This is a genomic window from Bacillus sp. OV166, from assembly GCF_900177675.1.
Lineage (GTDB): Bacteria > Bacillota > Bacilli > Bacillales > Cytobacillaceae > Neobacillus.
Genome location: NZ_FXWM01000001.1, coordinates 505,001 through 562,671, shown reverse-complemented (window position 1 = coordinate 562,671; position 57,671 = coordinate 505,001). Strand labels below are relative to the sequence as shown.

The window sequence follows — 57,671 nt, the reverse complement described above, 5'->3', positions numbered from 1 at the left end:
CAGCCTACATGCCAATTTACTTCAATCTTGAGGCGGAACCCCTTTACTTTGGATTCGCTGCTGTTGTTGGACATTGCTTTCCAATTTTTGCAGGCTTTAGAGGGGGAAAGGCGATTGCTACAACTGCCGGAGCACTGTTGATTGCCAATTTTCCTTTATTAGTGATTGCCTATATTACCTTCTTTTTGGTTATTTTTTTAACAAAGTATGTATTCTTCGGCTCCATCACCGTTGGTCTAAGTATGCTCGTATATTCCTTGGTTTCTCCTAATTTTGAGTTAGAACTTATCTCTTTTTTATTTACTTTTTTCTTAATTTATTTGCACAGGTCGAACATCCGTAATTTCATTCTTGGAATTGAGCCAAAAATCAGTGATAAAAATTTGCAGAACGACCGTATCCCTCCAAAGAACAGCAGTATTTAATATGGGCGAGAAAAGGATCCCCTTGTAGTTAAAACTACTTGGGGATCCTCTTTGTTATTTTAACAGTGTCGATAGGATACTATTGGCTACGGTTTGCCAAATGACCGCATCTGTTTGATAGGTTTCTTTAAAGTTCTTAAACATTGCCATTTGTTTCTCCTGGAAATCCTCAGCGTCTTTATCTGGCAAGGCAGCACGCTTTTCCATTACAAATGCCTGTATTTCAGGTGCTCTTGGTCCCCATACGCCTGCTTCATTGCCTGCTTCATTGATAAAAATAAAAATTGGAATGGCTCTCGACGTGCCATTGGTTAAATATTGGTCCATTAACTCCAGATTTGAATCGCGGAGCACGAAACGGACTTCCATCTCGGCGGCCTCAGCTATTCGCAGCAAAATTGGGTTATTCAGCATCGCATCTCCACACCAATCCTCTGAGAGGACAATCGCTCGTAATTTTTGCGGTCTTAATGCCTCGAGTTTATTTCTGTCTTCATCCCTTAAGGTAAATTGCTTATAGATTGTGAGCATTTCATCTTTATTGGTGGTCATCGCGTTGATGTACCCATCGACAGTTAATCCTTTTTGAAACCATTGGTTTAAATCCATTTATACAGCACCCTTTCCATTTGCTTCTATAATAGTCGTTTCAATTACACGTTACAATCGAACTGCTTAAGCAGATTCGCCAATGTTATACTACAAGTATTTTTCCCTATTTTATAAAAACATATTTTTACACTAGTAATAGGAATTTAAAGTTGATAGAATATTTTTTATATAGAAAATATTATTAAAAGTGTTTTCTACAATAACAAACAGAGGAGGAAATATATGTCTAACGAATCACTACAACTACTCTCGATTGGAATCTATATTGCCGCTATGCTCTTTATCGGTTGGTATTCATATCGAAAGACTAGCAATCTTACGGATTACATGCTTGGTGGAAGGTCTTTAGGACCTGCTGTAACCGCCTTAAGTGCCGGGGCTGCTGATATGAGCGGCTGGCTCTTAATGGGCTTACCTGGGGGGATTTATGTAACCGGTTTGGCAGATGCGTGGATCGCGGTTGGTTTAACGATTGGAGCCTATCTTAACTGGCTGCTAGTTGCACCTCGCTTACGTTCTTATACTCAAGTTGCCAATGATTCCATCACGATTCCTAGCTATCTTGAAAACCGTTTTAAAGACAACAGCAAACTACTCCGTATTGTTTCAGGTATTGTTATTCTTATATTCTTTACTTTCTATGTTTCTTCCGGAATGGTTTCTGGAGCTGTCTTTTTTGAGAGCTCGTTTGGCACGAGTTACCATACTGGGCTTTTGATTGTTGGCGGCGTTACGGTTGCCTACACCCTATTTGGTGGATTCTTAGCTGTAAGTTATACAGACTTTATTCAAGGATTAATGATGCTGATTGCCCTAGCACTTGTTCCCGCTATTGGCATCTTTCACACGGGTGGCCCCGCTGAAACGTTTGAAACGATTCGAGCGATTGATCCTACTAAAATGGACTTATTAAAAGGGACAACCTTTTTAGGAATAGTTTCGGCAATGGCATGGGGCCTAGGCTATTTTGGCCAGCCGCATATTATTGTAAGATTTATGGCAATCAAAACGATCAAAGAAACAAAAAGCGCCCGCCGAATTGGTATGGGCTGGATGATTATCTCGCTTATCGGTACAATCTTAACAGGATTTATTGGGATTGCATTTTTCCATAATAATCCAGATCATGTATTAAAGAATCCAGAAGCGGTATTTATTGAATTAAGCCAGATTTTATTCCACCCTCTATTCGCTGGATTTGCTTTGGCTGCCATTCTTGCAGCGATTATGAGTACGATTTCTTCCCAATTAATCGTAACTTCTAGTGCGCTTGTTGAAGATTTATACAAAATGGTGATGAACAAGAACGCTAAAGATAAACAACTTGTCTTCTTAGGAAGAATGGCGGTTCTTCTTGTGTCCGTTGTTGCTGCTGCACTTGCTTTCAAGCAAAATAGCACCATTTTAGATCTTGTTGCCTATGCATGGGCAGGCTTCGGAGCTTCTTTCGGACCTGTTATCCTGCTAAGTTTATTCTGGAAAAAGATTACGAATTGGGGAGCCCTTTTCGGGATGATCGTCGGTGCTGTTACCGTTATCGTTTGGAAAAATGTTGGACTTGGTGACACGCTTTATGAAATAGTTCCAGGCTTTGTCTTCAATCTAATTGTAGCAGTCGTTGTCAGCTTGATCACTTATAAGAAAAATGATGCCATTGAAAAGGAATTTAATGAGAGCGTTCGTTTATTAAAAAATGAATAAATTGACAAACGCTCGGATCCAATCGATCCGAGCGTTATTTATTTATCAAATCTTCTACCATGGTCGATAGTTTGATGACAGTCTTCCAGTTACGTACTGTCACCGGAACACCTAGTTTCGGCAGCTGTGCTGCTAGTTTTGAATCTAGGATGCTCTGCCGTAAAAAGAGGTAGACTTCTTTCCCTTTTATAAAACATTCGTCGGGCTCGCTTTGGTAGTTGCGTAAAAGGTCCGTTTTTACTTGGGAGGGTTCCTCCGCCAAAAAGGCTAGTTGGATACTCTCGCCTTCCTTAAGAAAATCGATAGAATAGGGACAATCACGGATAATCTGTTCGTATTCCTCAGCTGTTCTTAAAATAACAGGGACCGGAAAACCAAATGTCTTACTTATCTCATCCTCTAATCGTTGGCTAAGTTGCTCTGCCTCGTCCTTTGCTTCGAATAAAACATTTCCACTTTGAATATATGTTTTCACCTTGGTTAGGCCCATTGTTTCTAATAGACTTTTTAAATCTGCCATTTTGATCCGGTTATGCTTGCCAACATTGATTCCTCGTAACAGCGCAATATAAATTGTCATCCGTGTACCTCGCTTTATTTATAAAATCATTTTGTTTAAATCTTACCATTTATTTGCCGAATTAAACTACGAATAGTCCTAAAATCTACTTTCCGCAAGTTGATGGCGGTTATCCGCAAGTTAGCTCACTCTATCCGCAAGTCAGGGAGGAGAATACTAATTTTTGGAAAAGAGTACCACATAATAATTTTTATGGAGGGATTTATATACAAAGGGGGTATCTAAGAAAGCTTTGGACGAAAAAACTAGTTTCATATACTAATAAAGATCGCCTCTCATTTTTAATCAGCGGATTTGAGAGTTTTATCAGCGAATCTAGCCCATTTATCAGCGAATTCACACAGTTTATCAGCGATAAATCAGATTTTATCAGCGTATCAGAAAATAGCCATTTAAATATTTAGCCTAAGTTCTTTTACATACCTTGACTATTTTCCCAAAAATATAGAACTAACCAAACGTTTGATTAAAACTAGTATCAGCCCCGGTAAATCAATGTTTTTCTCCGAAATCATATAAAAAGTTTGTCGGGAACTGGGGCAGCTAAGCCTTCCATTAACCTTATTTCCCTTTAAATTTACACCCCTCGACCAACTGCAAACTAATCAAACGTTTAATTAAATAGGCGGAATAGCCCTCCCTCTCAACCTTTTACTCCTAAACCTGGAAAAAAGATTGTTGAATTTACACTACTCCAAAAAACTAACCAAACGTTTGATTAGTTAGCCACGAGGCCATATAAATAAAGTGTTTCAGCCACTTATTGTGAAAATCCTTTGTCGACCCGAGCGATAATTTACCTCTAATAAAATAAAAAACAAGTCGATATTAGGACTTTCTTAGGGAAACTCCTATGCTTCGACACGTTTCCTGATCATTCCTTACTAACCAAACGTTTGATTAGTTGCGGGATAAACCCTTTTAAGAAAAGAATTTTTTCCCGGGAAATGGCGAAAAGAATGTCGAAATCCGCAAACCATAAAAAAACTGGCAGAATAGACTCTGCCAGCTTCGTTTAACGTTTTTGTAATTCTTGCTGCAATAACTGATTGACCATCTGCGGATTGGCCTGACCCTTAGTTGCCTTCATTAATTGCCCCACTAAGAAGCCAACCGCTTTATTTTTCCCATTCTTAAAATCTTCAATCGATTGCGGATTCGCATCCAGCACCTCAGAAATAATTTTAAGAAGTGTTCCCTCATCGGAAATCTGGACAAGCCCCTTGTCCTTCACAATTTTCTCGGCATCGCCGCCGTTTTCAATTAACTCTTTAAAAACGGTTTTCGCGATTTTCGAAGAAATCGTTCCGTTTTCGATTAGCTTAATCATGCTTGCTAGACCTTCCGGTGTTAAGGCTACTTGATGAAGCTCTTTTTGCTCAGCATTCAAGTAGGCTGAGACATCCCCCATGATCCAGTTCGAGGCAAGCTTCGCATCCGCACCACCATTAACTGTCTCCTCGAAGAAATCAGCCATTTCTTTCGTTACAGTTAACACTTTTGCGTCGTAAACGGGTAAGCCAAGCTCTTCTACATAACGCTTTTGACGCTGGTCTGGCAGTTCAGGGATTTCGGCACGAACTCTTGCTTTCCAGTCCTCATCAATGTACAAGTCCATTAAATCCGGCTCTGGGAAGTAACGATAATCATCGGAACCTTCTTTGACCCTCATCAGCAAGGTTGCCCCAGTGGCTTCATCAAAGCGGCGAGTTTCTTGATCAATCGTTCCACCGGCCGACACCACTTCGCGTTGACGCTTCTCTTCGTATTCAAGCCCTTTGCGGACAAAATTGAATGAGTTCAGGTTTTTCAATTCTGTTTTCGTTCCGAATTCTTCTTGACCAACGGGACGAATCGAAATATTTGCGTCACAACGAAGTGAGCCCTCTTCCATTTTACAATCGGAAACGCCTGTATATTGGATAATGGATTTTAATTTTTCAAGATAGGCATAAGCTTCATCAGGAGTGCGAATATCCGGTTCAGAAACGATTTCAACAAGCGGAGTGCCCTGACGATTGTAATCGCATAATGAATACCCTTTGCCATGGTTCAGCTTTCCTGCATCTTCTTCCAAATGAATTCTCGTAATTCCAATCCGCTTCGTATAGCCATTTACCTCAATATCAATCCAGCCATGTTCCCCAATTGGCTTATCAAACTGGGAAATCTGATAGGCCTTGGGATTATCCGGGTAAAAGTAGTTTTTGCGGTCAAACTTTGTATGGGTAGCAACCTCGCAATTAATGGCCATGGCAGCTTTTATCCCAAATTCTACCGCTTTTTTATTAAGGACAGGTAAAACTCCTGGGTAGCCCAGGTCAATCACACTTGTATTTGTATTCGGTTCAGCTCCAAAATGATTGGGGCTCGCTGAGAAAATTTTTGAATCTGTTTTTAACTCAACATGGACCTCAAGTCCAATCACTGTTTCAAATTCCACGGTCTTCACCCCCTATAATCCAGGTTTCTGTTTATGATAGTCTGTTGCCTGTTCAAATGCATGTGCTGTCCGATAAATTGTTGCTTCATCAAAATACTTGCCGATGATTTGTAAGCCTAACGGCAACCCGCCATCAAAGCCACACGGAATCGAAATTCCTGGTAAGCCTGCAAGGTTCAATGGAATCGTTAAAATATCATTGACATACATCGTTAACGGATCCTCGATTTTTTCACCAATTTTAAAAGCCGGCGTTGGTGTAGTCGGGCCGATAATCACATCATACTTTGCAAAAACATTCTCATAGTCTTGCTTGATTAATGTCCGAACCTGCTGCGCCTTTTTGTAATAGGCATCATAGTAACCTGAACTTAGTGCAAACGTTCCAAGCATAATCCGGCGCTTTACTTCATCACCGAAGCCTTCTGCTCGTGTTTTTTTATATAAATCAATTAACGTTTCCGCATCCTTTGTACGATAGCCGTAACGGACTCCGTCGAAACGGGCGAGGTTCGCTGAGGCTTCTGATGACGAAAGCAAATAGTAAGCGGCAAGTGCATACTTCGAGTGCGGCAGGGAAACTTCTTCCCAAACGGCGCCAAGACCCTCAAGCACCTTTAATGCATTTAAGACGGATTGTCGGACGGTTTCGCTGACACCTTCACCAAGATACTCTTTTGGTACTGCGATTCTAAGACCCTTTACGTCACCAGTTAAGGCACTAGCAAAGTCGGGAACGTCCACATTTGCTGAGGTTGAATCCATTGGATCCAGGCCGGATATCGCTTGAAGCAGGTAGGCATTATCCTCAACGGTTCTTGTAATCGGTCCAATTTGATCAAGTGATGACGCAAAGGCTACAAGGCCAAAGCGGGAAACACGACCATAGGTTGGCTTTAATCCGACGACACCACAAAAAGAAGCTGGTTGACGGATCGAACCGCCCGTATCAGAACCAAGGGAAAATAGGACTTCACCTGCCGCAACAGATGCTGCTGAACCGCCTGATGAACCACCTGGAACCGTCTCAAGATTCCATGGATTCCGTGTCGTTTGATAATGGGAATTTTCGTTTGAAGACCCCATTGCAAATTCATCCATATTTAACTTCCCAATCGTTACCGTTTCTGCCTGCTGCAGTTTCTGAACGACGGTGGCATCATAAATTGGATCAAAGTTTTCGAGAATTTTACTCGCACAGGTTGTCCGCAGTCCTTTTGTAACCATGTTATCTTTTAAGCCAATCGGCATCCCGAATAGCAAACCTTTTGCCGCATCCGTGTTAAGTTTCTCATCTAATGCTTTTGCTGATTGACGGGCGCGCTCTTCATCCAATGTTAAAAATGCCTGAACTTTGTCCTCGACTTGTCCGATTCTCTTGTATGATTCTTCAACAAGATCGGACACATTTAGTTCCTTTTTATGTAGCAGCTCATGTAAGTCTGCAACTTTATAGTCAAATAAACTCACGTTTTAATCCTCCTTCCCCATAATCGATGGTACTTTAATCTGTCCATCCTGATGTTCAGGCGCATTTTTTAGTACCTCTTCAAGCGCTAATCCTTGTTTGGATTTATCTTCACGTAAAACATTTTTCATATCCAGCACATGGTATGTAGGTTCCACATTTTCCGTGTCCAATTCATTTAACTGCTCAGCAAAGGTAATAATCGCATCCAGCTGCTTTGTAAACTTTTCTGTTTCTTCTTCGGTTATAGCCAAGCGTGCCAGGTTAGCTACATGCTTAACCTGCTCATTTGAAATACGTGACATATCATAACCCCCAATCCCATTTGTCTTATCATATCAATACTAATGATGATACCAAACTTTTCCGCATTACCGCAATGATTCAACTATCAGTATTGGCAAGCAAATCAATTTTTGTTCAAACTTTTAAAAATTTAATTCTATTTTTCTCTTAATAATGCAAATATTTTTTCTAATAAGTTCATCACAGACATTCTTGGCATCTTCCCTTATAATGGTCAGGGATGGGAGGGCTTCTGAATGAAAAAACGAAGACGGAAGAAATTCAAACTCTTTTTGATGCTGTTTATGCTTTTTTGTGGATTGGCCATGTTCCAAAATTATTTTCAACAACCAGGTTCCCTTCAACTTGAAAAATCTGATCCATTTGCTGATGTAAAAAAATATAGTCCCTTAATACACGATGAATTAGCGAAATATAATCTCGAAACTCATACGACAGTACTAGTAGCCTTAATGCAGCAAGAAAGCCGCGGCAAAGGCGGGGATCCTATGCAGTCGTCGGAATCGGCTGGTTTGGCAAGAAATACAATTACAGATCCCCAAAAAAGCATTCAGGTTGGGGTTAAACATTTTCAGCGAGTACTCACTTATGGGAATCAGAAAAAGGTAGATTTCCAGACCATTATCCAGTCTTACAACATGGGAATTGGCTACATTGACTATGTCGCACAGCACGGCGGTAAACATAGTGAGGCATTGGCGAAAGAATTCTCCCTCCAGCGGGTAAAAGAAAAGCCAGCTATATATACTTGTGGCGGCAATAAAGATAATTTCCGCTACCCTTATTGCTATGGTGATTTTACCTATAGCACAAAGGTAACCAAAAATATTCAATTGTTAGCAGATACAGTACCAGTTACTGGGACTGAAAAAACCACCAGTGGATCTTTTTAAAGATTCATCGGTGGTTTTTGTTTATCCTAATCTATTCTATTAACCTTCTTATTAAACCAATGGATATACCCACAACGGTGACAGGTTAATGTGATTGCAGAGCGGTTGGCAAAGTCAAAATTTAAAAAAGTGGCCAATGCTGTATTTAACTGGGCATGACTAGACTCAAACCGATCATGTTGGCAATGAACACAGGTAACTTGAATTCCATTTGCCTGATATTGCCCCGCCCCCATTGATTTCTTAATGTTTTTTGAAAAGAGTGTAAAGAATCCTTTTGCCATCCGACTGCCTCCTAAAATTGCGTTGTTTTTATGATTTTCTTTTTCAAATGGGCGATCAGAAAAACGAGCTTAATAGGCAGGTAACCAAGAATTCCACCAGCCGTATTTAAAATTAAGTCGTCCACATCAAAGCTGCCAAATTCAAATACGAGCTGCAACAGTTCGAACGTTAGACTTAAGCAAAAGGTAGCAAAGGTGACAGTGCTGATTTTTTGAAACTTTTTTGCAAGCAATGGTAAGATAAATCCGAACGGCATAAAACCGATGACATTCCCTGCTAAGTTCTCAATCCGAATACTTAGATTGATATCTGCTAAAAACAAATAAAATTTAATGGTTTTAAAGGGGACGAAATTATTCGACCGCCAGTGGTATTCATCATAGGTAAAGTTAAAATGATTAATAATCTCAGATAACGGGATATATTTAAACAAAATTAATTTCGAAAGAATCGCTAAATATAAACAAAGAATTAGGAAAAGGGTAATTTTAAAAATAATTTTCATAATCACTGCTCCATTTTTTACGTATCAAATTAACCATACCATATTTTCCAAATAACGTGGGAGCAAAACTAAAATTGGAGGAATTTAGAATGGCCGAACATATTTTTCACTTAAAGGCGAACTGGCCGGGATTACGGAATGATGTCGGAGAGATTGAAGCCGGGAATCTAAAAACAAAGATTTCCATCCCACCAGGAATGGATGGGCCGGGTGTCGGCACTAATCCAGATGAGATGCTGCTAGGGGCTGCCGCGACCTGCTATATTATCACACTTGCAGCGATGATGGAACGTAGTCATTTGCTGAAGGAGACTCTAATGATGGAGTCTGAAGGAATTGTGGATGTCACCAATGGGGTTTTTACATATAAAAAAATTATCCACCGACCACATGTAGTCTTGAAACCAGGTGCATCCGAAAAAGAAGTGGCGATGGCTAAGAGACTCGCCAAAAAAGCGGAGACTTCTTGCATGATCAGTCGAGCCATTCAGGGAAATGTTGAAATGGAGCTTCAGGCAACGGTGGAAGTGGCAGCTGGATGAAAACAGAGGAGTGTATAGTGTCATAAAGACAGTTGGAGGTTGTGCATGAGGTATTTTGTCCTTATGAACTCCTCATAAGGACAGTTGGGGCTCTGGCTTGATGCTTTTTGTCCTTATGAACCTCTCATAAGGACAGTTTGGGCTCTGGCTTGATGCTTTCCTCTGTTAAGGGCGTATGTTCTCTGAAATCTCATCTGCTTATTTTTTAAAGATTTTTGAAAAAAAGCCCTTGCTCTTTTTAACTTCCTGCAGCTGGGCAGGTACCTTCTTGGTTATATAGATATCTTCCTTATCAATTGCATGATCCATAGCTAACACCAAGCCGATTTCCGTGTCGTGCTCTTTATTGGTCACAATAGTATGTTCAATCTTATATTTTGTGGCCAGCTTTACATATTTGGAAAGGGCCTCGTAATTCATGTTTCCATTTAAGAAAAGATGGGACTGGGGCTTTTCCTTCATATGCTGCTCCACTTGGGGATATACTTCTTTTTCTCCCAATTGGCTTTTCTTAAGGGCAATAACAATCCGCTCTCTCAAAGTTCCTAAGAATTTTCGCCGCTCATCTGGTTTTGTTTCAAGTGGTCCATAGATACCTTGCTGTAAGATTTCATCAACGGTTGTCTTTTTCAACTCAATCAACTCCATATAAAGGCTATTATTATCTATGATGATACATTAAAAAACGTTCCGTTCCAAAAAGTGGGTTCAATAGCTTGTAAATTTAACTATAAGCAAGTTGGATCTCCTCATACGCAAGTTGGACCATCCCATCCGCAAGTTGGTTCCCAATTCCTCTATTTAAATATAAACTAATCAAAAAATCCCTCCCTCCAATAGGAGAGAAGGATTCGCGGTCTGCTGAGACCTAGTTTTTTCCTGTAAATTGTTCTGCCTCAGTCGAACCTTTTAATGCGGTTGTTGATGATGTTCCACCGGTAATGACCATAGATACTTGGTCAAAGTAACCTGTACCAACCTCACGCTGGTGACGTGTGGCCGTGTAGCCGTATTGCTCGCTATCGAATTCCGCTTGCTGCAATTCGGAGTAAGCTGCCATGCCGCGCTCTTTATAGCCGCGAGCAAGTTCGAACATGCCATGGTTTAGAGCGTGGAAGCCAGCAAGAGTAACGAATTGGAACTTGTAGCCCATTTTTCCAAGTTCGACTTGGAATTTCGCAATCGTTTCTTGATCCAATTTCTTTTTCCAGTTGAAAGATGGCGAGCAGTTGTATGCGAGCAGCTTGCCTGGGAATTTCTCATGGATCGCTTCTGCAAATTGTCTTGCTTCCTCGAGATTTGGCTCAGAAGTTTCGCACCAAACAAGATCCGCATATGGTGCATATGCTAGACCGCGAGCAATCGCCTGGTCAATCCCCGCCCTCACTCGATAGAATCCTTCTCCCGTGCGTTCACCAGTAATAAATGGTGCATCATTCATATCAATATCACTTGTAATTAAATCAGCCGCGTTGGCATCGGTACGAGCAACTAGTATCGTAGGAACACCCATAACGTCAGCAGCTAAACGAGCAGCGATCAAGTTACGAACCGCCGTTTGGGTTGGCAGCAATACTTTACCCCCTAAATGGCCACACTTTTTCTCGGAAGAAAGCTGATCTTCAAAGTGGACACCTGAAGCACCGGCTTCAATCATGCCTTTCATTAGTTCAAAACAGTTTAATTGGCCGCCAAAACCGGCTTCTGCATCAGCGATAATTGGAGCAAACCAATCGATTGAGTTGTCACCCTCTGAATGGGTAATCTGGTCTGCACGCTGCAAGGCCTGATTAATCTTTTTAACGACATTCGGTACACTATTTGCTGGGTATAAGCTTTGGTCAGGGTACATGTGTCCGGACAGGTTTGCATCGGCTGCTACCTGCCAACCGCTTAGGTAGATAGCTTTTAGCCCTGCTTTAACTTGCTGGACTGCCTGATTTCCTGTTAATGCACCAAGGGCATTTACATAGTCTTCTTCATTTAAAAGCTTCCAAAGCTTTTCAGACCCTTTCCGAGCCAACGTATGCTCAATATCAATGGATCCGCGTAGCTTGATAACATCCTCGGCAGTGTATGGTCTTGTAATCCCATTCCAACGGCTATCCATTTCCCAGCTTTCTTGTAATTGTGCTACTCTTGAATTTGTCATTTTATATTCCTCCTATTAATCTATTAAGTATTTTTTAATTTAATAAACTAAATCAACTCATACCCTGGCAGGGTTAAAAATTCAGCAAAATCATCATTTAAAATCAATCGGTCAAACAATTCAACAGCTTCATCGAATCGGCCGTTTTCAAATGTCTGCACTCCAATTTCCTGTTTGACTTTTTCCAATTCCTCCACCTTATATTGCTGGTACATTTCCGCGGTGACCTTCCGTCCGTCGTTCAGAATCCCTTTGGGGTGGCGAATCCACTGCCACAGCTGGGCGCGTGAAATTTCTGCAGTTGCAGCATCCTCCATCAAGTTGTGAATAGGGGCTGCTCCATTACCTCTTAGCCAGGAAGCCACATATTGAATGCCCACATTTATGTTCAAACGAACGCCCTCTTCTGTAATCGTTCCACCTGGTGATTCAAGCAAATCTTGGGCAGTCACACTGATTTTCTGTTGCTTAAGTGTATGAATTTGGTTTGCAATCGGCATTTCACGGTTGAAAACTTCCAGGGCTACCGGAACAAGACCTGGGTGTGCCACCCATGTTCCATCATGACCATCACGGGCTTCACGCTCTTTATCGGCACGAACCTTGGCAAAAGCCTCCTCATTGGCAGCCGGATTATTACGAATGGGAATTTGGGCTGCCATCCCTCCGATTGCCGGTGCCTTGCGGCGGTGACAGGTTTGAATCGTTAGTAACGAATACGAACGCATGAATGGTACTGTCATCGTTACCTGAGATCGATCCGGTAAAATGACATCCTTGTGGTTACGCAGCTTTTTTAAGTAACTGAAGATATAATCCCATCTTCCACAATTCAATCCTGCAGAGTGTTCCTTTAGCTCAAATAAAATCTCATTCATTTCAAATGCGCCCATGATGGTTTCTAGTAAGACAGTCGCTTTAATGGTTCCATTCGGAATCCCAAGCTTCTCTTGCGCAAATACAAATACATCATTCCAAAGCCTTGCCTCCAGGTGACTTTCCAATTTCGGCAGATAAAAATATGGTCCTGTGCCCCTCTCAAGTAACTGTTTCACATTATGGAAAAAGTACATCCCAAAGTCGAATAAACTTCCTGAAATAGGTTTGCCATCTAGTAAAATATGTTTTTCTTCTAAATGCAGGCCGCGTGGTCTAACAAACAGAACAGCTGTTTTTTCATGTAGTTCATATTTTTTACCGTTAGGATTTTCAAAGGAAATCGTCCGATTTACTGCATCTCTTAAGTTGATTTGTCCTTCGATGATGTTTTCCCATGTCGGCGAAGTGGCGTCTTCACAATCAGCCATAAAAACCTTTGCACCAGAGTTTAAAGCGTTGATGACCATTTTTCGATCGGTCGGGCCTGTAATTTCTACCCTGCGATCTTGCAGGTCATCTGGCAGCGGAGCAATGGTCCAATCATCATTCCGAATATGTTTTGTCTCAGGAAGAAAGTCTGGCAATTTCCCATCATTAATTTCGGCTTGTCGTTTTTGTCTGTACTGTAACAGTTCAATTCTTCTTTCGCCAAATTTTCGTTCTAGCGCTTCAATAAAATTTAATGCCTCTGGTGTTAAAATCTCATCGTACTGGGCTCTCATTGCCCCAACCACTTCAATACCTGTCGTTTGCGTCGACATGAACTACATCACCTCTTTGTTATAATACAGTTACTATCTACGTTTTGTATTATATAACACCGATTTTAAAAATGGAACTATTTTTCTGAAAATTTTATAAAAATAGGTAAAAACTCCTAAACCTCTGATTTTTCAAAAGGAAAAATCCATAAAAAAAAGGACGTCATCGGCATCCTGTTTTACAGTCATTATTCGCTCGTTTCGTTAAGAAGCGTTTCATATAATCTAATAAAATCATCTTCTCGATTATCACTAGTTAAGAACTCCGAACTTACAATGGTTTTTAATAGTTTCCTCTTCAAAGAAGCATTTTCCACTTCCTTCAGAATCCATTTTCGTTTTGAAAAAAGAAACTCAAGATAGCCCTCGTAGGAATCATCAAACTGCTCCTCGAGCTGCTCCCGAATTTTGCTGGCGAGAGATGGACTCGCACCTCCTGTTGAAACGGCAATGCTCAACAGTCCACGTTGAAAATGGGCTGGGACATGGAAATTGGATTCACCTGGATCGTCTGCAATCGTTACAAGCTGATGGGGTGCTGCTGAATTTCTAATCAACTGATTTATTTCTCGAATATTCGTCGCAGCAAAAATCATGAATGCATCCTTTATGTCGCTCGAAAAAAAAGACTTTTGCTTCCACACAATTTTCCCCTCACGATGAAGCCTTTGGATTTCATCCGTTGCCTCCGGGCTGACGATTACGATTTCTGCACCCGTACCAAGCAGTCCCGTTACTTTTCGCTCGGCAACTTTCCCGCCCCCAACAATGACGACTGTTTTTCCTTCTAACCTTAGGATTACAGGATAGCCTGAATTCATCTTCTACACTTCCTCGACAGGACGGGCAGCTAAATATTCAACCAAGGCTTCTTTCGTTGCGCTGGCAGGCATTCCATGCGACATAAAGCCGGCTTTTCCAACGGCAGCTGCTGTTTGTTTTCCCATGCTGACCACATGCAACCCTTGCAACAGTTCAACCGCATTCAAGTCACATTCACGTAACGCTTGTACAAACGGTTCAATGGACGCACTGCTTGGGAATACCATGGTATTCACGTCAGCCTCATCTAACATTCTTTTAAAAAGAGGCAGAAACTGATGATCTATTTCTTTTCTGCTAGTCACCATGATGTCTTCCTGATCATACTCTTTTTTCAAGATGCTATCGTCCCCAACAATGAGCAAGGCTCCGGTCTCGTGCATTTCATCAACCTGTACAGCAATAAATCCACGATTATTTAATGCTTTGATTGATTTCATCGAAGCGCCAAAGAAATCGGCACGGATTTTTCGAATATCCATTCCACTTTCCATCACCGCTGTGAAAAATTCATCTACACTTTCAGGTGAGGTAAAAAATATTTTTTCATAGGAAGTTACTTTTGGCAGATCAACAGGCAGTGCCGTCTTTTTCCACTTTGGAAATTCAATCACATCGGCACCTTGATCCATTAATTCCTTTGCTAATTCACTTTGACCCTCACTCGTACGGGCAAGCAGGATTTGCCGTCCATACAATGGCATTTTCTCGAACCAGCTGATTTTTTCACGCAGAGAAATGACATCCCCAACTAAAATAATCGATGGGTTGCTAAACTTTGCCTCCAAGACCTTCTCGGAAATATTAGCAAGTGTCCCTTGCAATGTTTTTTGGCGGCCAAATGTACCCCATTGAATCAAAATAACCGGGGTCGACGCTGGTTTACCGTAGTTAAGGAGATTTTCGCAAATAAACGGTAAATTGCCGACTCCCATGTAAAAGGCAATGGTATCAACACCGCGAGCCAGTCCTTCCCAATCAAGTACTGGTTTGCCCTCTTGTGATTTGTCATGGGCAGTAACGACTGCAAATGACTCTGCATACTCACGGTGGGTAACAGGAATTCCTGCATAAAGGGGGGCTGCAATCCCCGATGAAATGCCAGGAACGATTTCAAATGGAATTTGATATTCGGCCAGGGATGCCGCTTCTTCGCCAACTCTGCCAAACACGCCTGGGTCTCCGCCTTTTAAACGAACAACCCGCTTGCCTTCAAGAGCCTTCTCAACCAAAAGCTCGTTGATATTCCCTTGGCGTAATATATGGCGGTTCGGTAGTTTTCCGCAATAAATTAGTTCACAATCCGCTGGAGCAAACTCTAACAGTTTGGGATTGGCAAGCCGGTCATATAAAATCACTTCGGCTTGCTTTATAGCCTCCAGTCCTTTTACGGTGATTAAACGAACGTCCCCGGGTCCTGCTCCTACTAAAAATACTTTCCCATTTTTCATTCTGCAGCCATCCTTCCCATTTCGCTCTTATCTGACAATAAAAACGATATCTTCCTCTAATTCAACCTTAAATGTCCGTACTTGACCTACATCCGGTGACTGTACTTTACCATCTTTTAAGGATATTTTCCAATCATAGACGGGGCAATATACATACTCGCCACTGACAAGGCCTTCTGAAAGGACGCCTCCTTTTGGATGGGGACTGCGGTTTTCAATCGCATAAACCTCTCCATTTGTTAATTTAAATAGGGCAATTTCTGTATCATCGATTTTAATCGTATACCCAGATCGAACTCTTAAATTAGAATAGTTTGCCACTGGAATTCTTGTTATTGTTTGAAGCATATTGAATCACTCCCCAGCCTTAATAGTGTGTTTTGCATAAAATTTATCTTGAATTTCTTCACTTTGAACCGCTTCATTCCAAGGTTCGATATATTTATTTAATGTTTTATCCATGCGCTCGTTTAAGGCTTTCCGTGTGGCCTCATTGGCAAGTACTTCTCTCACATGATCCAAGCCGACACGTTCTACCCATTTTGAAGTACGCTCTAGGTAATTGGCTGTTTCGCGATAATATTGAAGATAAGCACCCGTGATTTCCATTACTTCCGCTTGCGTTTTCACTGTATATAGGAGGTCCCCCGCACGGAGGTCGACACCCCCGTTACCAGCGACATAAATCTCCCAGCCTCCATCAATTCCAACAAAGCCAATGTCTTTGATTCCTGCTTCGGAACAGTTCCGCGGGCAGGCCGATACGCCCATTTTTACTTTATGAGGGGTATCGAGGCGTTCAAATTTCTTTTCAAGTTCAATGCCAAGTGCCATCGAATCCTGTGTTCCATAGCGGCAGAACTGAGCGCCGACACAAGTTTTTACGGTACGAAGCGTTTTTCCATAAGCATAACCAGAAGGCATATCGAGCTCTTCCCACATACTTGGCAGGTCTTCTTTTTTCACTCCGAATAAACCAATCCGCTGTCCGCCTGTTAATTTTACGAGCGGTACCTCATACTTTTCAGCGACCTCGGCGATTTTTTTCAAATCAGCGGCTGTCGTTACCCCGCCATACATTCTTGGTACAACCGAGTAGGTTCCGTCCTTTTGAATATTGGCATGCATTTTTTCATTGACGAGTCGGGAATCACGATCATCTTTGTATTCATCCATATGAATCATCCCTAGATAGTAGTTGATGGCCGGACGGCATTTGGTACAGCCTTCCTCATTATTCCACTCAAGGACATTCATAACTTCTTTTACACTTGTTAAGCCTTTTTCTTTAATTTCGGCCACAACTTCATCACGGCTTAGGGTTGTACAACCGCACAGGCTTGTCTTTTGTGCTGCAGCTTCATCAAATTGGTCACCTAGTGTATAGGCAAGAATATTGCTTACCATCGGTTTACAGCGTCCGCAAGAACGGCCCGCGTTCGTACAATGACTCACTTGGTCCAGTGTGGTTAACCCTTGAGTTTTGATTGCTTCAACGATGGCGCCTTTAGTGACTCCGTTACAACCGCAAATTAATTCATCATTCGGCATCGATGCTACATCATCATTGCCGCCTTCTGCACTGAATTCAGATTGCAGCACCGATATGCTAGTCATTCCGCTGATATCCTCTTTTTTCGTCAGCATTCGGTATAGCTTGGTGCTATCCTTGGTATCTCCATATAGCACGACACCAACAATCGTGTTATTTCTCGTTAAGATCTTTTTATAGACACCATCATATTCATTGTAGACCATGATCGATTTTGTTGAACCATCTTCAAAAATTTCTCCAGCAGAGAAAAGATCCACGCCGGCTACTTTTAATTGTGTTCCTGTTACAGAGCCTTCATATGGTTCGCTTAAATTTCCACAAATACGGTTGGCCAGCACTTTTCCTTGTTCATATAATGGGGCCACCAAGCCATAGACAATCTCTCGATGTTCCGCACATTCCCCCACGGCGTAAACATGAGGGACACTTGTTTCCATGAAGTCATTGACCACTATCCCGCGATTGACATAGATTCCGCTGTTTCTTGCCACTTCGGTGTTAGACTTAATCCCGATTGCCATAACCACCAGGTCCGCTTCCACCTCTGAACCATCTTTAAAGCGAAGACCTGTTACTCGTTCGTTGCCAAGGATTTCAACGGTTTCTTTTTCCATTAAGAAGTTCATGCCCTGTCTTTCTAGTTCTGCCTTCAGTAAGGATGAAGCAACCGAATCCAGCTGTCGCTCCATTAGATGCGGCATTAAGTGAACAACATCCATCTTCATTCCCAGGTTTAACAGTCCTCTTGCTGCCTCAAGACCTAGAAGTCCTCCGCCGATGACCACGGCTTTCTTAAATTGCTGTGCTGACTTGATCATCATTTCACAATCATTGATATCACGAAATCCAGTCACACCGATTTTGTCTGCACCTGGAATTGGGAGGATGAAAGAATTCGAGCCAGTGGCAATAATTAATTCATCATATTCGACTTCCCTGCCTAAATTACTAACCACACATTTTCCGTCCACATCAATGTTTACAATCGCTTCACCTGTAAACAATTTAATATTATTTTCCTTATACCAATCGAGCGGGTTGATGATGATATCTTCAAAGTTTGTATCCCCTTGAAGTATATTTGATAGTTTAATCCGATTATAGTTTGGGTACGGTTCTTGTCCAAAAATAGTAATTTCAAATGGTTCAGTGGATACTTTGAGGATTTCATCTATCGTTCTGACGCCTGCCATACCATTTCCGATCATTACTAGTTTTTTCATTTATCAATCACTCCTCATATGTTAAATAAATATTTTTAAGGTTAGTAAGGTTTTCTTTATAGTTAAATTGTAAATGCTAGCGTCGATAAAATTTGTGAAGTACGTCACTTTTTAATCAATATATGTGAATGATTTCACATTATTGTCAAACATAGTATAAAAAGAAAAAATAGCACACGATTGTATGCTATTTTCACTACACTACCTTTTTTTCAGTTTTCCTTATTTGAAAGAGTTTTACCATTGAATGAATCATCGGAACAAGCACACCAATTACTAAAACAGGGGCAAGCTCCCATAATACTAAGGGTGGAGTGATGAGAATACCTGTTTTATGGATTGCAAACAAGGCAAGAAAATAAGCTAGGCTGCCAGCCAGTCCAGCTAACCGAGGGGTTTTTCTAAACAATAAATAGCATAAAGGAATGAATAAAAGCGTTATCGGTACATAAGAGGTTGGATAACCAACTGCAGCAAAAATAGCTTTGCCTACAAACCTTAACAGGATATAAAGTGCCGTCGCCATCACAGGTATGGTATAATTGCGGCAATATCGGATGATTAGAATTGTTAGGAGAGTGACCATTAGAATTGTATAGATGGGATAGACCCATTCCGGAATGCCGCCAAAAATCTGTGAGGCAGGATCTGAGATAAGTTCAAGGATTTCCTTTGAGGCAATCGATTTTCCATGAATGTATTGATCATATGAAATGGCCCCGTTTTCCTGTTGCATATTCGGAAACATCAAGCATTCAAGGAGATACATGGCAAACCAGGTATGAAGTGACCACCATGACGGTTGAATATCTCTCGTATATAGAAAGTAACCACGCCAGACCCCAAAAATCATAATTGCTGTACCAATATAATAAATAAAATGGGTTGGACTCCATGTGGTTAAATCAATTCCATACGCAATATGATAAGTGAAATCTAGTGGGATCCCAATTAGGAATATGACGTAGCCTATTGTAATCAGGTTTCTAGAAAATCGGTCCATATAATTTAAACGTCGCCACTCTTGAATTAACAAACATGCGCCTAAAGCAAAACCGATGGTATTAACAATATGGGGAATGGAGTATTCCTCAAATAAATATTTAAAATGATAAGAAGCATCCCATGCAGAACCAATAAATTTTAATAGAAAGGCAAGTACCCATAAACGATAATATTTCAACGATATCAGCTCCTCTCTAGCGCTTATCCAAGTAAATCAAATATATCCCCAAAGATGGCAATAAGAATATAATTCACAGCTAACGCAATCGCAAACGTGATTCCCGCGCCCCGAACATTTTTCTGTCGAAATAATTTATACATAAACGTAATTCCTGCTGTGACAACAAAAATATTACAGATTAAAAATGTCAAAAGTAAATTTTCACTATGTTGGACTGATGTGACGTGAAATAGATATAATGGAATCAATTTTACAATCCCCCACACTTTTAGTTCCTTACTGCCTTTTCTCTATATTATCATTATTTTTACTATAGGTAACTTTATAAATTACATAAAATTCTTGCATTGGTTGAATTAGGTAATGTATTTTTTAAAAAAGTAAGTATCATTGAATGGAGGAATTCCCACTGAAAAAATCTATCCTATTTATGATCCTTTTTTATACCTTGTTTTTATCGGCTTGTAATCCGGTTAGGGTCCAAAAGTCGAGTATGGACCCTAATATGAGTGCCACTCCAACTGGTGTCATCCCTACAAAGTCTGATTGGAAGATCCAGGATCATCCGAATGCAAATGAGAAAATACCCATTTCACTGCTAATAATGGATCAGTCCAATAAACCGATTCAATCATTCGATACTGTTCATGAGAAAAAAATGCATTTATTTATTGTTAGTAAGGATTTAGCTTATTTTTCTCACATCCATCCAGAATATAAGGGAAATGGCGAATTTGATTTTACCACTAGTTTCCCCGCCGGCGGAGATTATAAGCTCATCTCTGAATTTACTCCGAAGGGTGGAGGGGACCCTAGTGTAGAAAATCATTGGGTCCAGATTGAAGGGGATGCCGCAGAAGGAAAACCTCTCGTCCCTGATCAGAAGCTAACCAAAGTCGTTGATGGCAAACAAGTGAAGCTCTCTTTTGACCAAATGATGGCTGGAATGACGGTCCATATGAATTTCACCATTAGTGATGCAAAAAACCATCAACCCATTAAAAATCTGCAGCCTTATTTAGGGGCAATGGGGCATGCGGTCGCCATGAGTAGTGATGCGGAAAAGTATTTACACATCCATCCGATGACAACAGAAGGAAATGGTCCAACGATAACCTTTATGACTATTTTTCCTGAAAAAGGCATTTATAAGATATGGGGCCAATTTCAGCACGATGGCAAAGTATTTACGGTTCCATTTGTGATAAACGTTCTAAAATAAAAGGCTATGTTAAAGGTCATTGTGGTTTTATAGCCAAGTTGATTGGAGCGGAAGGCGCGAAGACTCCTGCGGGAGGACGGGGCAGGGAATAATGATAAAGTATTCCCTATTTTAATAGCCTTTGCTCTCGTTGAGCAAAGGCTATTTTTTTACGAGTTCCTACTATAATAGTAGATTTCAGTCATACAAAAGGGACACCATTTATCATAGTCACATCATCCCCTTTCACCCAGCGTTTTCGAATTGCACTCCACCCCTGTATAATATCTTCTCAATTCCACCGAATCCTTCCCCTAAAGTTTTTCAACATAATGTCAACTATGTTGAATTCCCTTGGTGTCGCTCATGGGAGTTCATAAGAAAAGCGGCCTGGATCGATTTTAATTACTGATATAAATATAAATTGAAAATTAAAGAACAATACCATCGTTTCCCCAAATGTTACGACATCCATATTCTAAACCCCTATCCCTTTTCTATTAGTATAGCTATGGCATTTTCCATTCCTGACTCCACAATCGTAGAAAGGTAACGACATACGGTTTCAGGTAAATCATCAATTTCAGTTAAATCTCTTTCCCATAAGGATTGAGTCGATAAGATCGTCTTTACCATGTTTTCTAAACGTGCGTTTCCATTGTTCAGTTGACTCCAGCCATGCATGAACAATTCAATCACTTCTGGTTGATCACGGATGACCTGACTGCTGCCCTGTAATCGTTCTGGCTGGTAATAGGCGAATAGAGCCGCAAGCGAGAACGATACGATTTCAGGCAGTTTATTCTTTTGATTCGTCCAATCCTCCAGTGTAGGAAAAAGTCTGCTCTTATATTTAAATATCGCATTTAAACCGATATCACTGAGAAAATGCTGATTAAACGGGTTGGAGAAACGCTCGATAACCGAATCCGCAAACGCTTTTGTTTGAAACTCGTTCATCTTGATTACTGGAAGAATTTCCGAATAAATCCCACGTCCGACGTATTCTCGCAACAGTTCATCCTCCATTGTCTCGAGCACCGTCTTTTTTCCAGAAAGATATCCTGCCGCAAACATCATCGTATGTGCGCCATTTAAGATCCTAACCTTGATATCACGGAAAGGCCTTACATCTGACCAGAACACATTCAATCCAGCCTTGTGAAAAGGTATGTCATCAGCCGTCTCTTCATCGGCTTCAATTGCAAACAAATGATAAGGCTCACCTACCGTAATCAATTCATCTTCATATCCTAATCTAGTTCGATATTCATCAATATCATTTTTGGGATAACCTGTAACGATGCGATCGACAAGTGTATTACAAAATTTATTACTTGCTTGAACCCAATCAATGAATGAATCTGGCAGCTTCCAATCGTTCGCTATGCGCAGGACAATTTCTCTTAATAGATTCCCATTATCTTCTAGTAATTCACAAGGTAATATCACAAGTCCTGCCTCTGCTGCACCATTCATCACCTGGTAACGATGGTAGAGAAAAGCTGTCAATTTTCCTGGAAACGAAAGCGGTGATTCCTCTGAATTGTATTCCTCTGCGGAATAGCTTAAGCCTGCTTCGGTGGTATTGGAAAAAACGAAACGGATATCCTTATTTTCAGCTACCTTCAATACTTCCTGCCAATCGTTATAAGGGTTGATCCCTCTACTAATAGAAGAAACTACTTCAACTTTATCGATAATTTCTCCGTTTTCCATTCCCCTAAGTGCTACCGTATACAGACCATCTTGATCATTCAGCTTCGGAACCACTTTCCCGTGTGGAGTTGGTTGAATGGCAACTATTTTCCCGTTAAACAAACCTTGTTTGTTCATTTCGTGGACCATCCAGTCGATAAAACCACGCAAGAAATTCCCTTCCCCAAACTGAATGATACGTTCTGGTAATTGATCCATGTGTTTATGTTCAGTAAACCATTGTTTACTTAGTCTTTTCATGAGAAAACACTCTCCCCCGAATCTTTTAACTTAGAGAATGACACCATCTTTGAAGATGGCAATTTCCTTAAACCCATACTGCTCATTTTTGGTTCGGGTATCACCAGAAGCCAGCTTAACGATATATTCAAAGAAATCATGTTTCAGGCTATCCATATCCGTGCCCTCAATAAGCTGCCCAGCATTATAGTCAATCCAATTTTTCTTTTTCTCGAAAAGTGCAGTATTGGTAGAAATTTTTACAGTTGGGACCGGACCGCCAAAGGGAGTCCCTCTGCCCGTAGTAAACAATACGATATGGGCCCCAGATGCTGCTAATGCCGTAACAGATACCAAATCATTCCCAGGTCCTTCCACCAGATTCAATCCTGTTTTGGTAACCCGTTCTCCATAAGGTAAAACATCCACTACTTCACTAAATCCGCCTTTTTGAACACAGCCTAGCGATTTTTCCTCCAAGGTTGTAATACCGCCTGCTTTATTTCCTGGAGATGGGTTCTCGTAAATCACCTGGTCATGGCGGATGAAATATTCCTTAAAGTCATTAACTAAATCCACTGTTTTCAAAAATACATCTTCATTCGTAGCCCGGTACATGAGTATGGTTTCTGCCCCAAACATCTCAGGAACTTCCGTCATGATCGTCGTTCCCCCTCGTTCCACTAACAGATCAGAAAAAGCCCCGACAAGCGGATTACCGGTTATCCCTGAAAAACCGTCTGATCCTCCGCACTTTAGACCTACCTTAAGCTTAGAAACTGGAACCGGCTGGCGTTTAAATCCTTCCGCATAATCGACCAATTCACTAATAAGAGTCAGTCCTTCTTCCAATTCGTCGTCCGCTTTTTGGACTTCTAAAAATTTTACACGTTCACTCTCATATTCACCAATGGACTGTTTAAATAGGTCCACATAATTGTTTTCACATCCAAGGCCTAATACGAGAATTCCCGCAGCATTCGGATGATTTACAAGATTGGCCAGTATTTTTTGTGTATTGACCAAGTCATCTCCAAGCTGGGAACAGCCGAACGGATGAGGAAAATGAAACACTCCGTCAATGTCACGGTCTTTATGGGTTTCAGTACCCATTTTCGCGAGAAGCTCAGCTGTTTTGTTAATGCAGCCTACTGTATTGATTATCCAAATTTCATTGCGAATGCCTACCTCGCCGTTATTTCGCACATATCCCTTAAAGGTGCAGTCTGAAGCCAGCACTTTGACTTCTTCGCTTGATCTCTGATTGTATTGATAATCTAATTTCTCGCCTAAATTGGTTTGAACATTATGGGTATGAACCCATTCTCCTTCCTCAATATCTGATTTGGCCGAGCCAATGGGGTATCCAAACTTTAGGATGTTTTCCGTAATTGAAATTTTTTTGATGGCAATCTTATGACCAAAAGAAACATCTGTTTTCAGGGTAATTTTTTTACTATTGATTAAAATTTCTTCACCTACAGGTAAATCGCGCAAAGCGACACACACTGAATCATCTGGATGAATAAGTAGATAAGTAGCTTTATCTTTCATGATTACACCCTTTTCGATAGAATTTGGACAAACAATAGACATAGCCGGATAAGTCTAGCTATGTCTATTGTCTAATTTCCTAAATATTTAATTTAGAGAATGAACCCACTTGTGATCTGGGTCATCATATGGCTTCAAGGTTCTTCCTTCTTCTCCAGCCATGAACCACAAATAGTAAACCTGGTAACCTCCCGCAGCATTTACTGGGTGATACCCCTTATCGATCGCGAAGCTGTCGCCATTACGAATGATATAAGCGTCATCAATGCTGCCATCTTTTGTATAATGAAGCTGCACACCGAATCCTTGCTCTGGATTCGCTTGATAATGATAGATTTCCTCTAAGTTTGGCTCTTCAGGATAATGCTCGCCATCATGCTTGTGAGGTGGATAACTGGACCATTCTCCTGCATAATTAAATGTTTCGCCTAAGATCATTCGCTGGACTCTGCCATTCGCATTGTCAGCGATAATGTCGTGAACTTCGCGTTTCCAATTGTTTTTTCCACGCTGATGAATAACGACATCGTCTGGTCTGACGACAAAAGGCTCGAATTTTTCTTCTGCCTTAACTTTACAAACAGCAACATCCAAATCTGTTTCTCCCTTGATTACATACTCTGAATGACAAGGGATATAGGCCGTTGTTGCTTTTCCGCTGAAAACATTCTCGCGTCCGCCTAACTGATTCCATGTCTGGCCCTCACAAGCTATGGTGGCAGTCCCCTTTAAAAGAACAAGAGCGGTTTCAAAACCGTTAGTTTCGCTTGTGTATTCCTGACCCGCTTTTAACGAAATTTTCCCAAAGGCTAAATATTTTAAGAGCGGACTTTCTTCCTGGAAGATATCTTGATAGCCTTCAAATTCCTTCGTTTTAAAAAAACGTTCCATTAAATTAGTCTCCTTCCGCTGACAGAACCCTCTTGGAAACTTTAGAAGAATTAACCGATTTGGTTGAATTCCCTTCTTTTAAGATGGGATATACCATTGTGAGTCTTTCAAAGGGTTCATTTTCGTTTCCATTTCCTTTAATAATTTTCACCAAAGTACTAGCAATTGTCTCGCCCATTTCAAAAAGCGGTAATGACATTGTTGTTAAAGTTGGATTCGTAAACTTCGACATAGCTATTCCATCAAAACCGATTACTGATATATCTTCAGGTACTTTCAAATTTAAATCTGTACATGCCTGAATGACATGTGCTGCTGCTAAATCGTTATAGGTTGTTATCGAAGTAACACTTTGGTTTATCAATTGCTCAGTCATTTTATGGACGCCTTTGTTATCAACTTCTACTTGCTTGATCAAATCTTTATCTAAAGGAATACCAAAGTCCTGCAAAGCCTTTTTATATCCTTCCAATCTTTGAACACTACTGTAAGCACGCGGAGGACCTACAATGATTCCAATTTTGGAATGTCCTTGTTCAATTAAGTATTTGGTTGCGACATAACCGCCATGAGTCGCATCAACAACGATACTAGCAGCTCCATCTACTTCAAGATCACGATTTAGCAAAACAACGGGTGATATTTCAGGTATCAATTTCCGTAGGTTCGCATCGTCAAGTCTTGGACTGCATAAGATCATTCCATCCACATTGTAATTCTTTGATAGTTGAATAAACGAATTTTCTAGTTCGACATCCTCTTCAGTCGTCATGAGAAAGACATTTAGGCTATTTTCTCGAAGAGTACGCTCAATCCCACGTACAATTTCCGCAAAGAACGGATTTGCAATATCAGGTAGTAATAAAGCAATCATATTGGTTTTTCTTGTAACCATACTTCTTGCTTGAAGACTCGGTTGGAATCCATGTTTCTCAATAATTCGCTGTACTTGTTTTCGGGTGGCTTCATTCACCTCTGGTTTATTATTTAAAACCCTGGAAATTGTCTGGCGTGATACACCAGCCATTTTTGCAATATCCATAATCGTTAGCTTTTTTCCCATTTGTATCATATCCTTCTTTTGTGAACGCTCACAACTTCTACACAATTAAGTTAACAGTTACTCTATCAAGCTGTCAATACAGTTTTTGAAAAAAATATATTTTTAAAAATTATCTGAAAACTATATTGACTAAACCTTACTACATAACATATTGTTTAATTGTGAACGTTCACAATGATCACAAAAACGAATGGGGGAACTCGAAATGTCAGTAGAAGTAGTAGCAACGGAATTTGAACGTAGATTAGCCCGTACGAGAGAAAAAATGAAGGAAGCAGGTATAGATGTTCTTTTCGTTTATAGTGATGAATATCATCCTGGGTATTCATTCTATTATACAAACTTTCGTACGATCAACTGTATTGAAGAATCCGCACACGCTCTTTTTATCCCATTAGAAGGCGAAATCCAAGCGTTTTTAGGAAACCTAAATCGTTTCGCTGCGAAGCGTTTCTCTTGGATAAAAAACGTGAATAACATTTATGAGATGAGAGATTTATTACCAAAATATGTTAGCGAACTTTCTTATCCAGTTAAAACAGTTGGTGTTGTTGGTGAGGAATTGTTCCCAATATCTTTGTATCGAGAAATGGAGAAGGCATTTGTAAAAGACGGCATTAACATTGTAGATGCCGGTGAAATTGTGGTACAGGAACGCCTCTATAAAAGTAAGACTGAATTAGATTTAATCCGAGTAGCAGGTAAATTAGCCGATGACAGTATTTTGGCTGCGCTTGAACAACTGCAAGTCGGAAAAACAGAAATTGAACTATCAGCCATCGGTGAGTATGTAACGCGTTCCCGCGGCGGTGAAATTGGATCCGCTTACTTAGTAGTTTCCGGTCCTGATCACACCAATCTTCCAACATGGAGACCAATGGAACGTAGAATTGAACGGGGCGAATATGTGTGGTTCGATTTTAACCCTATGGTTCAAGGCTACTGTTCTGATACCGGCATTACAGTTGCCATGGAAGGGGCCACTGAAGAACAAATCAGAATCATGGATTTCGCCTATGATACAAATCAGCGTATGGTGGAAATTATCAAGCCGGGTATGACAGGTAAACAGTTGTTCCAAGAAACACTACGCATTTGTGAAAATGCCGGTTTAGCTGACTATTTCCTCCCATATACAAAAGGAATGAGAGCAATTGGACATGGAGTTGGCTTAGAAGTAGTCGAAACACCGGATTTAGGACCTAACAGTGAATTTGTTTTTGAGCCAAATATGGTTTTTGGAATTAAATTTGACCTACATGGATTCCCATTTGGTGGGGTACGTGTAGAACCAACCGTAATCATCACTGAAAATGGTGCGGAGCCAGTGAACGATCTTCGTGGACTAAGACGTAAATACGAATCGAATTTTAAATAAGGACATCCATCGATAATGCTCCAACTCCAGCACCGGAAAGTTAAATTTCCGGTGCCCATAAGAAAGTTTTTGTAAGCGCAACCAGGTTCTCTTAGCAATGGTATTTATTTATTATCGCTCGCTTGTTCCGTATTTGAGGTAAAATTTTAGTAACTTTATTAACAGTAATAACCACAGAGAAGGTTGTGATAAATTTGATCAAATCAAAATGGATAAGAATTGCCCTCCCGTTTATGATTGGATTGTTTATAGCTTACCTGGATAGATCTAATTTATCTGTAGGGATAGAGGGAATGTCAAAAGAACTTGGTTTCTCCGGATCTGACTTTTCAGTTACATCCAGCTGGGCATTAAGTGCTTTTTTAATTGGTTATGGCTTGGCAAATTTTTTTGGCGGTATTTTAACCTATAGAATGAATCCTAAAACCGTTGTTATCTTCGTGTATGCATTATGGTCAATTGCTACACTTTTAACCGGTTGGGTTAATTCAGTAGGGCTTTTAATCTTCTTCCGCCTTATTCTCGGAATTGGTGAGGGTATTTATTGGCCTCAACAATCTCGATTTGTGCAAGCGTGGTTTACAAAAAAAGAACTAACTGTAGCTAATACGGTCATTCAGCATTATGGTCAATTTTTATCCCTTGGTTTAGGGTTTTTGATACTTATACCTATAAATGCAAATTTGGGTTGGAAACCACTTTTTATTATTCTAGGAACCGCAGGTTTGGTTATTGTAGTGCCTCTTTATTTATGGCTGCTTAAAAAAGAACCTGACGGAGTGGAAACCAAGCCCAAAGAGGAACAAAGTTCCCAAGAAAAGTTGACCTTTCGTTCTTTAGGTGGTTCGCGCTTTCTATTGTTGATAGGTGCTCACTTAGGCCAAAATATGCTTTTTTGGGGAATTACTCTTTGGATTCCACTCGCTGTCAAATCCCTTGGTTTTACTGGACTGACACAAGGACTCCTCAGTGGATTGCCTTACTTGGCTGCGGTGATTTTAACGATTCCGATGTCCATCATCAGTGATCGAACAGGAAAACGTGTCTTAATTGCAACTGTTGGTTTAGTATTCGCAGGTATCTTATTAGTTTTCCTTCCGGTGGTTGATAGCTCTGTTGGAAAAATAGCTCTCATTACGCTCTCCTTAGGAACACTCATTAGCACTTACACAGCAAATTTTTGGGCGATCATTCAATCGAGTGTGTCTCCAAGCTCTGTTGGTCCAGCTATCGGAATTGTTAACGGGATAGGAGTAGGACTCGGGGGAACGATTTCGAGTTTTATCGTCGGTTTGTTGTTGAAGCAGACTGGTTCTTACATTCCTGGTTTTACAGTTATTAGCTTCATAGCAATTCTTGGCGGGCTTATACTGTACCTTTATGGTCGAACTCTTAGTCCAAAAAATTCACGGATTAAAGCTGACAAGCAGATTGTATCGTAAACCAAAGATCTTAAAGTACCCTGTGTAACAGTTTTAGGACTTGTGGTTTCAGACTAATGACAAACCCCTGTTCAAAAATACGTTTTGAATTGGGGCTATCTGTTTTTTAAATATAAATAAAGTCCCATCCAATTTTTAGGTTGGTCGAGACCCCGCAGGCGCTTAGCGCCGAGGAGGCTCCCCTGACCGCCCGCGGAAAGCGAAGCGCCTGGAGAGGAAATCAACAGCCAAGTTTAATAGAGCCAAATAAAAAACCCCTTCTCGCATTGAGAAGGGGTTTAACTATTTTATGACTAATTAGTACATTTCAGACGTTGTTTTTGCCTGCATATGAAGCAGCAAGTAATCAGGACCGCCTGCTTTGGAGTCAGTTCCGGACATATTGAAGCCGCCAAATGGCTGATAACCAACGATGGCTCCAGTACAAGATCGGTTAAAATACAGGTTTCCAACATGGAAGTCTTCACGAGCTTGTTCCATGTGGGCACGATTTGTAGTAATAACTGCACCAGTTAAGCCGTACTCCGTGTTGTTAGCAATTTCAAGCGCTTCATCGAAGTTCTTTGCCTTTGTGAAACCAACAACAGGTCCGAAAATTTCTTCTTGCATAATACGTGCTTTAGGAGCAAGATCCGCAATAACCGTTGGTTTAATGAAATAACCTTTGGAATTATCCCCTTCGCCGCCAGCCATTAACTTACCTTCTTGCTTGCCGATTTCAATGTATTCCATGATTTTTTTGAAAGCGTTATTGTCGTTAACAGGGCCCATGAACGTAGCTTGTTCAGTTGGATCTCCAACCGTTAACTCATTCGTTAACTCAACGACGCGATTCAAAACTTGATCATAAACACTTTCTACGATTATCGCACGTGAACATGCAGAACATTTTTGACCTGAGAAGCCAAATGCGCCTGCAACAATTGATTGAGCAGCAAGCTCTAGATCTGCTTCACTATCAACCACGATGGTATCTTTACCGCCCATTTCAGCAATCAAACGTTTCATCCATACTTGTCCTGGGTTCACTTTCGAAGAACGCTCGAAAATTCGAAGTCCAACATCACGGGAACCAGTAAAGCTGATAAAGCGAGTATCTTTATGGTCCACTAAATAGTCGCCCACTTCAGCACCGCTTCCTGGTACGAAATTAAGAACACCTTTAGGCAGACCTGCTTCTTCCATGACTTCAACAAACTTCGCTGCAATCACAGGAGTAGTTGAAGCGGGTTTTAATAGAACTGGGTTACCAGAAACGATAGCTGCTACTGTAGTTCCTGCCATGATCGCAAATGGGAAATTCCATGGCGAGATAATAACACCAACACCAAGTGGGATATAGGAATAACGATTAAATTCATTCGGACGGCTTTGAACGGGTACGCCATCTTTAAGTGCTAGCATTTGGCGTGCATAGTACTCAAGGAAATCAATTCCTTCAGCGGTATCTGCATCCGCTTCTCTCCATGGCTTACCAGCTTCTTTCGTCATAAGAGCAGAAAATTCGTGTTTGCGGCGGCGAATAATGGCTGCTGCTTTAAATAATACATCCGCGCGGACTTCAGGTTTAACTTTTTTCCAAGTTTTAAATGCTTCGACTGCTGCTTGCATTGCTTTTTCAGCTAGGTCTTGGCTAGCTTTTGAAACGCGGCCAATTACTTCTTCCTTATTGGAAGGATTATAAGAAACAATTTTATCTTCTGTTGCAATTCTTTCTCCATCAATAACTAAGTCGTAATCCTGACCTAAGTAACCTTCAACTGTTTTTAACGCCTTTAGATAGGCCTGACGGTTCTCTTCAATCGTAAAATCTGTAAATGGTTCGTGCTTGTAAGGTTGTACCATTTGTTAAAACCTCCTATGTATTAAAAACGTTTACACTCCACTGTTCATTCTAACATGTTTCATTTAAACGCCGCAAACAAAGATAATTCAAAAAAAGAGACCCGGCAATATGCCAAGTCTTATTGGTAAATATGGACAAAAGGTTCCTCTTCATTAGCCTTTCGGACGATCAGTGCTTCAGGACCATCCACAGATGTAACACTTACCGAGACAGACAAATACTTAGGAAAATGTTCCATGACAAGGCCGGTTACATACTGCGTAAAACCAATTCCTTCTGTTTTTCCATAAAATTGAATTGGAATATTAATATTTAAATCCTGCAATTGGTCTCCCATGTAAAAGGCTCTGCCAATCACACCATTATAGTTAGGAAAATACTCCTCCACATCCTGCTTAAAATTTAAAAACGCAGTGACATCATCACGATGTTCTTCCTGTGCATCTGCGGAAGGGAAAAGAAAGTACTTTTCATTTACATTTTCCCAGCCATTTAAAGTAGTGCTGCCATTGTCGACAGTGGAATAGGTAATAAAGTTACCAGGAACGACGGAAGATTTACTTGCTTGCTCAAACAAGGCAATCGAAATTGGAACGTCCTTTAAAGACTTTATGCTCCTCATACGCTTTACCACTTCTGCAGCTATTTTCTTCCCTTCACTGACCATTTCTGAATGCGGGACTTTTTCCTCAAGGGTATCGCCGTCTGATGTCTGTTTATAGTAGTAAACTGAATTTAAGGCAAGGCCAATCGTAACACCGCCGAGTGTTACATTCCCCTTTTCATTTTTTATTAAGTAGTCGTGTTCTAAAATATGAGCTAAATAGATTGGCGAACTCGGTTCACCCTTACTCCCAGTATTCACAGGATTTAGCCCAATATTATCAGCATCTTTTAGTGTTTTATCCTCTTTTTTCATTTCATTGAACTGCTCTTTTGTGTATTTACGTTTTAACCAAAGTCTTATTGTCTCTTCTTTGATTTCCCGTCCTTCACGAAACAAATATTTTTCTGTATCAAAAGAATTTTGGGCAATTCTCATTAAGCCCATTTCAAACTCGTTTAAGTCATATCTTGTATTGATATTATTGACAACCAATCCGCGTGCTTCCCCTGGTTCAAATGGCAAAATTGTCCGGTAATAGCTGTCCGAAATATTATACTTTGGAATAATTGCCTTCCCTTTCACTTTCTCCTTCGTTTGCACAACCTCATTTTGCTTCTCAAAGTTTGGTGCACAGGCACTCAGCAAAAAGACAAGGGAGAGAGCGAGCAATGAGAACTTTCTCACGTCGATACACCTCTTATTTATTTAATTCAACTAGGAGTTTCTCCTCGTCCCACACTTCAATTCCTAGTTCTTGTGCTTTGGTAAGTTTTGAACCCGCCTCTACACCAGCAATGACAAGGTGTGTTTTTTTGCTGACACTGCCAGCCACATTCCCGCCCAGCGCTTCGATTTTATCCTTTGCTTCATTCCTGGATAAACGTTCCAGCTTTCCTGTAAGAACAACGGTCTTTCCTGCAAAGATGGAATCGGAATTTTCTGCAGAAACTGGTCTGGAACCCTTATATTCCATATTAACACCAGCAGCAATTAATTCGTTGATTAACTCCACAGCCTCTTCTTTTTCAAAAAAGGCGACGATAGAATCCGCCATTTTATCACCAATTTCATTAACCGCGATTAAATCTTCCTTCGTGGCCGCTGCGAGTTTGTCCATCGTACCAAATTGTTGGGCTAACGTTTTTGCGGCTTTGGCACCAACATGACGGATCCCTAGTCCAAATAAAAGCTTTTCAAGTGAATTATCTTTCGATATCTCAATGGCTTTAATAAGATTAGTAGCTGATTTCTCACCCATTCTTTCAAGGGCTAGAAGCTGTTCACGAGTAAGCTTATAAATATCGGCAACATCTGCAATTAATTTTTCAGCAAAAAGCTGGCTGATGACCTTTTCCCCAAGACCCTCGATGTTCATCGCGACCCTTGAAACAAAATGAATTAAGCCTTCCCGGAGCTGTGCAGGACATTTAGGGTTAATACAGCGTAAAGCCACTTCACCTTCAAAACGCACGAGCTCACTTTCACACTCGGGACAATGAGTCGGCATGTGGAATTCCACTTCTTCCCCTGTCCGTTGGTCAGCCAAAACATTGACCACCTCTGGAATAATATCCCCTGCCTTTTTGATAACGACTTTGTCACCAAGCTTGATATCCTTTTCCCGGATTAAATCCTCATTGTGCAAGGAGGCACGCTGTACAGTTGTTCCTGCTACTTTGACTGGCTCAAGAATGGCCGTAGGGGTAATCACACCTGTTCTACCAACACTTAACTCAATATCTAAAAGAGTTGTGACCACTTCTTCTGCAGGGAACTTGTAAGCAATGGCCCAGCGCGGACTTTTTGCTGTCGTTCCGAGTGCAGCCTGGTGGGCATAGGAATCTACTTTAATGACGATTCCATCAATCTCATAGGGAAGGTGCGGGCGCTTTTCGACCCAGCTATTGACATATTCGATCACTTCGTCAACCGATGCACACTTGTTCCGCTCATGATTTGTTTTAAAGCCGAGTCGATCCAAGTAATCAAGGCCTTCACTATGTGACTCTATCTCACTGCTTTCACTGATATTTCCAATTCCATATAAAAAGACATCCAGCCTTCTAGAAGCAGCAATTTTCGGATCAAGCTGTCTTAGCGATCCTGCTGCTGCATTTCTAGGGTTGGCAAATAGCTCCTCGCCGCGTTCTTCCCTTGTTTGATTCAAGGCCTCAAACGAGCGCTTGGGCATATAAGCTTCGCCGCGAACCTCCAAGGAAACATTTTCGCGGAGACGGAGCGGGACGGATTTGATGGTTTTTATATTAGCGGTAATATCTTCACCAATGGTCCCATCTCCACGGGTAGCGCCTTGTGCAAATAGACCATCCTCATATCGTAACGATACAGCCAGGCCGTCAATTTTCAACTCACATACATAAGAAATATCGTCCCCGACAGCTTGACGGATGCGACGGTCAAAATCCCTTAAATCTTGCTCGTTAAAAGCATTGCCAAGACTAAGCATCGGTGAACGATGCTCTACCTTTTCAAACAGATCGAGCACGGTGCCGCCAACCCTCAGTGACGGCGAATCTGCTGTTTTTAATTGCGGAAATTTCTCCTCAAGTTCCAACAGTTCATGCATTAATTTGTCATATTCAGCATCTGGTACAGATGGTTTGTCTAAAACATAGTATTCATAGCCATAATGATTTAGCAGGCTGCTTATTTCAGTAATTCTCTTTTCTGCACTTTGAAGGTCCATATATTCAGTCCTTTCCTTAAGGCTTTCTTAAACTTGTCTGTTGATTTCCGCTCCATGCACTTCGCTTTCCGCGGGCGGTCCGGGGAGCCTCCTCGGCGCTAAGCGCCTGTGGGGTCTCCCCTGCCCCGTCCTCCCGCAGGAGTCTCGCGCATTCCGCTCCAATCAACAGAGTGTGTAAAATCAAAATAAGGTTTAACTTAGCCTATCTAATTAGGCTTTATTAATCGGAGCAAATTTGGCTAACAGGCGTTTGATTCCAACCGGACTTGGAAAAGCAATATCTAACTCCGTTCCTTCCCCTTGGCCTTTTACACTTACAACGGTTCCGATACCCCATTTACCATGTTGGGCTTTATCGCCAACCTTCCAGCCAGCCTCATCGCCAGAAGGAGCAGAAACTGGGCGCATGACTGGTTTTCTGGCTGCAGCCGGTGTACCAAATGACGTCTTCGGTGATCCGAACGATGTGCTGCGTCCTGAGCCAAATGATTTTCCAGTCGATCCAAATGGTGAATTCACTTTTTTCTCCGCTGGTTCGACTCCTTCGATCAGGTCTTCAGGGATTTCTTTTATAAAGCGAGAAGGTGGATTCATATTGGTTCTCCCAAACAATGTTCTCATTTGGGCGTTTGACAGGAACAGCGTTTGCTCCGCTCTAGTAATTCCTACATAGGCTAGCCGGCGCTCTTCTTCCATTTCTACTTCTTCCATCAATGATCGGCTATGAGGGAATACACCTTCTTCCATACCAATCAAGAAGACAACCGGGAATTCCAGCCCTTTAGCCGAGTGCAAGGTCATAAGCGTAATTGAATCTGCCTTTTCACCATCGTCATCAAGCGAATCAATATCAGCCACCAGGGCCAAATCGGTTAAAAAGGCAACAAGACTCTTATCTTCACTTGAATCTTCGAAGCTTTTCGTCACAGATAATAATTCCTCAAGGTTTTCGAGGCGGCTTTGGGCTTCCAGCGATTTTTCCGCTTTGAGCATTTCACGGTACCCGGATTTTTCCAGTACTTCTTCAACTAGTTCTGTAACAGACAGAAACTCTTGCATATTGGTATAATTACCGATTAAATCGCGAAATTCTCTTGCCGCTTTGGTGATTTTCGGACTTAACCCTAATAATTCTACGGACTCAAGTGCTTGGAAAAGGGATAAATCATGCATATCGGCAAAATCAGCAATTTTATCAACGGAGCTTGAACCAATCCCACGCTTTGGAACATTAATAACACGGCGTAAGCTAATATCATCATCAGGATTGGAAATTAGGCGTAAATAAGCCAGCATATCCTTAATTTCCTTCCTGTCATAGAACTTTGTTCCGCCGACGATTGAGTACTCGATATTCGATTTTAGAAGCACTTCCTCCATGACACGGGACTGAGCGTTCGTGCGATAAAGGATGGCAATGTCGGTTAATTTGTTCTGATGATTACGGGTTAATTCTTTAATTTTTCCAGCAACGAATTGTGCTTCCCCCTGCTCACTATCCGCACGGTAATAAACAAGTTTGTTGCCTTCCGGGTTTTCGGTCCATAGGTTCTTCGCTTTACGGTTTAGATTGTTTTGGATGACCTTATTGGCAGCTAGAAGAATCCTTTTTGTTGAACGGTAGTTTTGCTCTAGTAAAATAACCGTTGCGTTCGGATAGTCTTTTTCAAACGAAAGGATATTTGCGATATCCGCTCCGCGCCATCGATAAATGGATTGGTCAGAATCCCCTACTACGCATAAATTCTTGAAACGACTTGCAAGTAACTTTACTAACAGATACTGTGCTTTGTTCGTATCCTGATACTCATCGACATGAATATATTGAAACTTGCGCTGATAATACTCGAGGACATCAGGAATTCGTCTAAATAATTGAATCGTCAGCATAATGAGATCATCAAAGTCCAGCGCTTGATTCTTTCTTAATCGCTTCTGGTACTCTTCGTACGCATTACCTACAACATCTTCAAAATAGCCTCCACCTGTTTTCTTATATTCCTCAGGTTCGATTAACTCATTTTTCGCTGAGCTGATCGCTCCTAAAATGGCACGTGGATCAAATTTCTTTGGATCAATATTTTTTTCCTTAAGAATTCCTTTGACCACGGATAGCTGATCAGTTGAATCAAGAATCGTAAAATTACGATTAAAGCCGATTCGGTCAATATCTCGGCGTAAGATCCTTACACACATCGAGTGAAAGGTGGAAATCCAAATTTCTTCGGCAGCCCCGCCCATCATTTTTCCGATTCGATCTCTCATCTCTCGTGCGGCTTTATTTGTAAACGTAATCGCTAAAATATTATAAGGATTTACTCTTTTTTCTACAATCAAATAGCCAATTCGATGTGTCAGAACTCTTGTCTTACCACTTCCGGCACCAGCCATTAGTAACAGCGGTCCATCGGTTGCCTTAACGGCACTTTGCTGCTCTGGATTCAGTCCGTTTAATAGCTTATCAGTTAAATATTGCATTTAATATCCACCACCATTACAAACATTTGTTCTTATTTTTATCTTAACTCTATTTTTCTACTTTAGCAATGATCGGTCAATCTTTACTGTTTCCAAGGCTAGGTCAAAATTTTCATAAATGGCGTTCCCGACCACAATGACATCAGCATGCTTGGCCATTTCTGCGGCATGTTCAATGGTTGATACTCCTCCACCATAAAAAAGGATAGTATTTTCAAGCGACTTTTTTACGTTCGCAACCAGTTCAATATCACCATATTTACCGCTATATTCTACATAAAATATCGGCAGCTGAAACATTTTTTCAGCCATTACTGCGTAAGCAATTACCTCTTCATTGGTTATGTTTGTTTTCGCATTTGTCAGTTTCGCAGCTTTGCAGTCCTCGTTTAAAATGCAATAGCCTTCCATGACAATTTCTTCCCAATCCATGATTTCACCAAATTCCTTAACCGCTTGATGGTGAAGTCCCGTAATCCATTTGGTATCGCTGCTATTTAAAATGGTTGGAATAAAATAAAGATCGAATCCTGGTGTAACCGTCTCAATCGTTGATACTTCAAGGACACATGGGACCGAAAACCTGCGAATTCTTGCCATCAAATCGAGGACATTTTCTAATGTAATCCCATCTGTCCCACCTACGATAATGGCATCGGTTCCTGATTCACAGATTTTTTCTAAACGGTCTTCCGCTATTTCTTTATTTGGGTCGAGTTTAAACACATGCCGCCACTCGCGAAAATCATACATCAAAAAGATCCTCCCATATCATTAATTCCATTTCACCATTATAGCACTAGCCGATTCGATAAAAAAAGAAAACACTAAATCTAAATATAGAAATCATAACCATTTTTAAAGTGAAAAAGAAAAACCGAAGAACAATTTCTCCGGTTTGTTTATTCTTGTTCAGTTGCAGTCGTTTCGCCCTTAACTCGTTCAAGAACCATTTCATACGTATCGTTTCCATAGTTCAAGCAGCGTTTCACCCGTGAAATGGTGGCTGTGCTCGCTCCGGTTTCCGTTTCAATTTTGTGATACGTATTCCCTTCGCGTAGCATTCTTGCTACATCAAGACGCTGTGCTAATGACTGAATCTCATTAATTGTGCATAAATCGTCAAAAAAGCGATAGCACTCTTCAAGATCATTTAAGGAAAGAACGGCTTGAAACAATTGATCAAGCTCCTTACCCCGTAATTTATTAATTTGCATATTGTTTACCCCTTTAAAATGTCCATTTAGTTTACATCAAACGCGGCAATATTCTGAAGACCAGGTTTGGTTGGAACAACATTGACCCATGTTTTTCCTTGTACGAGTGGAACCTCTTCACCATTTTTGACTGGAACAATTTCACCGTTCTTATTCATCCACTCCACTTGGTTGACCTTACCCTTTTGAAGCAAATAGGCTTTTCCGCCAGACTTAAAATCGATATCTCGGCGCCCATAGGAATCGATAAACTGATGCTCAGCTTCGATAATAAAAATATTATCCAACAAAACAGGCTCTTTTGTATCTAAATCAATGGTTTGCTCGTTGCCTGAAAAACGAATATATTTACCGATCGTATCGTCAAATTTAAAGACAGAATTGGAAATTCCACTCTTAGAATAAGTAATCTTAACAGATTTAGCATCCTTACCCGTAATATTTTTACTTTCTTCTTCTGTGAAAAATTTAAATGGTGCGGGACTTTTTCCCATTGAGTATTTCTTCTGCTTAGCACCTTTTAAAATGTTTTCATACGTAATATAGGAGTTATGGGGTGCTTTTCGGGTTTTAGAGCGTTTAAATAGTGTACCATCATAGACCATCCCATTTAAATTATCAATATAGTTACCATTTAGGAGTTTCTTTGCTTCCGGGCTATAGCCATGGGCAATGTAAAGGGCATTAAGTCCTTTTGCCAAGTAAATATAATAGTCCCTTGCACTCCTTACCGGACCAATATTTGCCGGCTTTTCACTTTGAAATACTGCCAGGAAGCGAGTGATATCACCCTCTGCTAGAATTTCATAGACGATATCTGCCTTGTTCAGGCCCGATTGGGGTCTTGCTTTTGGGTGATTATTAATCATTACAGCTACCGCTCTTCCATCTGTGCTGATTTCAGAGCCAATCCCTGTTAATGGATAAGAATACGGGTCAACTTGTTTCTCTTCTGGTTTATTCTCTGTTTGAGTTACAGGTTTTTCCTTCTTTACTGTTTCCTTAACCTTTTCCTTATCACTACACCCAGAAAGTAGTAACAGGAAAGCTATCACGAAAACAACCCATTTTTTCATCTTCATGAACACACCCCTTCATGAACACACCCCTATTTACTTTCAATAAAGAAAAACACTTTCACGCTTTAAAACTTTACTCACTTACAGTTTAACGCATTATTGACGGAAAGAGTACTGTTTTATTCATTACATCGTACATTCCCTGTGGAGTAATCCGAATGTAAGGCAAATGTGTTGCAGAAAAGAAGGCAAGACTGTATATAGGATCTGAAAATGAATATCCTCGTTCTCTTAACTCGGTAAGCAGCTTTTTTTCTTGACTGATTAATTCTTCGATTGGAAGGTTTGACATGATTCCACCTAAAGTTAATGGCATCTCGCACACGACCTGATTGTCCTCAACCATCACAATGCCGCCGCCTAATTCTTTCATTCTATTAAAAGCCTGGAGCATATCTTGTTTATTTTTTCCTATTAAAATAATATCTCCGGTACTTGAATACGAACTGGCCAATGCTGATAATGTAGTCGCAAATCCCTTTAATAACGTATTAATTCTCCATTTCCCATTGCGGTCAATCAATGTAAAAAAGCATTCATCATGATGTGATGGCAGTTCATCTCCTGAAGCATCAATAGAAATGGAATATGGCTTGGTGATGACGGCATTTTCCATCTTGATTCCAAACGGCATGGAAAACTGCATATCATCTACTGACAAATCCCAATCCAACTCCATCGGCTTTAGTCCATATTCGTCCCAAGTAATTGGAGGGTAGGCATCGGCCACTTGTTGTCCATCCCGTTTGACCCATTTTCCTTTCGCTAAAACGGAAACAGGTGTTGGATTTTCAATACTGGATAAGAAGTTTATATTGGCTACCCGGCCAGTTGCAATATTACCATGGAGATGATCAATATTGTAATAGCGGGCAATGTTTACTGTTGCCATATTATAAGCATCAATAGTCGGAACACCTTTTTCAATGGCAATGCGAATCATCGCATCAGTGACTCCTTGCTCGTAAAAGGTTGAGGATGAGCCATCAGTATTAAATATTAATCTATCATATGCCTCTATGCCTAGTCGCTTCATATCATCCAATATGTTTGGCAAATCAGGTCGAATTGATGAATACCTTAAAGACACCATATACCCTTGCATTAATCGGTTATATACTTCTTCACCTGTCATCGCTTCATGGTCAGAGTCCGCACCAAGCAGCATCATTTTTGCCAATGTTTTTTCTGAAGCTCCTGGGAAGTGGCCTTCAATTTGCTTGCGCATCCGTTTTGCTTCTTGAATCCAATGGAGCATCATATCATCGCCATCAAGCAGTTTGGGCCATCCTGTCAATTCCCCGCCCTGAAGAACCGCATCGTGCTCAAGCCATGATTTAACATTACTATGTGAAAAAATTTCTTCTTCATGCAGAATTTCTGTTTGTGAATCAAAACGGCTCCACCAAAACATTGTTGTCGGAATCGAGCGAAGATCCTTTAATAATGTAAACGCTTCCCTTTTTTCCAAATGTAAAACAAGGGCCATATTGTCATTTATTAATGTCGTTGTCCCGAACTGGGATGCATACGCAGCCAGTGTTTGGGGATTATATAATTGAAACGGATGGGCATGTGGTTCAATGTATCCCGGAACAAGAATCTCATTGGTGCAATCAATGATTTCACAGTTATCAAGATGTGTTGGCAAGTTCTCACCCACATAAACAATCCGATCTTCACAAATCCAAATATTTGCTCTTAACCACTTTTGAAACGTCTGATTTAAATACAAGGCGTTTTTCAATAAAATGGTTGGAGACGTTTTTCCATCCAAAACGGATACATGCATGCGTAAGTGTTTATTTTTCCAGCGGTAGCGTTGCTCTAGCATACGTCTTCCCTCCCCTTTTTAAAAAAACTATCTATACAATAATAAGTTGATTTAACAGTAAAGAAAGCCCTTACAAAAAATTCTTTAGATACAATATTATCATATTTTACTGTTTAACGCATTAAAGAATTGATAATATTTGTAAACAATTTGTGAAGGAGTGAACAAAATGAATGTTAAACCAAATATTAGTATCTTAAATGCATTAATTCGGATTACGATTGGCTTAACGATTCTTTCCTGGGCTACCTCTAAACTGGTCAAACACCCTTGGAGAGATTCTTATTTGTTTGTTGCCTTGTGTGGGGCAATGAAGGTAGCAGAGGGAATTGTCCGCTATTGTCCGCTTACTGCTTTATTTGAAAAATGTCAGTGCATGATCGAGGATCACGATCGGGCGATGGATTCAATGGATAGAATGGAAGGAATTAATGGGGATGGGGATCAATTGGTACCCTATAATCCAACTTAAATCGGGGAATTGTAGAATCAATCGAATCTCATTTTTTTAAGCTAAAAAAGAGCTGACCCTAAAGCGGTCAGCCCTTGATTGGAGTTGATTGTTTATGTTTTGGGAGTATCTAACGGATATGTCGTTTGTTCTAACTGCCATTATCGGCAGCATTGTCGCACTTCTTTATGTGTTTATTCGTCGAACTGGAAAGAGGCGAGCCCGTTAGCGCGTAGCAGGTTGGATCGCTTTTGCACCGATATCTTTTCGATAAAACACACCATCACATGTTAACTTTTCCAGTTCACGATACACTTTTTCTTGCGCTTCTACTATACTTTCGGCTTTGGCTCCTACAAGAAGGACCCTGCCTCCAGCAGTAACAAACTCACCTGCATCATTTTTCACTGTTCCTGCATGAAAAGTGAAAACCTCTTGATCATTTAAGTCTGCTAACCCTGTTAACACTGCACCCTTTTCATATGCCTCAGGGTACCCTTTCGCAGCCACTACAGCACCGATCATAGCCTGTTCATCCCATTCAAGAGTGGGACATCCTCCATTTAAGAGCTCCAACAAGACTTGAACTAAATCCGATTTCAATCTAGGCAGCACTACTTGTGTCTCTGGATCACCAAAACGGGCATTAAATTCAATCACCTTTGGACCATCAGGTGTTTTTATCAAACCCGCATATAACACGCCGCAAAAACTTCTGCCTTCTTGTACCATTGCTTTTGCCGCCGGAATAAGGACAGTATCAACAGCCGTTTGAACGGTCTCCGCACCGATCTGAGGAACAGGTGAGTAAGCACCCATTCCGCCTGTATTTGGACCAAGGTCACCATCATAGGCGCGTTTATGATCTTGAGCGATTTCTAATGGTACGACGACCTCACCATTCACCAATGCCATTAACGAAAATTCCTCACCCGCTAAAAACTCTTCAATGACTACACGAGATGACGCTGCACCGAATTTTGCATCAATAAGCATTTCTTCCACGCTAGCGAGGGCCTCTTCTTTCGTGAGCGCTACGGTGACACCTTTTCCTGCTGCTAATCCGTCCGCTTTAATGACAATCGGCGCACCTTTTTCCTCAATATAGTTACGGGCATCCTCATATTTAGTGAAAACAGCATAATCAGCCGTAGGAATTTGATATTTCTTCATTAATTCCTTTGCGAATGACTTGCTTCCTTCGATCTCGGCTGCCGCTTGGCGGGGACCGAATACCGCCAAACCAGCAGCTTCAAATTTGTCAGCAAGTCCCTCTAGCAAGGGTACCTCTGGACCAATAATTGTTAAGCCCACTCCATTGGCCTTAGCGAACTGAAGGAGCTGTTCATGCTCGGACTCTGCAATCGAGACAAGTTCCGCTACATCTGCCATTCCGGGATTACCAGGAGCAACAAATACTTTTTCTAATCCTGCGCTTTCACTTACTTTTCGGCAAATTGCATGTTCTCTACCACCACGGCCGATAATCAGTACGTTCATCGAATGCCCTCCATCGGTTTAATGTTTGAAATGTCTAACTCCTGTAAACACCATTGCAATTCCATATTCATCAGCCTTTTTAATAGAATCCTCATCACGGATGGATCCGCCCGGCTGAATAATTGCGGTAATTCCGGCTTTCGCCGCTGCTTCAACGGTATCGTCCATTGGGAAAAAGGCGTCTGATGCAAGAGCCGCTCCCTCAGCCTTTGTACCAGCTTGCTTCAGCGCAATTTCAGCTGCACCTACTCGGTTCATCTGTCCAGCACCAATACCAATTGTCATATCCTCATTAGTAACCACAATCGCATTTGATTTCACATGCTTGACAACTTTCCAGCCAAGCTTTAATGCTTCCCATTCTGCATCTGTCGGTTGTCTTTTCGTGGCAACCGTGACGTTCGCATCTTCTAATGTATAACGGTCTTGCTCCTGAACTAACAATCCGCCTTCAATCGTTGTCATTTTTAACTCTGGTTTTTTAACATCATTAAATGGAATGGTTAGCAGGCGAAGATTCTTTTTCCCAGTTAAAATTGCTAATGCTTCCTCTGAGTAGGAAGGTGCAATGATAATCTCTAAGAAAATTTCATGAAGTTTGCTTGCTGTTTGGGCATCTACTTCACGGTTAAAAGCAATGATTCCGCCAAAAATGGACACAGGATCCGCCGCAAATGCTTTTGTAAACGCATCATACCCTGTTTCACCTGTTCCAACACCGCATGGATTCATATGCTTTACGGCTACAGCCGCTGGTCCTGCAAACTCTTTAACAATCTGCAGGGCTGCATCCGCATCGTTGATATTGTTATAAGATAGCTCTTTTCCATGAAGCTGGACGGCATTAGCAATCGAGAATGTCGAACCAAGTGGCTTTTTATAAAAAGCTGCTTGTTGATGTGGATTTTCCCCATAACGAAGAGACTGCTTTAATTCATATGTTACTGTTAATGTCTCTGGGTTTTTTTCTTCAGCCAAATGGGTCATATACTCCGCAATTAAGGCATCATAGGCTGCCGTGTGGCGGAACACCTTTGCTGCAAGCTTTCTTCTTGTTTCAAACTTCGTTTCACCATCTGCTTTTAATTCAGCAATTACGGTCTCATAGTCAGTTGGATCAACCACAACAGTGACATATTGATGGTTTTTAGCAGAAGCACGAAGCATCGTTGGACCGCCAATATCAATATTTTCAATCGCATCGGCAACTGTAACATCTGGTTTTTCGATTGTTTGCTGGAAAGGATAAAGATTGACGCAAACCAGTTGAATTGCTTGTATTCCATGCTCGTCTAGCTGTTGTTGATGCTTTACATCATCCTGTTTTGCAAGCAAGCCGCCATGGATCAATGGATTTAATGTTTTCACACGACCTTCTAAAATTTCCGGAAAATTAGTTACATCACTAACGCTAAGAACAGGTATACCCTGCTCTTGAAGAGCCTTTTTCGTGCCTCCTGTGGAAATAAGTTCATATCCTAGGCTGACTAATTCCCTTGCAAATTCAGTTATTCCATTTTTGTCAGAAACACTAATTAGCGCGCGCTTTTGTGTCATTGATTACATCTCCTTGTGTCAATAGCATTTGCAGTACGGATGGATAAAGTTTATGTTCGCTTTTCTGGATTTTCTGCTGTAGGCTTTCTCTTGTCTCATTTTCGTCGAGTCGAACCCGCTCCTGAATAATGATTGGGCCCGTATCCATTCCCTCATCAACAAAATGGATGGTGACACCGCTCCACTTCGCTTGAGCAGCCAACGCCTGCCCAATCGCATCTTTGCCAGGAAAAGCTGGAAGCAGTGACGGGTGGATATTGACGATTCTTCCTTTATACTCAGCTAACAATTTCGAACCAATCAAGCGCATGTACCCGGCAAGGACAATGAATTCTACACCCGAGGTCTTTAATTGAGCTAAAATTTCTTCCTCATAATGTTCCTTACTAGTATAGTCCTTTGCGGTAAAAACAAAACTCGGGATCTTTGCTGCTCTTGCTCTTTCAATCGCAAAAGCACCCGGTTTGTCGCAAACTAAAAGAGAAATATTTGCATCAAGATGGCCTGCTTGAACTACATCAATAATGGCCTGGAAATTGCTTCCGCTCCCTGATGCAAACACAGCTATCTTTTTCATAGGCGTCCACCTTGAGCCTTGATATTAATTCCTTCATTCCCAGTTACCACACCAATTTCATACGCAGTTTCTCCAGATTGGTTAAAATGTTCTAACAGGTCAGCTGCATTTTCCGGATCCACAGCGATCACCATGCCGATCCCCATGTTAAAAATATTATACATCTCTTGGTAATCAATTTGTCCATGAGAAGATAGTAGTTTAAAAACAGGTGGGATATCCCAGCTTTTTTCATACAACTCTGCACCTAGACCCGCTGGCAGCATGCGCGGAATATTTTCAATAAATCCGCCGCCTGTTATATGAGCCATCCCTTTTAATTGGAACTTTTTCAACGCGGACAAAATCGGTTTCACATAAATTTTTGTAGGCTTGAGCAACTCTTCTCCTAATGTACACCCGAGTTCATCAACAAAATCAAGTAACGACCAGTCATTAAATACTTTTCTTACAAGTGAATAACCATTGCTGTGAATCCCGCTCGATGCTAAGCCAATCAGCACATCACCCGCTTGAATCGTTTCGCCCGTGATGAGCTGCGATTTTTCACAGGCACCAACCGTAAATCCGGCTAAATCATACTCCGTTTCACTATACAATCCAGGCATTTCAGCTGTTTCTCCGCCAACTAGCGCACAGCCAGCCTGCTCACAACCGTTGGCAATTCCTTTGACAATTGCCTCTATTTTTTCAGGCTCCGCTTTTCCACACGCAATGTAATCTAAAAAGAACAAGGGCTCTGCACCCTGTACAACAATATCATTAACACACATCGCGACTGCATCGATTCCAATCGTATCATGCTTATCCATCCAAAAGGCAATCATCAGTTTCGTGCCCACCCCATCGGTGCCTGACACCAAAACTGGTTCTTTTAATTGTAGTGCTGATAAATCAAACATGCCGCCAAATCCACCCAAACCGCCAAGGACGCCAGCCCGGGATGTTTTTTGAACATGCTTTTTCATTCTCTCTACTGCTTCATAGCCTGCTTCAATATTAACTCCTGCTTGCTTATACGCATTTGCCACGCTGCTCGCCCCTTTCTACTTTTGGTAATAATATTGGAGTGTGTCAGGGTAAATTTCGGTTGGGTAATTTCCGTTAAAACAGCCAAGGCAATAACCGCTTGTGCCGTCCCCATCTTTTCTACCAATCGCTTCGATCATTCCCTCCACGCTAATAAACGTTAGCGTGTCCGCACCAATCAGTTCTCTCATTTCTTCGATCGATTTATCAGAGGCAATCAATTCTTCCTTCGTAGACGTATCAATACCATAGAAGCACGGATTTTTAATCGGAGGAGATGTAATCACCACGTGAACCTCTGTTGCACCTGCCTCTTTTAGCATCGTGACAATCCGCCTGCTTGTTGTTCCTCGAACAATCGAATCGTCCACCATCACGACTCTCTTTCCTTCTACTACGCCACGTACAGGGGAAAGCTTCATTTTTACCCCCTGCTCTCGTAACGATTGAGAAGGCTGGATGAACGTCCTTCCGACATAGCGGTTTTTGACTAATCCCATTTCATAGGGAATTCCCGTTGCTTCCGCATAACCAATCGCAGCTGAAATACTAGAATCCGGTACACCTGTGACGACATCCGCCTCAAACGGGGCTTCTACTGCCATTCTTTTCCCGAGGTTTTTACGGGCGGTATGGACGTTGATTCCTTGAATGTTACTGTCCGGTCTTGAAAAATAAATATATTCCATCGTACAAATAGCTTTTGTTGTACTTACAGCGAATTGTTCAGAAGTTATCCCGTTATCATTGATAATTAATAGTTCCCCCGGGCGAATATCGCGAATATATTCCGCACCCACCACATCAAAAGCACAGGTTTCTGATGCAACAACATAGGCATCACCAAGGCATCCAAGCGAAAGAGGTCTTAAGCCGTGTGGATCAAGAGCCACCATTAATTCGTTTTCTGTCATGATAAGGTAGGCATACGCCCCTTTTAACATCGAGAGCGCGTTTTTGGCACGGTCCCTTGAATCAGAATAACCGCTTCTTTTCATAAGGTGAGCTAATACCTCGGTATCAGAGCTGGTTTGAAAAATACTCCCTTGAGCCTCAAGCTGATGTTTTAATGAGTTCACATTAACTAGGTTTCCATTATGTGCAAGCGCAAGACTTCCTGTTTGTGAATGAAACAAGAGTGGCTGAACATTTTCGTACCCGCCGCCGCCTGCTGTTGCATACCGGACGTGTCCAATCGCTGCAGTACCTGTCAATTCCTTCATGGCACTGGCCGTAAAGATTTCGGACACGAGCCCTTCACCCTTTACGCCTTTTAACTTACTTCCATCAGATACAACAATGCCTGTTCCTTCCTGGCCGCGATGCTGCAGGCTGTGAAGTCCGTAATAAGTAAGCTGTGCTGCGTCAACATGTCCCCAAACTCCAAAAATTCCACACTCTTCATTTAATCCCTTGATTTCAGGTAACATGGGATCGCCCCTTTCCAGGCATCTTTTAATTCTTCAATTGAAGCTTCAAGTACGGTTGACTCACCCATTGAGATTTGCAATTTAGCTGTATCATTCACTAAACCGATTTGTACTGCGTCTACTAAACTTTCAAACTCAAGCTTATCTTCTTCTTTTACTGACAAAAGGAAACGAGATTGTGTTTCACTGAATAAGGCAGAAACTAGGTTCCCCGCTATTTCTACTTCCGCTCCAAGCTTTTCATTCGCAAAAAGACATTCAGCTAACCCAACGGCTAAACCGCCTTCTGATAGGTCATGAGCTGATTGAACCAATCCTGCACGAATCGCAGCTAGAACCTGATTCTGTCTTTCTTTTTCAATCGTTATATTTAATTCAGGGGCTTTACCGAACACCTTTCCGTTCAGAAGCTTTTGCAGTTCACTGCCGCCGAATTCATCCTTTGTCTCCCCGACTAAATAAATAAGGTTGCCGCTATTTTTAAAGTGCTGTGTCGTAATATGATCAATATCGGTTACTAAACCAACCATCCCGACGACTGGTGTTGGATAGATCGCTGTTCCACTTGTTTCGTTATATAAAGAGACGTTTCCACCAATTACCGGTGTCTCAAGAACACGGCAGGCTTCGCTCATGCCATCCGCAGCTTTTTCAATCTGCCAGAACACTTCTGGTTTTTCCGGGTTTCCGAAATTTAGGTTGTCAGTAATCGCTAATGGTTCCGCACCAGAACAAACAATATTGCGGGCTGCTTCAGCCACGGCGATCTTCCCACCCATTTCTGGATCTAAATAGACATAGCGGGAATTACAATCCGTTGTCATCGCTAATGCTTTCCTTGTTCCGCGAATTCTAACAACGGCAGCATCTGATCCTGGGGAAACGACTGTATTGGTACGCACCATGTAATCGTACTGCTCATACACCCATTCCTTACTTGCAACAGTTGGCTGACGTAAAATTTGTAAAAGCGTTTCTTTCACATCATCAACCTGTGGAATTTCGTTCTCCATCGCTTGGAATTCCTTAAAATAGCTTGGTTCTTTTGACGGTTTTTGGTAAACCGGTGCATCTTCCGCTAACGCATCAGCCGGAACGTCCGCAACGATTTCCCCGTTATGAATGAGACGAAGCTGTTTATCGCTTGTGACTGTCCCGATACCAACTGCTTCAAGTCCGTATTTTTCAAAAAGCTCGACGATTTCTTGTTCTCTACCTTTTTTCACGACGATGAGCATCCGTTCTTGTGATTCAGACAGCATCATTTCGTAAGCAGACATCCCTGTTTCCCGCTGTGGAACTAAGTCTAAATTCATTTCAATTCCCATTCCTGCTTTACTGGCCATTTCCGCAGATGAGCTGACAAGTCCCGCTGCACCCATGTCCTGAATGCCAACAAGTGCATCAAAATGAATTAATTCTAAGCAGGCTTCAAGCAGTAATTTTTCCATAAATGGGTCGCCTACTTGAACTGCAGGACGATCCTCATTGGATTGTTCCGTTAATTCCTCGGAAGCAAAGGTTGCACCATGAATTCCGTCTCGGCCAGTTTTAGCCCCAACATACATGACAGTATTGCCTTCACCATGCGCTTGCCCTTTTTTGATGTCCTTATGGTCAATTAGTCCAACACACATGGCATTGACTAACGGATTTCCTTCATAGCAAGGGTCGAATTGGATTTCGCCGCCAACTGTTGGAATTCCAATACAGTTGCCATAGCCGGCAATCCCTGCGACGACCTCTTTAAATAAATAACGTACCCGGGCGGAATCAAGTTCACCAAAGCGAAGTGAGTTTAACATGGCGATTGGTCTTGCTCCCATCGAGAACACATCGCGGATAATACCGCCTACGCCGGTTGCCGCTCCTTGATATGGTTCAATAGCTGATGGGTGATTATGACTTTCTATTTTAAAAACAACAGCCTGTTCATCGCCGATATCGACAATACCCGCACCTTCACCAGGTCCTTGTAAAACTCGTTCCCCTGTAATCGGGAACTTTCTTAGAATCGGCTTTGAATTTTTGTAGCTGCAATGTTCCGACCACATGACGGAAAAAAGGCCAGTTTCGGTATAATTCGGTGTACGTCCAAGAATGTTTTCAACCATTGCAAATTCTTCGTCGGACAAACCCATTTGCTGATATATTTTTTCTGCTTTGATCTGGTTAGGATTTGGTTCAAGCGTTGACAACATATGCTTCCCTCCAAGTTTTCACAATCGATTGGAACATTTTCAGTCCATCGGCGCCGCCTAATAGTTCATCTACTGCTCTTTCCGGGTGAGGCATCATCCCAAGAACGTTTCCTTTTTCATTGGTAATTCCAGCGATATCAGCAAGACTACCGTTCGGATTTTGATTATAGGTAAAAACAATTTGATTATTTTCTTTCAGCTTCGCAAGTGTTTCCTCGTCACAATAGTAATTTCCTTCACCGTGCGCAACAGGGACAACGATTGATTCCCCTTTGCTGTATTCAGAGGTAAACATTGTCTGATTGTTTTCGACTTTTAACTCAACAGGCTTACAAATAAATGAGAGGCTTTCGTTTCGTCTCATAGCGCCTGGAAGTAACCCTGCTTCGAGCAGAATTTGAAATCCGTTACATACTCCAAGAACCGGCTTTCCTGCTTCTGCCGCTTTGATAACTTCCTTCATGACATTACTGAACCTAGCGATAGCTCCAGTGCGCAAATAGTCCCCATATGAAAAGCCGCCTGGAAGCAGAATTCCATCAAATTCTTCTAAGCTTTCAGAATCATGCCAAACATATTCCACTTGCTCTCCAAGTTCATCTTGAATGGCATGGAACATATCAACGTCACAATTTGATCCCGGGAAGACAATCACCGCAAATTTCACAGAGTAACACACTCCTCTACTTCGTATCGGTAATCTTCAATGACCGGATTTGCTAAAAGGTTAGTACAGATTTCATTGATCACTTCATTAATATTCCGCTCTGATTTTTCAATCGTTAACTCCATATATTTACCGATTCGGACATCGGCTACTTCCTTATAGTTTAGAGAATGTAAAGAGTTGGTAACTGCTTTCCCCTGTGGGTCTAATACACTTTCTCTTAACGTGACAAATACCTTTACTTTATACATGCTGACGTCCTCCCAATCTCGCTAAAATATTTTCGTAAGCATCTGTTAAACTTCCTAAATCACGGCGGAATACATCCTTATCGAGCTTTTCATTGGTTTCTTTATCCCATAGCCTGCAGGTGTCGGGCGAAATTTCATCGGCAAGCAATATTTGACCGTCCTTGTCTTTTCCAAACTCTAGTTTAAAATCGATGAGACGTATGCCAAGATCATTGAAGAAGCTTGATAAAACTGTATTAATTTGAAGTGCTTTTTCTCGTAAAATTGCTGCATCCTCTTCAGTTGCAACTTGCAGTTCAAGGATGTGATCTAATGTTACAAGCGGATCTCCAAGTTCATCGTTTTTCAGGTAAAACTCAACAATCGGCGTTGATAACTCGCGGCCCTCTTCGATTCCCAATCTATTTGCAAGGCTTCCTGCCGCAATATTTCGAACAACTACTTCAAGCGGAATAATGGTTACTTTTTTCACCAATTGTTCTATTTCAGATATACGCTCGATAAAGTGGGATTCAATTCCCTGTTCTTTAAGTTTTAAAAATAATAAACTAGTAATCTCGTTATTTAAACGGCCTTTTCCTGTGATGTCAGCCTTCTTTTGTCCGTTATAGGCAGTTGCTGAATCCTTATACTCAACCAAAACAATCTGTTCGTCGTCAGTTGCATAAATTCGTTTCGCTTTTCCTTCGTATAAAGGTTTTTTCATTGTAGAAACGCCTCCTGTTTTGCAATATTGGGAATCTTCTTACTAGGCGAGGGGCATGAGTGCCCCAGTTCTCGCCTTTTTTATGTTTTAGTCACATGTCCCTTTACTCATTCAACCCTAAGCGGTCAAAAATTGTATCTACATGTTGCAGATGATAGCTATAATCAAAACAATCGGCAATTTCAGCACTGGATAGCAGCGAAGTAATTTTATCCTCTGCTTCAATTAAGCTGCGGAAAGGAACTTGTTTCTCCCAGGCTTCCATCGCCTTTGGCTGTACTGTGTCATAAGCTTCTTCGCGTGATAGCCCCTTATCAATCAGTGCAAGCAGTACACGTTGGGAATAAATCAACCCTAGGGTACGATCCATGTTGCGCTTCATATTCTCCGGATAAACGGTTAGGTTCTTCACAATGTTACCAAAGCGGTTCAACATATAATTCAAAGCAATCGTGGCATCCGGCAAAATGATCCGTTCCGCAGATGAATGGGAGATATCACGTTCATGCCAAAGCGGTACATTTTCGTAAGCCGTCATCATATAGCCGCGAATCACGCGGGCCAAACCAGTCATATTTTCTGAACCAATTGGATTTCGTTTATGAGGCATTGCCGAAGATCCCTTTTGTCCCTTTGCAAAAAACTCTTCCACTTCACGAGTTTCACTCTTTTGCAGCCCGCGAACCTCAACAGCGAATTTCTCAATAGAAGTTGCAATCAAAGCAAGCGTCGACATGTAGTGGGCATGGCGGTCGCGCTGCAAGGTTTGCGTCGAAATCGGCGCCCGTTGCAACCCTAATTTTTCACAAACATACTGTTCTACAAACGGATTAATATTCGCGTATGTCCCCACCGCACCTGAAATCTTTCCGAACTCGATACCCTCTGCCGCTTGTCTAAAGCGCTCCAGGTTCCGTTTCATTTCTTCATACCAGAGTGCAAGCTTTAAACCAAATGTGGTCGGCTCCGCATGAACTCCGTGCGTCCGTCCCATCATTACCGTTAATTTATGTTCCTTGGCTTTATTTTTTAGTATCTCAACAAAGTTTTCTAAGTCTTTTTGTAAAATCGCATTGGCCTGCTTTAATAAATAAGAAAGGGCCGTATCAACCACATCTGTTGACGTTAGGCCGTAATGGACCCATTTCCGCTCTTCCCCTAATGTTTCGGAAACAGCGCGGGTGAATGCAACCACGTCGTGCCGTGTTTCCTCTTCAATCTCTTTAATGCGGTCAATATTAAAAGAGGCATTTTCACGAAGTTTCTTAACATCTTCCTTTGGAATATCCCCAAGTTCCGCCCATGCCTCACAAGCAAGTATTTCTACCTCAAGCCAAGCATTAAAGCGGTTTTCCTCCGTCCAAATAGCTCCCATTTCCGGTCTAGTATAACGATCAATCATGTTTTATCCCCCGATCTTTTCTTTTGTTTTTTTCCAGATGCTGCTTTCATTAATTTCCGCAAGAGCCGCTTCGACACTCTCTCGCAAAATCGTCACATGGCCCATTTTCCGTTTGATTTTTGCTTCCTTTTTTCCATATAAATGAATCTTCCAGTCATTCACAGTCGGAATTTCCTCATAAAGGTTTTCAAGATGCTCTCCTAATAGGTTGACCATAACTGCCGGTTTTAATAGCCCCGTATTTCCTAGCGGCCAATTACAGATTGCACGGATATGCTGCTCGAACTGTGACGTTTCACAAGCTTCAATTGTGAAATGGCCAGAATTATGCGGCCGTGGCGCCAGTTCATTTATATAAATGGTTCCATCACTAGTCAAAAACATTTCGACAGCAAGCGTCCCGACTAATTGTAACGAATCGGCCAGCTTCTTTGCCAGTTGAATAGCTTCTCTTTGTAAAACTTGTGAAATTCGTGCAGGAACAATCGTCGTATCTAAAATATTTTCTTCATGAATGTTTTCAGCGACTGGAAAAAATGTCGTTTCACCATCAAGCTTTCGTGTCACAATCACCGATATCTCTTTTTCGAAGGGAATCCATTTTTCAACTACACAGGCACCATGTTTTAGAAGGGGGTCCCCCTTCGATAAATCCTGAGGTTCCCTAATCACCAGCTGGCCTTTTCCGTCATAACCGCCTCTTGCCGTTTTCAGGACAGCCGGGTAACCGATGGTGTTAATTTTTAAAAATAAATCCTCCATGCTGTTAACTACTTCATATGGTGCAACATCTACCCCAGCTTGTTGGATGGCTGCTTTCTCCTTAATCCTGTCCTGCGTGACCGTTAACAGCCGCGGCCCTTGCGGCACATAAGCTTGATCACATAACCAGTCTAATGTATCCGCATCAATGTTTTCAAATTCATATGTGATGACATCACTAACTTCTGCTAATTTACCGATGGCTTTGCGATCATCATAAGCCCCAATGACTTCAATATCTGCGACTTGTCCGCACGGAGAATCTTCCGTCGGTTCTAATACCGCAATTCGAAAGCCTTGAGCCTTTGCCGCTAGCGCCATCATACGACCAAGTTGGCCGCCGCCGATAATTCCTATCGTTGCTCCTGGTAAAATCGTTTTGTTAGACAAGTTGATCACTACTTTCCAGTACCTCTTGTTTAGTTGCTTCTCTTCTTGCTTCTAATTTTCCAGCTAATTCAGCGTCTCCCGTTGCTAAAATTTGTGCAGCTAGTAAACCTGCATTCACTGCACCCGCTTTGCCAATCGCGACTGTTGCTACAGGTACACCACCCGGCATTTGGACGATAGACAACAAAGAATCCAATCCCTTTAATGCCTGTGTTTGTACGGGAACACCGATGACCGGCAAGATGGTTTGTGAAGCTACCATTCCGGGAAGGTGGGCCGCACCGCCGGCTCCGGCAATAATCACCTTTAAACCTCTATCTCTGGCTTCCTTTGCATATGTAAACATCAAATCAGGTGTCCGATGGGCTGATACCACTTTTTTTTCATAAGCAATTTCTAACTGGTCGAGAACCTCACAAGTATATTTCATTGATTCCCAATCCGATTTACTCCCCATGATAACTCCAACAAGAATGGACATCGCTAATCCTCCTTTTTTACCTAAATAAAAAGCCCGAACAAATAGCTTCTCATTAAAGAGAAAGCCATTTGTTCGGGCATAACAATAGAAAGGGGCCAGCCCTTAATCTACCGAACATATTGACTTTCCCTCATAGTCCAATAATTTACGGTTATTGGGTAGAAACTTATGGGCCATATCCCCATGGATATACGAGGGTAAAGATAAATTGTTTAATTCACTCCTATATATTACAATCAACTCAGGAAGGTGTCAACAAATAAATCGAACGTTATTTTGAAATCGAACTATAATGTTCGTGTTTTACTCTGTTAATATGCCTTCAAAGATGATTTGGCGTGCTACAGGTTCATAAATAGTTTCGCTGCCTTTTTTGATTTCTTGAAAAATTGGCTTCTCCGTTCGGCGTACGGGCGTATATCCCAACTTTTTCATTCTATTCAAGCAGTCCTCAATACTTTCATTTTCCTGTACCTCAAATTGCATTTTCTTTTTACCCATTGACACTAATTACCTCTCTTTCCACCTTTAATGTCTCTCTCTAAGTAAGGCATTTTCTACCTCTCTTAATAACATAGTATCTTCTGCCAATTTTATTTCGTAATCAAACAGGGTTTGAGCAATAATCCTTCTTGCTCCTTTTGCCGCATCCCAGTAATAGACATCATCCACAAGACCCGTTACCGTGTATTCTATCCCTCGATAACCCGAATTGATTGTAGTCATCCCATATACTTTGAACGGCTCTATCGCACAATTGGAGTGGTCTAACTTTAAACATGGTTTGTGTACTTCATTCATTTTTTCACAGGCAATCTCAAGAATTTCAAATACCCTTTCAGGATTTTCTCGATAGCTTACCACTACTCTTTCAATCACCCTCATTTGATCGATATTAAAGTTGTGAATCTGTTTTACTTCTCCATTGCTTATCGTTAAAACCTTTCCACTCCATTCCCTAATCTTTAAGAACCTTAATCCTATATCCACAACCGTTCCATTAAAGGTATTATTTATTGTGATAAAATCGCCTTTATGCAGCTGCTTTTCATAAATTAAGAAAATACCTGAGAGAATATCTTTGATTAAGCTCTGCGCCCCAAACCCAACGATTACCCCGACAACCCCTGCCCCAGCAAGAATTCTTCCAAAATTACTTACATATTGGGATATCGCAAAAAAAATGAAACTAATCGTAACTGTGTATTTTGTTAAAGAGCGGATCATGCTTTCAATCGTTTGCTCTTTTCTTTCCTCAATGAAATGGGTTTTTAGAAAGAAATTATGAACCGTTTTATTTATGATAAAAACAATGACCCTTGCAATAACAGCAGCTATTAGAATACTTATCAGTTTATAGTGATGCAGCAATTCCATCCAATCCATCATATCACCCACTTGTCTTCCAATCATACTTAGTGTTTGCAATGTTTGATGATACAAACAATTGATGGAAAAAATATTTTTACGATAGACTTTTTTCCTGCTCACTTGTGAGATTTTGTCCTTCGAAACCCTCAGAGTGACCGTTCGGTCCTTTTTTCTTTGTGCACGGGCACTGTGAGCTCCTCAGAGTGACCGTTCGCCCCTTTTTTCTTCGTGTCCAGGCACTGTGAACTCCTCAGAGTGACCGTTCGCCCCTTTTTTCCTCGTGCACCGGCACTGTGAGCCTTAAGATCGGACACTTATCACTTACTACCTGGTTTACAGCACCATAAATTCCTAATCACCTAAAAACAAATTATTTTCTCCACATAACAAAAAGACAACCATTACTGGTTGTCTCAGATTGTAGACAAAAGGCATTCGAATGAGCCCATTCGGATGCCTTTTTATTGGATTTTTGCTCATAAGAGCAAAATTTAGACCTACCTTTGACTATTATTACGCCAATTCTGGACCTTTCCACGTCCAGCTGGCCATCTTTTTCAAGTTCATGGCAGCAAAAGTAAGCATCGCTTGCATGGACAATTTTTTTTAAGCCTCTTAAGGTTGTCCAACGCATACCATGCTTTTCCTTAGCATCCGCAAAGACCCGTTCAATCGTTTCTTTACGTCTTGCGTAAATGCTTTTATTTTCTTGTGTGTGACGAAGATGATCGGCTTCTTCTATGTAATGTTCCCAAACATGTCGCTCAATCAATTTTTTATGTTCTTTACTCTGCGTGCATTCTGAAAGTAAAGGACAATTTTGGCACTCAAACGGATTAGAGAAGTATTGACGCTTTCCATTCTTCGTCGTCGTTGCATATTTCAGTATTTGTCCTTGCGGACAGATATAACAATCGTAGTATTCATCATAAATATACTCATGTTTTTTCATATAACCGTCCTTCGTACGAGGTCGTGTATATGGTAATGCAGGAGTCATATCATTTTCAATTACGAATTGAGCAATAGCAGGTGTTTTGTATCCAGCATCAGCAGCAACAGCTTCAGGTTTCCCGTGTTTTTCAATGACCTTCTCAAGTAGTGGCTCGAAAATGACGCTATCATGGATATTCCCCGGGGTTACAATTGCACCCAAAACAAAACCATTTCGATCCGAAGCCGCATGAAATGAATATGCGAACTGTTTCGTTCGCTCATCCTTTACGTAATAACCACTTTCTGGGTCAGTGGTACTTTCTTTAATTTCCTTTAATTCTTCTTTTTCAAATTTATCTGGAGGAAATGGCTTTTTTCCGTGATCATCCCGGTCTTTATTAATCTCTTCTTGTAGACGTGTTTCATAAACCTTCGATTCCTTTCGAACTACTTTCTTTTCAAATTTACGCTTATTTGCACTAGCTTTAACATGTGTAGAATCAATAAATACGTGCTCGCTACTAATCAATTTCTTTTCTGAGGCTTCCTTTAAAATACGATAGAATATCTGTTCAAATAAATCAGTATCCTTAAAGCGTCGCTCGTAGTTTTTACCAAACGTTGAAAAGTGAGGTACCTTATCATAAAAACCAAAGCCGAGAAACCAACGATATGCCATATTCGTTTCGATTTCTGCAATGGTTTGACGCATAGAGCGAATACCGAAGGTATATTGAATGAAAGCCATCTTTATCAATACCACAGGGTCAATACTCGGACGTCCCCGTTCAGATGAGTACATATCTTGAACAAGTGAATAGATAAATGAAAAATCAATAGCAGCTTCTATCTTACGAACCAAGTGGTTCGCGGGTACAACTTGTTCTAAAGCTATCATTTCTATTTGATCACGATTCATCTGTGTATTTTTAGTTA

51 protein-coding genes, 1 pseudogene and 1 riboswitch (2 of these 53 running past the window's edge) are annotated in these 57,671 nt (G+C 41.2%); of the genes and pseudogenes, 9 read left to right on the top strand and 43 right to left on the bottom strand.

The window, feature by feature from the left end:
• Positions 1-425, top strand: the 3' portion of a protein-coding gene (gene plsY / locus CCK98_RS02730) for a glycerol-3-phosphate 1-O-acyltransferase PlsY (RefSeq protein WP_088085181.1). It extends 196 nt beyond the left edge of the window; 425 of the gene's 621 nt are visible here — the last part of the coding sequence; its start codon lies beyond the left edge, outside the window; it ends in the stop codon at positions 423-425.
• A gap of 54 nt (positions 426-479) precedes the next feature.
• Here plsY and CCK98_RS02725 read toward each other — a convergent pair whose 3' ends face one another.
• Positions 480-1,034 carry a thioredoxin family protein gene (locus CCK98_RS02725; RefSeq protein ID WP_088085180.1) on the bottom strand — a complete coding sequence of 185 codons (555 nt, stop codon included), beginning with the start codon at positions 1,032-1,034 and terminating at the stop codon, positions 480-482.
• Between the two features lie 225 nt (positions 1,035-1,259).
• Here CCK98_RS02725 and putP point away from each other — a divergent pair, with 225 nt between their 5' ends.
• The gene (putP, locus tag CCK98_RS02720; protein WP_088085179.1) at positions 1,260-2,738 is read left to right on the top strand and encodes a sodium/proline symporter PutP; all 1,479 of its coding nucleotides are present in this window, start codon (positions 1,260-1,262) and stop codon (positions 2,736-2,738) included.
• A gap of 34 nt (positions 2,739-2,772) precedes the next feature.
• Here the strand turns inward: putP and CCK98_RS02715 are convergent, their stop codons facing one another.
• From CCK98_RS02715 to gatC, 4 genes are all read right to left on the bottom strand, one after another.
• Entirely contained in the window at positions 2,773-3,318 is a 546-nt protein-coding gene (locus CCK98_RS02715) for a DUF1697 domain-containing protein (protein ID WP_088085178.1), read from the bottom strand.
• 1,015 nt (positions 3,319-4,333) lie between these two features.
• On the bottom strand, positions 4,334-5,761 hold the full coding sequence (gatB, locus tag CCK98_RS02710; protein WP_088085177.1) for an Asp-tRNA(Asn)/Glu-tRNA(Gln) amidotransferase subunit GatB: 1,428 nt from the start codon (positions 5,759-5,761) through the stop codon (positions 4,334-4,336).
• A gap of 12 nt (positions 5,762-5,773) precedes the next feature.
• Complete coding sequence (gene gatA / locus CCK98_RS02705; protein ID WP_088085176.1) at positions 5,774-7,231, bottom strand: Asp-tRNA(Asn)/Glu-tRNA(Gln) amidotransferase subunit GatA; 1,458 nt, start codon at positions 7,229-7,231, stop codon at positions 5,774-5,776.
• A 3-nt stretch (positions 7,232-7,234) separates the two neighbouring features.
• A complete protein-coding gene (gene gatC, locus CCK98_RS02700; RefSeq protein WP_088085175.1) occupies positions 7,235-7,534 on the bottom strand; it encodes an Asp-tRNA(Asn)/Glu-tRNA(Gln) amidotransferase subunit GatC in 300 nt (99 codons plus the stop codon).
• Positions 7,535-7,771: 237 nt separating this feature from the next.
• Between gatC and CCK98_RS02695 the strand changes: the two genes are divergently transcribed.
• A complete protein-coding gene (locus CCK98_RS02695) occupies positions 7,772-8,428 on the top strand; it encodes a lysozyme family protein (RefSeq protein ID WP_088085174.1) in 657 nt (218 codons plus the stop codon).
• Positions 8,429-8,454: 26 nt separating this feature from the next.
• Here CCK98_RS02695 and CCK98_RS02690 read toward each other — a convergent pair whose 3' ends face one another.
• Together CCK98_RS02690 and CCK98_RS02685 are read right to left on the bottom strand one after the other, a co-directional pair.
• Complete coding sequence (locus CCK98_RS02690; RefSeq protein ID WP_088085173.1) at positions 8,455-8,712, bottom strand: zinc ribbon domain-containing protein; 258 nt, start codon at positions 8,710-8,712, stop codon at positions 8,455-8,457.
• An 11-nt stretch (positions 8,713-8,723) separates the two neighbouring features.
• Positions 8,724-9,218, bottom strand: coding sequence for a VanZ family protein (locus tag CCK98_RS02685; protein ID WP_088085172.1), 495 nt, complete (start codon positions 9,216-9,218; stop codon positions 8,724-8,726).
• Between the two features lie 89 nt (positions 9,219-9,307).
• Between CCK98_RS02685 and CCK98_RS02680 the strand changes: the two genes are divergently transcribed.
• Entirely contained in the window at positions 9,308-9,760 is a 453-nt protein-coding gene (locus CCK98_RS02680) for an OsmC family protein (RefSeq protein ID WP_088085171.1), read from the top strand.
• 198 nt (positions 9,761-9,958) lie between these two features.
• Here the strand turns inward: CCK98_RS02680 and CCK98_RS02675 are convergent, their stop codons facing one another.
• The 9 genes from CCK98_RS02675 to CCK98_RS02635 form a co-directional block, all read right to left on the bottom strand.
• Positions 9,959-10,393 (bottom strand): YueI family protein, encoded by a 435-nt coding sequence (locus CCK98_RS02675; RefSeq protein ID WP_256942234.1) that lies wholly within the window; start codon positions 10,391-10,393, stop codon positions 9,959-9,961.
• Positions 10,394-10,628: 235 nt separating this feature from the next.
• Entirely contained in the window at positions 10,629-11,912 is a 1,284-nt protein-coding gene (gene aceA, locus CCK98_RS02670; RefSeq protein WP_088085169.1) for an isocitrate lyase, read from the bottom strand.
• Positions 11,913-11,959: 47 nt separating this feature from the next.
• Positions 11,960-13,552, bottom strand: coding sequence for a malate synthase A (gene aceB / locus CCK98_RS02665; RefSeq protein ID WP_088085168.1), 1,593 nt, complete (start codon positions 13,550-13,552; stop codon positions 11,960-11,962).
• A 188-nt stretch (positions 13,553-13,740) separates the two neighbouring features.
• A complete protein-coding gene (locus tag CCK98_RS02660; RefSeq protein ID WP_088085167.1) occupies positions 13,741-14,373 on the bottom strand; it encodes an NAD(P)-binding protein in 633 nt (210 codons plus the stop codon).
• 3 nt (positions 14,374-14,376) lie between these two features.
• Positions 14,377-15,825 (bottom strand): uroporphyrinogen-III C-methyltransferase, encoded by a 1,449-nt coding sequence (cobA, locus tag CCK98_RS02655; protein WP_088085166.1) that lies wholly within the window; start codon positions 15,823-15,825, stop codon positions 14,377-14,379.
• 27 nt (positions 15,826-15,852) lie between these two features.
• A complete protein-coding gene (gene nirD / locus CCK98_RS02650) occupies positions 15,853-16,173 on the bottom strand; it encodes a nitrite reductase small subunit NirD (protein WP_088085165.1) in 321 nt (106 codons plus the stop codon).
• Between the two features lie 6 nt (positions 16,174-16,179).
• Positions 16,180-18,603, bottom strand: coding sequence for a nitrite reductase large subunit NirB (gene nirB / locus CCK98_RS02645; protein WP_088085164.1), 2,424 nt, complete (start codon positions 18,601-18,603; stop codon positions 16,180-16,182).
• A gap of 196 nt (positions 18,604-18,799) precedes the next feature.
• The gene (locus CCK98_RS02640; RefSeq protein WP_088085163.1) at positions 18,800-19,786 is read right to left on the bottom strand and encodes a hypothetical protein; all 987 of its coding nucleotides are present in this window, start codon (positions 19,784-19,786) and stop codon (positions 18,800-18,802) included.
• Between the two features lie 23 nt (positions 19,787-19,809).
• A complete protein-coding gene (locus CCK98_RS02635) occupies positions 19,810-20,037 on the bottom strand; it encodes a hypothetical protein (protein WP_088085162.1) in 228 nt (75 codons plus the stop codon).
• 245 nt (positions 20,038-20,282) lie between these two features.
• On the opposite strand from CCK98_RS02635, the gene CCK98_RS02630 reads away from it, so the two are divergent.
• Positions 20,283-21,011 carry a hypothetical protein gene (locus CCK98_RS02630; protein ID WP_256942233.1) on the top strand — a complete coding sequence of 243 codons (729 nt, stop codon included), beginning with the start codon at positions 20,283-20,285 and terminating at the stop codon, positions 21,009-21,011.
• A 465-nt stretch (positions 21,012-21,476) separates the two neighbouring features.
• Here CCK98_RS02630 and CCK98_RS02625 read toward each other — a convergent pair whose 3' ends face one another.
• From CCK98_RS02625 to CCK98_RS02610, 4 genes are all read right to left on the bottom strand, one after another.
• A complete protein-coding gene (locus tag CCK98_RS02625) occupies positions 21,477-22,949 on the bottom strand; it encodes a tagaturonate reductase (RefSeq protein ID WP_088085161.1) in 1,473 nt (490 codons plus the stop codon).
• Between the two features lie 30 nt (positions 22,950-22,979).
• Entirely contained in the window at positions 22,980-24,482 is a 1,503-nt protein-coding gene (locus CCK98_RS02620) for a UxaA family hydrolase (protein WP_088085160.1), read from the bottom strand.
• 87 nt (positions 24,483-24,569) lie between these two features.
• Positions 24,570-25,373, bottom strand: a complete 804-nt coding sequence (gene iolB / locus CCK98_RS02615) for a 5-deoxy-glucuronate isomerase (RefSeq protein ID WP_088085159.1) — start codon at positions 25,371-25,373, stop codon at positions 24,570-24,572.
• A gap of 4 nt (positions 25,374-25,377) precedes the next feature.
• Complete coding sequence (locus tag CCK98_RS02610; RefSeq protein ID WP_179195691.1) at positions 25,378-26,436, bottom strand: LacI family DNA-binding transcriptional regulator; 1,059 nt, start codon at positions 26,434-26,436, stop codon at positions 25,378-25,380.
• 205 nt (positions 26,437-26,641) lie between these two features.
• Here CCK98_RS02610 and CCK98_RS02605 point away from each other — a divergent pair, with 205 nt between their 5' ends.
• Both CCK98_RS02605 and CCK98_RS02600 read left to right on the top strand, forming a co-directional pair.
• Positions 26,642-27,814, top strand: a complete 1,173-nt coding sequence (locus tag CCK98_RS02605; protein ID WP_179195690.1) for a Xaa-Pro peptidase family protein — start codon at positions 26,642-26,644, stop codon at positions 27,812-27,814.
• Positions 27,815-28,008: 194 nt separating this feature from the next.
• Positions 28,009-29,256, top strand: coding sequence for an MFS transporter (locus CCK98_RS02600; protein ID WP_218780140.1), 1,248 nt, complete (start codon positions 28,009-28,011; stop codon positions 29,254-29,256).
• 297 nt (positions 29,257-29,553) lie between these two features.
• Here CCK98_RS02600 and pruA read toward each other — a convergent pair whose 3' ends face one another.
• The 8 genes from pruA to CCK98_RS02560 all read right to left on the bottom strand — a co-directional run bounded on the left by pruA (position 29,554) and on the right by CCK98_RS02560 (position 41,024).
• Positions 29,554-31,101: an L-glutamate gamma-semialdehyde dehydrogenase gene (gene pruA, locus CCK98_RS02595; RefSeq protein ID WP_088085156.1), complete on the bottom strand. Its 1,548-nt coding sequence runs from the start codon at positions 31,099-31,101 to the stop codon at positions 29,554-29,556.
• A gap of 119 nt (positions 31,102-31,220) precedes the next feature.
• Positions 31,221-32,393 (bottom strand): CamS family sex pheromone protein, encoded by a 1,173-nt coding sequence (locus CCK98_RS02590; protein ID WP_088085155.1) that lies wholly within the window; start codon positions 32,391-32,393, stop codon positions 31,221-31,223.
• Positions 32,394-32,406: 13 nt separating this feature from the next.
• Positions 32,407-34,416, bottom strand: a complete 2,010-nt coding sequence (ligA, locus tag CCK98_RS02585; RefSeq protein WP_088085154.1) for an NAD-dependent DNA ligase LigA — start codon at positions 34,414-34,416, stop codon at positions 32,407-32,409.
• A gap of 210 nt (positions 34,417-34,626) precedes the next feature.
• Positions 34,627-36,894, bottom strand: coding sequence for a DNA helicase PcrA (pcrA, locus tag CCK98_RS02580; protein WP_088085153.1), 2,268 nt, complete (start codon positions 36,892-36,894; stop codon positions 34,627-34,629).
• Positions 36,895-36,951: 57 nt separating this feature from the next.
• Positions 36,952-37,647 carry a heptaprenylglyceryl phosphate synthase gene (locus CCK98_RS02575; RefSeq protein WP_088085152.1) on the bottom strand — a complete coding sequence of 232 codons (696 nt, stop codon included), beginning with the start codon at positions 37,645-37,647 and terminating at the stop codon, positions 36,952-36,954.
• Positions 37,648-37,796: 149 nt separating this feature from the next.
• Complete coding sequence (locus CCK98_RS02570; RefSeq protein WP_088085151.1) at positions 37,797-38,111, bottom strand: YerC/YecD family TrpR-related protein; 315 nt, start codon at positions 38,109-38,111, stop codon at positions 37,797-37,799.
• A 26-nt stretch (positions 38,112-38,137) separates the two neighbouring features.
• Positions 38,138-39,193 (bottom strand): DUF3048 domain-containing protein, encoded by a 1,056-nt coding sequence (locus CCK98_RS02565; protein ID WP_306298913.1) that lies wholly within the window; start codon positions 39,191-39,193, stop codon positions 38,138-38,140.
• 85 nt (positions 39,194-39,278) lie between these two features.
• Positions 39,279-41,024, bottom strand: coding sequence for an adenine deaminase C-terminal domain-containing protein (locus CCK98_RS02560; RefSeq protein ID WP_088085150.1), 1,746 nt, complete (start codon positions 41,022-41,024; stop codon positions 39,279-39,281).
• Between the two features lie 169 nt (positions 41,025-41,193).
• Between CCK98_RS02560 and CCK98_RS02555 the strand changes: the two genes are divergently transcribed.
• Complete coding sequence (locus tag CCK98_RS02555; protein WP_088085149.1) at positions 41,194-41,496, top strand: DUF2892 domain-containing protein; 303 nt, start codon at positions 41,194-41,196, stop codon at positions 41,494-41,496.
• A 94-nt stretch (positions 41,497-41,590) separates the two neighbouring features.
• Positions 41,591-41,704, top strand: a complete 114-nt coding sequence (locus CCK98_RS36925) for an EYxxD motif small membrane protein (RefSeq protein ID WP_335397359.1) — start codon at positions 41,591-41,593, stop codon at positions 41,702-41,704.
• Here CCK98_RS36925 and purD read toward each other — a convergent pair.
• From purD to CCK98_RS02480, 15 genes and pseudogenes are all read right to left on the bottom strand, one after another.
• Positions 41,701-42,975: a phosphoribosylamine--glycine ligase gene (purD, locus tag CCK98_RS02550; protein WP_088085148.1), complete on the bottom strand. Its 1,275-nt coding sequence runs from the start codon at positions 42,973-42,975 to the stop codon at positions 41,701-41,703. The genes CCK98_RS36925 and purD overlap by 4 nt on opposite strands.
• An 18-nt stretch (positions 42,976-42,993) precedes the next feature.
• Positions 42,994-44,532: a bifunctional phosphoribosylaminoimidazolecarboxamide formyltransferase/IMP cyclohydrolase gene (gene purH / locus CCK98_RS02545; RefSeq protein ID WP_088085147.1), complete on the bottom strand. Its 1,539-nt coding sequence runs from the start codon at positions 44,530-44,532 to the stop codon at positions 42,994-42,996.
• Positions 44,507-45,109: a phosphoribosylglycinamide formyltransferase gene (gene purN / locus CCK98_RS02540; protein WP_088085146.1), complete on the bottom strand. Its 603-nt coding sequence runs from the start codon at positions 45,107-45,109 to the stop codon at positions 44,507-44,509. Before purN ends, purH begins: the two co-directional genes overlap by 26 nt.
• Positions 45,106-46,140, bottom strand: a complete 1,035-nt coding sequence (purM, locus tag CCK98_RS02535; RefSeq protein ID WP_088085145.1) for a phosphoribosylformylglycinamidine cyclo-ligase — start codon at positions 46,138-46,140, stop codon at positions 45,106-45,108. Before purM ends, purN begins: the two co-directional genes overlap by 4 nt.
• A gap of 15 nt (positions 46,141-46,155) precedes the next feature.
• Positions 46,156-47,568: an amidophosphoribosyltransferase gene (gene purF, locus CCK98_RS02530; RefSeq protein WP_088085144.1), complete on the bottom strand. Its 1,413-nt coding sequence runs from the start codon at positions 47,566-47,568 to the stop codon at positions 46,156-46,158.
• Positions 47,544-49,769, bottom strand: a complete 2,226-nt coding sequence (gene purL, locus CCK98_RS02525) for a phosphoribosylformylglycinamidine synthase subunit PurL (RefSeq protein ID WP_088085143.1) — start codon at positions 49,767-49,769, stop codon at positions 47,544-47,546. The genes purF and purL overlap by 25 nt, the downstream gene beginning before the upstream one ends.
• The gene (gene purQ / locus CCK98_RS02520) at positions 49,753-50,436 is read right to left on the bottom strand and encodes a phosphoribosylformylglycinamidine synthase subunit PurQ (RefSeq protein ID WP_088085142.1); all 684 of its coding nucleotides are present in this window, start codon (positions 50,434-50,436) and stop codon (positions 49,753-49,755) included. Before purQ ends, purL begins: the two co-directional genes overlap by 17 nt.
• On the bottom strand, positions 50,433-50,687 hold the full coding sequence (gene purS / locus CCK98_RS02515) for a phosphoribosylformylglycinamidine synthase subunit PurS (protein ID WP_088085141.1): 255 nt from the start codon (positions 50,685-50,687) through the stop codon (positions 50,433-50,435). Before purS ends, purQ begins: the two co-directional genes overlap by 4 nt.
• Positions 50,680-51,393 carry a phosphoribosylaminoimidazolesuccinocarboxamide synthase gene (gene purC / locus CCK98_RS02510; protein ID WP_088085140.1) on the bottom strand — a complete coding sequence of 238 codons (714 nt, stop codon included), beginning with the start codon at positions 51,391-51,393 and terminating at the stop codon, positions 50,680-50,682. The genes purS and purC overlap by 8 nt, the downstream gene beginning before the upstream one ends.
• A gap of 103 nt (positions 51,394-51,496) precedes the next feature.
• The gene (gene purB, locus CCK98_RS02505; RefSeq protein ID WP_088085139.1) at positions 51,497-52,795 is read right to left on the bottom strand and encodes an adenylosuccinate lyase; all 1,299 of its coding nucleotides are present in this window, start codon (positions 52,793-52,795) and stop codon (positions 51,497-51,499) included.
• A gap of 3 nt (positions 52,796-52,798) precedes the next feature.
• Positions 52,799-53,947 carry a 5-(carboxyamino)imidazole ribonucleotide synthase gene (purK, locus tag CCK98_RS02500; RefSeq protein WP_088090261.1) on the bottom strand — a complete coding sequence of 383 codons (1,149 nt, stop codon included), beginning with the start codon at positions 53,945-53,947 and terminating at the stop codon, positions 52,799-52,801.
• Positions 53,940-54,428: a 5-(carboxyamino)imidazole ribonucleotide mutase gene (gene purE, locus CCK98_RS02495; protein WP_088085138.1), complete on the bottom strand. Its 489-nt coding sequence runs from the start codon at positions 54,426-54,428 to the stop codon at positions 53,940-53,942. The genes purK and purE overlap by 8 nt, the downstream gene beginning before the upstream one ends.
• A gap of 113 nt (positions 54,429-54,541) precedes the next feature.
• Positions 54,542-54,643, bottom strand: a riboswitch (purine riboswitch).
• Positions 54,644-54,731: 88 nt separating this feature from the next.
• Positions 54,732-54,929 carry an NETI motif-containing protein gene (locus CCK98_RS02490; protein WP_179195689.1) on the bottom strand — a complete coding sequence of 66 codons (198 nt, stop codon included), beginning with the start codon at positions 54,927-54,929 and terminating at the stop codon, positions 54,732-54,734.
• Positions 54,930-54,956: 27 nt separating this feature from the next.
• Entirely contained in the window at positions 54,957-55,817 is an 861-nt protein-coding gene (locus tag CCK98_RS02485; RefSeq protein ID WP_088085136.1) for a mechanosensitive ion channel family protein, read from the bottom strand.
• A 495-nt stretch (positions 55,818-56,312) separates the two neighbouring features.
• Positions 56,313-57,671, bottom strand: a pseudogene (locus CCK98_RS02480) (IS1182 family transposase); it runs 4 nt beyond the window's last position.

Excerpts from the sequence above, each read along its gene's own strand:
- CCK98_RS02725 (WP_088085180.1), bottom strand. The coding sequence starts at position 1,034 with ATGGATTTAAACCAATGGTTTCAAAAAGGATTAACTGTCGATGGGTAC.
- putP (WP_088085179.1), top strand. The coding sequence starts at position 1,260 with ATGTCTAACGAATCACTACAACTACTCTCGATTGGAATCTATATTGCC.
- CCK98_RS02715 (WP_088085178.1), bottom strand. The coding sequence starts at position 3,318 with ATGACAATTTATATTGCGCTGTTACGAGGAATCAATGTTGGCAAGCAT.
- gatC (WP_088085175.1), bottom strand. The coding sequence starts at position 7,534 with ATGTCACGTATTTCAAATGAGCAGGTTAAGCATGTAGCTAACCTGGCA.
- CCK98_RS02695 (WP_088085174.1), top strand. The coding sequence starts at position 7,772 with ATGAAAAAACGAAGACGGAAGAAATTCAAACTCTTTTTGATGCTGTTT.
- CCK98_RS02690 (WP_088085173.1), bottom strand. The coding sequence starts at position 8,712 with ATGGCAAAAGGATTCTTTACACTCTTTTCAAAAAACATTAAGAAATCA.
- CCK98_RS02685 (WP_088085172.1), bottom strand. The coding sequence starts at position 9,218 with ATGAAAATTATTTTTAAAATTACCCTTTTCCTAATTCTTTGTTTATAT.
- CCK98_RS02680 (WP_088085171.1), top strand. The coding sequence starts at position 9,308 with ATGGCCGAACATATTTTTCACTTAAAGGCGAACTGGCCGGGATTACGG.
- aceA (WP_088085169.1), bottom strand. The coding sequence starts at position 11,912 with ATGACAAATTCAAGAGTAGCACAATTACAAGAAAGCTGGGAAATGGAT.
- aceB (WP_088085168.1), bottom strand. The coding sequence starts at position 13,552 with ATGTCGACGCAAACGACAGGTATTGAAGTGGTTGGGGCAATGAGAGCC.
- CCK98_RS02660 (WP_088085167.1), bottom strand. The coding sequence starts at position 14,373 with ATGAATTCAGGCTATCCTGTAATCCTAAGGTTAGAAGGAAAAACAGTC.
- cobA (WP_088085166.1), bottom strand. The coding sequence starts at position 15,825 with ATGAAAAATGGGAAAGTATTTTTAGTAGGAGCAGGACCCGGGGACGTT.
- nirD (WP_088085165.1), bottom strand. The coding sequence starts at position 16,173 with ATGCTTCAAACAATAACAAGAATTCCAGTGGCAAACTATTCTAATTTA.
- nirB (WP_088085164.1), bottom strand. The coding sequence starts at position 18,603 with ATGAAAAAACTAGTAATGATCGGAAATGGTATGGCAGGCGTCAGAACG.
- CCK98_RS02630 (WP_256942233.1), top strand. The coding sequence starts at position 20,283 with ATGGACCCTAATATGAGTGCCACTCCAACTGGTGTCATCCCTACAAAG.
- CCK98_RS02625 (WP_088085161.1), bottom strand. The coding sequence starts at position 22,949 with ATGAAAAGACTAAGTAAACAATGGTTTACTGAACATAAACACATGGAT.
- CCK98_RS02620 (WP_088085160.1), bottom strand. The coding sequence starts at position 24,482 with ATGAAAGATAAAGCTACTTATCTACTTATTCATCCAGATGATTCAGTG.
- iolB (WP_088085159.1), bottom strand. The coding sequence starts at position 25,373 with ATGGAACGTTTTTTTAAAACGAAGGAATTTGAAGGCTATCAAGATATC.
- CCK98_RS02610 (WP_179195691.1), bottom strand. The coding sequence starts at position 26,436 with ATGGGAAAAAAGCTAACGATTATGGATATTGCAAAAATGGCTGGTGTA.
- CCK98_RS02605 (WP_179195690.1), top strand. The coding sequence starts at position 26,642 with ATGTCAGTAGAAGTAGTAGCAACGGAATTTGAACGTAGATTAGCCCGT.
- pruA (WP_088085156.1), bottom strand. The coding sequence starts at position 31,101 with ATGGTACAACCTTACAAGCACGAACCATTTACAGATTTTACGATTGAA.
- ligA (WP_088085154.1), bottom strand. The coding sequence starts at position 34,416 with ATGGACCTTCAAAGTGCAGAAAAGAGAATTACTGAAATAAGCAGCCTG.
- pcrA (WP_088085153.1), bottom strand. The coding sequence starts at position 36,894 with ATGCAATATTTAACTGATAAGCTATTAAACGGACTGAATCCAGAGCAG.
- CCK98_RS02575 (WP_088085152.1), bottom strand. The coding sequence starts at position 37,647 with ATGTATGATTTTCGCGAGTGGCGGCATGTGTTTAAACTCGACCCAAAT.
- CCK98_RS02570 (WP_088085151.1), bottom strand. The coding sequence starts at position 38,111 with ATGCAAATTAATAAATTACGGGGTAAGGAGCTTGATCAATTGTTTCAA.
- CCK98_RS02565 (WP_306298913.1), bottom strand. The coding sequence starts at position 39,193 with ATGAAGATGAAAAAATGGGTTGTTTTCGTGATAGCTTTCCTGTTACTA.
- CCK98_RS02560 (WP_088085150.1), bottom strand. The coding sequence starts at position 41,024 with ATGCTAGAGCAACGCTACCGCTGGAAAAATAAACACTTACGCATGCAT.
- CCK98_RS02555 (WP_088085149.1), top strand. The coding sequence starts at position 41,194 with ATGAATGTTAAACCAAATATTAGTATCTTAAATGCATTAATTCGGATT.
- CCK98_RS36925 (WP_335397359.1), top strand. The coding sequence starts at position 41,591 with ATGTTTTGGGAGTATCTAACGGATATGTCGTTTGTTCTAACTGCCATT.
- purD (WP_088085148.1), bottom strand. The coding sequence starts at position 42,975 with ATGAACGTACTGATTATCGGCCGTGGTGGTAGAGAACATGCAATTTGC.
- purH (WP_088085147.1), bottom strand. The coding sequence starts at position 44,532 with ATGACACAAAAGCGCGCGCTAATTAGTGTTTCTGACAAAAATGGAATA.
- purN (WP_088085146.1), bottom strand. The coding sequence starts at position 45,109 with ATGAAAAAGATAGCTGTGTTTGCATCAGGGAGCGGAAGCAATTTCCAG.
- purF (WP_088085144.1), bottom strand. The coding sequence starts at position 47,568 with ATGTTACCTGAAATCAAGGGATTAAATGAAGAGTGTGGAATTTTTGGA.
- purL (WP_088085143.1), bottom strand. The coding sequence starts at position 49,769 with ATGTTGTCAACGCTTGAACCAAATCCTAACCAGATCAAAGCAGAAAAA.
- purS (WP_088085141.1), bottom strand. The coding sequence starts at position 50,687 with ATGTATAAAGTAAAGGTATTTGTCACGTTAAGAGAAAGTGTATTAGAC.
- purC (WP_088085140.1), bottom strand. The coding sequence starts at position 51,393 with ATGAAAAAACCTTTATACGAAGGAAAAGCGAAACGAATTTATGCAACT.
- purB (WP_088085139.1), bottom strand. The coding sequence starts at position 52,795 with ATGATTGATCGTTATACTAGACCGGAAATGGGAGCTATTTGGACGGAG.
- purE (WP_088085138.1), bottom strand. The coding sequence starts at position 54,428 with ATGTCCATTCTTGTTGGAGTTATCATGGGGAGTAAATCGGATTGGGAA.
- CCK98_RS02490 (WP_179195689.1), bottom strand. The coding sequence starts at position 54,929 with ATGGGTAAAAAGAAAATGCAATTTGAGGTACAGGAAAATGAAAGTATT.
- CCK98_RS02485 (WP_088085136.1), bottom strand. The coding sequence starts at position 55,817 with ATGATGGATTGGATGGAATTGCTGCATCACTATAAACTGATAAGTATT.